Consider the following 41,989-nt stretch of genomic DNA (forward strand, 5'->3'; position numbering starts at 1 on the left):
GAAGCGTCTAAATTTTCGCTTACTTTTTTATAGAATTTTTCCATTCCTCCAGGAAATTCGGCTAGTTTCTCTAATTCGTTTAGTTTAACAATTAACCTTTCGTTATTGTTTTGTTGTTTTAAACTAATAGTTTTTCTTTTTTTGATGGTATCTAAATTGTTTATTTCAATTGACTTTAAGGCGGTTTTGTGATTTGTAAATTTATTTTTCGAATAGCAATTTGATGTAATTAATATTGTGCTAATCAAAACACCTAAATACAAAGACTTGTTCTTTATAGAACTACCGATTTTTTTTGATAATGATTTGATGTTTTTCATGTTTTTTTGTTTTTAGATTTATACTTATTTTGTTTAAATGTTAAGTTTATAGTGTAATTAATTTACATATTGATAATATAAAAATAGCAGCGCAAAAGCGCTGCTATAATGAAATGTAAAGCAGTTAAATTAATCTAATTGAATCGAAATAGGCAAGCTATAAGCTGTTCTAACTGCTTTTGAATTTATAATACCAGGAGTCCATTTGGTTTTTAACGATTTCAAAACTCGAATGGCCTCTTTCGCTAATCCATAACCTGGATTATTTCTTACTTGAATATCTGTCATGCTACCATCTTTTTCAATAATGAAATTTACTATTACTCGAATAGATTCTGAGTTTTCTATTTCTGGTTTTTCAAAATTAGTGCCTACATAGGAGTAGAATTTTGAAATACCACCGGGAAATTCAGGCAGTTTATCTAAGGCAGTGGCTTTAACAACAGTATTTCCAAAGTCTGATGGTTTATTAAACTCTCCACCACTTGAGCCTGAGTAAGGATTTATTGCTGTTGTTCCTTGAGCATCTGATGCAGTTGTAGATTGATTAGTAAGCTCCTTGTTGGTTGTGATTTCAGGCAAAGGTTCTGTAGAATGAACAATTTTTGGATTTATTAAGTTGTCTTTTGTAATTGGCACTTCAGTAGTTTGACTTTTTACTTCTGGTAAGATATTTTTTTTTCTTTCAGTAATATATACTCTTGTAACTGTTAGTACATTATCAATAGTTGGCGGGATTGCAATCTCAGGTTTTGTTAGGTTTTGAGATGACAAAGTAAATTTTAAGAGTAATCCTAATGAAGTCACTAGTAAAACACCAATAAATAGAGCAGTTAAAGAAGATTTTACATAATCTTGGCGCAATTGATACGCTCCATACTCTTTGTTTCTGTTTTCGAATACTAGATTAATCCAGCCGGTTTCGTAAATACTTAATTTTGACATAATTCATATAGTTTATGGGTTAAGTATTTTCAAATCATAAAAAAGCTGTTTTGTTCTATAACGAGAAGTTAGATGATTTTATTATGAATAAATTGGGAATTTTAGTGTAGCTTATTTTAAATAAATCAACGATTTTCCTGAATAATCTCTGCCAATAATTTTTTAGCGCGAAGTAATTTTATTTTAACATTACTCAAAGGTTCGTTAATTTTATTGGCTATTTCTTGATAACTCAATTCTTGAAAATAGCGTAACTGTATCACTTCTTGGTAATGTGGTTTGAGTACTTTGATAAATTGTAGTAATCTAGAAAGATTTTGTTCTATGATTAATTCATCTTCTGCCGATGGACTTGTGTCAGCAATGTTGTAGGCTTGCCGGTTCTCGTCATCGCTGATTTCAATAAATAAGCTGGATTTATTTTTTCGTAATAAATCAATATGAACATTTTTGGCAATAGCAATTAACCAAGTGTTGAACTGAAATTCAGGGTTATAACTAGCTATTTTGTCAAAAGCTTTCGAAAAGGTTTCAATGGTAATATCTTCGGCAGTGGTTTCATTCTCAGTGCGTTTGAGCATAAAACCATAAACATCATTCCAATAAAAATTCAATAGAAAAGTAAAGGCAGTTTGGTCTCCATTTTTAGCGTTTTCTATTTGAGAATTTATTTCCAATGGACTGGTTTTGAGAAAATATTAGTGATAAAGATATTGAATTGAGTGAAGATAACTACTATTTCAATTATTGGAAACCAAAACATAACATCTTTTTCTTTTAATTTTCCCGAGGCAAAACCTAAAGTAATCCATGAAAACAGATAGCGAAAAACAATTATACTCGCTACTGCTATCCACTGGTATTGAAATGCTAATAGAATGATGGCTAATAGCACAAAGAACAACTGTGATACATAAAACACTGTTAATCTAATCTTGTCCAATGGTTTGTAAAATTCTGAGGTAGTAAGATGCCTTCTTTTTTGATTAAACCAATCCTTAAAAGTAGTTTTTGGTTTTGAATAGGTAAAACTTTCAGGAGCATAACAAATGGTTGTGTTTTTATTAGTAGCTACCTGATTGATAAATAAATCATCATCTCCTGATCTAATTTTTATATGATCTATAAATCCTCTAACATTAAAAAACTCTTCTTTTTTATAGGCTAAATTTCGACCAACTCCCATATATGGATATCCCATTTTCGACCAAGAAAAATATTGAATTGCGGTCAGCATGGTTTCAAAACGGATAATTTTATTGAGAAAGGAACCCGCTATTTTTTCATGAGCACCATAACCCAAAACAATGGTTTTGTTCATAGTAAATTGTGAACTCATTTGAGTAATCCAATCTTTAGAATTTGGATAGCAATCGGCATCGGTAAATAATAGATAGTCTTTTTTAGAAGCTTTTATTCCTAGGGTCAAGGCATATTTTTTGTTTCCCCAAAATGCTTCATTGTTTTCTACTTTGACTAATCGTATATTGGGATATTGTTTTTCGAATCCTTCAAAAATTTCTAGCGTATGATCGCTCGAAGCATCATCAATTAGTATAATTTCAAAATTTGGGTACTCTTGTTCCGCTAGTAACGGAATAAACGCTATCACATTATCTGCTTCATTTTTGGCACAAACAATTACAGAGATTCCAATTTTTTTTGGAGTTGATTTTTGGGCTTTAGCAAATGAAAATTTCCCGAATACTACTAAATAATAAAAAAGTTGAATGGCAACAATAAAAATAAAAAAGTAAAAAGTAATAGTCAACATTTGATTTTGGCTTTTTTTAATCCCGATCCCGAAACTTCGGGACGGGAGTGCAAATATAATTATCAAATCTTAAATATTCATCCTCATTTGAAAATTAGTTTTTTAAAAAATAATTTCAAAATCTAAATTACATTTACTTCGGCTTCTATTTGAATACCATAGGTTTTGAATATCGTTTCTTGGATGTTTTTAGAAATATTCAAAATTTCTTGGCCTGTTGCATTACCATAATTTACGAGTACCAAGGCTTGATTTTTATGTATTCCGGCATCGCCAAAACGTTTTCCTTTAAAACCCGCTTGCTCAATAAGCCAACCTGCAGGAACTTTAACTTCAGTTGGGGAAATTTCAAAATATTTCATTTCTGGAAATTTTTGATGAATTTTTTCGAAATCAGTTTTTAAAAGAATTGGATTTTTAAAAAAGCTTCCACTATTGCCCAATTCTTTTGGGTCTGGTAACTTGCTTTGGCGAATAGCAATAACAGCATTGCTAACATCTATTATAGTTGGATTTATGATATTTGCTTTTGCTAACTCTCCACTAATATCTCCATAAGAAATATTAATAATGTGATTTCGTTTGGTTAGTTTAAAAACTACCGAAGTGATAATATACTGATCTTTAACTTCGTTTTTAAATATGCTTTCTCTATAGCCAAAATGACATTCGGAATTGGTAAATGTCTTTATGTTTTGATTATCTATCCGAATGGCTTCACAAGAAATAAAAGTGTCTTTTATTTCTGCTCCATAGGCACCAATGTTTTGAACGGGTGTTGTTCCAACATTACCAGGTATAAGTGACATGTTTTCGAGTCCGCCAAAATCATTTTCGATAGTCCATAATACAAATTCATGCCAGTTTTCACCAGCTTGAGACTCGACCCAAACAAAGTCTTCGTTTTCGGAAATGACTTTTTTACCCTTCAAATCAATATGAATTACCAAAGCATCAATATCTTTAGTCAACAGCATATTACTACCTCCGCCAAGTATAAACTTTTTTTCAGTATTGTTTTCTATCAAAATAGTTTTTAATTCTAATACATTTTGTACGGCTACAAATTGTTTTGCACTAGCTTCTATACCAAAAGTGTTGAATTTTTTTAAAGAAAAATGAGTTTGAATTTCCATAAAATAGTAGGGATGTTTGATTAATTTAGTTTTGACAAGTCAATCAATTCGTGGTATTTATCGGCTATGATTTTCATATTAATGGTATAGTTTACATGATTTTCAACAAATTTTCTGTTTTGAGAAACAGCATTTATCCGATGTTCTTTATTTTCGAATGCCCAAAGAATCTCATCAGCCAACATTTTTGAATCGTCAATAGTTATTAATTGACCGTTTTTTCGATGTTCAATCCAACTTTTATTAGCAATTATATCAGTTACTATTGGATAACAATTTGATGCCATCGCTTCAAACAATGAAGCCGAAAGCCCTTCGGTAATAGGCATGCTAATATAAAAAATGGATTGTTGTAATACCTCTGGTAATTTTGTGTTTGGAATTAAACCAGTGAATTCAACTTTGTTTTCGATATCGAGTTCTTGAGCTAATACTTTTAAAGAAGAGTTAAGTATTCCGTCACCTACAATGGTTAATTTGAAATCTATTCCTTTTTGGTTCAAAATTCCAAAAGCTTTTAGTATCGTATTATGTCGGTATTCAGGCATTAAAGAGCGAGTCACGATTGCCGTTATTTTATGGGAAGGGTTATGCTTTTTATTTGCAAATTTTGTAACATCAATTCCTTTTGGCAATACTAATACTTTATTCATATCAACTCCCATGGCTTTCATAGAAACGGTCATTACAGGACCCCAAGCATGAATTAAGTCCGCTTTCTTAAAGGCATACCGTTGAATCATTTTTTTTAAGGGAATTGAGATTCCATTTTCTGGCCATAAATCGGTTCTGCCTTGTTGGGCAATAGCAATTGGTTTTACTCCGGTTAATGCTGCCAAAAAACCATAACTTGTTGTTCTTTCGGCAATAATCATATTGGGTTGTTGTAATCGTATTAATTTTTGAATTTGAAATGGTGCAAAACAATATTCTAAAACCCGTAAAAGTCGACTGAAAAAAGTTTTGTTGGGAGTTTTTAATTCCCATGTAATAATGTCAAAATCGCCAAACTCTTTCAAACCATTCATCCAAGTTATAGCATCGGCACGATATGTTTCACCCAGAAAAAGTATTTTTCTTTTTTTCATTTGTATGAATTATTCGTCAGCAGTTAAGGCACGATTCATGAAATCGTTTAAAGGTTTCAAAAGGATTAATTTCTGACACGCTTTAGAAACAAAATCGTTTTCAAGAATTTCTTCGATATTAAATTTCTGAGAGGTCTCGAAGCTTTTTAATTTTAGGTATTCAATGGCAGGATGTTCTTTTTCATAACCACGAGGCGGGTTTTTGAGAACATTAGTTTCGTTTCTATCAAAATCACCAAATATTTTTTTGAAATTTTTAGCAGCTATTATTTCATCTAAATCTTCATAAAAATAAGCTATTTCTTTGCGTATTTTTTTTAAATCTTGGGATTCAGGACAATAAAATCCACCAGCGATAAAACTAGTTTGCTTTGCAATATGAATATAATATCCTGCACGATTATTTCCTTTGTAACCACTTGATAACCAAACTCCTAAATGGTCTTTATAAGGTGATTTGTCTTTTGAAAATCGAATATCACGATTAATTCTAAAGGTACAATTCTTGACTTCGAGCATTTCTAACGAAGGATCAAGTGGTTTCATAGTATCAAGAATATGAGCTACTAATTGATGGTAGTCTTTTTTAAAAACTTCGTATCTCTTTTTATTTTCTAGAAACCAATCCCGATTGTTATTTGCTTTTAAATCATCAAGAAATTGTAAGCTGTCTTTTGAAAGCATAATGAATTCGAATTTAGATATTATTTAGGCTAAAATAATAAAATTTCATTTGGAATTGGAAATTAATAAACGGCAAAAAAATGCTACAAATTAAAAATTTTATAAATCTGATGCGTCGATTTCACAATATTTTCGGTTCTTTCGGGATGCGTATCTGAAATAAATAATTGTCCAAAAGTATCGCTATTCACCATTTCAACGATTTTGGCTACCCGAAATTCATCAAGTTTGTCAAAAATATCATCAAAAAGCAAAATCGGTTTTAGTCCACATTGGTTTTTTATAAATTCAAATTGGGCTAGTTTCAGCGCAATCAAAAACGATTTTTGTTGTCCTTGTGAGCCAAATTTCTTTATCGGATGGTGGTCAATTTCAAAAGATAAATCATCTTTATGAATTCCAACACTGGTATAATGTAAAGCTCTATCTCTAGTAATGTTTTCTTCTAAAAGAGTTAGTAAATTATTATCGAATAAATGACTTTGATATATTAATTGTACTGTTTCTTCAGATCCAGTAATGGCTTGATGGTGTTTGTTGAAGATTGGAATAAACTGATTTATAAATTCTTTTCTTTTTTCAAAAAGATAGCCAGCATAACCATCGAGTTGTTCATTATAAATAGAAAGTGTATCAGTTTCAAAAACATAATTCACCGCAAAATACTTTAATAAAGCATTGCGTTGACTCATTATTTTTTGGTATTGTATTAGTTGTTTAAGATACTCAGAATCCAACTGTGAAATAACGCCATCCATAAATTTACGTCTGGTTTCGCTTCCCTCAATAATCAAATCGCTATCTGAAGGAGAAATAATAACCAAAGGAATAAAACCAATATGCTCCGAGAATTTTTCGTAAATTTTACTGTTGCGTTTTAATACTTTTTTTTGACCTTTTTTTAAACTGCAAACAATTTGTTCGTTTCGGTCATTGATTTCAAATTCACCATCAATAACAAAAAATTCTTCTCCATGTTTTATGTTTTGTACTGCCTGTGGATTAAAATAACTTTTTCCAGTGGCTAGATGGTAAATGGCATCTAAAGCGTTCGTTTTTCCTATCCCGTTTTTCCCAACGAAACAGTTTATTTTGCTAACAAATTCATAATTTACCTCGGAAAAGTTTTTATAATTAAAAAGTGAAATTTTTTTTAAATGCATTTGAAAGGCTTGGTATTATTGAGATTTTGTCTCTTTTTTTTTATTGGGTGCAAATTATTGAAAAATATCGACAAAAGAGGTTTTAGATTTGAATAAAAATTATATTTTTGCCACTCACTAATATAAAAATGTAATGGCAACTTATAATAAAAGAGGATATAGAGCACCAAAAGAAAAAGAAGTTTCTGAAGGGGTCGAAACAAATAATAATATTGATATAAAAGAACTTGAAAAAAGCAGTACTACAGCAGGTGTGTTTTCGGCTTTAGACGAGACCGCATCAAAAACAGAAGATTTTGTAGCTAGAAACCAAAAAATAATTATTGGATTTGTAGCAGCTATTGCCTTAATTACTGTAGGTTATTTAGCCTATCAAAAACTAATTGTAGCGCCTCAACAAGAAGAAGCTTCAAATGATATGTTCCAAGCGCAACAAAGTTTTCAAAAAGCTGTCGAAGGAGTTTCAAGTGATTCCTTATATGCAGTTTCATTGAAAGGAGCTAAAGGTGGAATAGGTTTTGTTGAAATAGCTGATAAATATTCAGGAACTGCTGCAGGTAATTTAGCCAATTATTATGCGGGTATTGCCTATTTAAACACAGGTAAATACACTGAAGCAATTGATTATTTAGGGAAATTCAAATCTGAAGATGCCATATTAAGTGCTCTAGCGAAAGGAGCTATAGGTGATGCTTATGCTCAAAAGAAGCAACCTAACGAAGCTCTTGAAAATTATTTAGCAGCAGCTGAATCAAATAAAAATGATTTTACTACGCCGCGTTTCTTGTTGAAAGCTGGTAAAACAGCTTTGGCATTAGGTAAAAAAGAAGATGCATTAAAATATTTTACTGATATAAAAGACAATTTTGATGCAACCCCTGAAGCTGCTTCTATTGATGTTTTAATTGGTTTAGCACAATAAATTAATTTAAGTTGCTAGTAAAATTATTATTATCAAATTTATTTTGTAATTTTAAATAAAAAGATGGCAACGATACATAAAAACTTATCCGAATACGATAAAAACACAATCCCAAACGCGAAAAATTTTCGGTTTGGGATTGTTGTTTCTGAATGGAATGACACCATAACCGAAGGGCTTTTTAATGGTGCAATTTCAGGATTTTTAGAAAACGAAGTACCTGCTGAACATATCATCAGATGGAATGTTCCGGGTAGTTTTGAGCTTATTTATGGAGCAAAAAAAATGCTTCAAACTCAAAATGTAGATGCCGTAATTGTTATAGGTTGTGTGATTCAAGGGCAAACCAAACATTTTGATTTTGTTTGCGAAGGCGTTACCCAAGGCATCAAAGATTTGAATGTACAAACTGATATTCCTGTTATTTTTTGTGTTCTTACCGATAATACCATGCAACAATCTATCGATAGGAGTGGAGGTGTTCACGGAAACAAAGGAACTGAAGCGGCAATTGCTGCAATAAAAATGGCTTATTTAAGACAACAAGCCTCAATAAGTCATCAGATAAAAAATCAGCCTTTATTATCATCAAGTCCATTGCAGATAGAAGGTCTACCATTATTAGAGGAATAGTTTTTTTTTAAATCAATATTACTTTTTAAGACAAGAAATTCAAAATTAAAAAAACTCTTGCTTTTTGTAAAATAAAAAAGCAAGAGTTTTTTTAATGTACTATTCTAGATTTTCAAAAATTAAAAATTAGTGGTGGTAGGCGGTGTTGTGTAATAGTCAATATACTGACCATTACCATTTGAATTCCAATTAGATTTAAATATAAGATCTGTACCTTCATAACCTTTTAAATCTCCAGAACCATTGTTATAAATATTAGCTATTAGATTATATGATTCTAGCCCTGAGGTTATAAGCATGTCTAAATTATAGTCATTTGAGCTGTTTTTAACCCAGTCAAAATCAATATTCATAGCTACACCAGAAGTCACATTAGTACTTAAATTTAGTACCCAATGTCCTGCAGATCCATCTATGTTTTCCCACCCATTAATGGTATAAAAGATTACGTTATTTTGTTTTACTGTATAGCTATATAAATACTGGGTAGCACTAGTATTACCAGTATAAGTAATGGTATATCCTTCATAAACCCAGGTAGTGTCTCCAGTAGTTTTGCTAGTAGTTCTTGATGCGGGTCTAGAATTTGTAAATCCCTCTCTAATAGCCATCATAGCAATCATATAATTAATTTCATCCGAAGTCTCTGGTGATTTTGTTTGTAGGCTAGAAGGTATTTTTGCAGTTAAATCAGCCGATGTTAAGGTAGTTGTGTCAGAACTGGCATCATCATCTTTACTACAGCTAGAAAAGGCTAGTGTAAGCAACAACATAAGCGAATAAATTACTTTAAATTTTTTCATAATTAATTAGATTTAATTGCCTACTCTATTTTACCCTTTTTGGCGTACTGGTGTTTTTTGAAATGTACGGTTTTTGTGCTAAAATTCATTAAAAAATTTTTATTTTTTTTATTGAATTAATTATGCTATAAATCCCAATAGAAATTACTTAAATTTGTAAACTTTGGGCTTAGGATTAAAAATCTGTAATCTAAAATCTGTAATCTAAAATCTAAAAATGTCGAGTATTATTCAATTACTTCCTGATCATGTTGCCAATCAAATTGCTGCTGGAGAAGTCGTGCAGCGACCAGCTTCGGTAGTTAAGGAATTACTCGAAAATGCTGTTGATGCCAGAGCAACTGATATTAAATTAATTATTAAAGATGCTGGAAAATCATTAGTTCAGGTCATTGATAATGGTTTAGGAATGAGTGTTACAGATGCTCGTTTGTGTTTTGAAAGGCATGCCACTTCAAAAATTCGTAATGCTGAAGATTTATTTACTTTAAACACAAAAGGATTTCGTGGTGAAGCTTTAGCCTCTATCGCTGCCATTGCACATGTTGAGTTGAAATCCAAACAAGACCAAGAGGAACTAGGAACACATATTGTAATCGAAGGCAGTAAGTTTGTTTCTCAAGATGTAGCAGTTTTGCCAAAAGGAACTTCATTTTCGGTCAAAAATTTATTTTTTAATATACCGGCTCGTCGTAATTTTTTAAAATCGGATACCGTTGAATACCGCCATGTAATTGATGAATTTCATCGTGTTGCCTTGGCACATCCTAATATCTATTTCACATTTTATCATAATGGAAGTGAGATGTTTAACTTGCCACCTTCTAGCTTAAGACAGCGTATTGTAGCTGTTTTTTCAGGAAAAACAAATGAAAAGCTAGTTCCGGTGAATGAAGAAACCGAAATCCTAACCATTCAAGGCTTTGTGGGTAAACCTGAGTTTGCAAAAAGAAATAGAGGCGAACAATTCTTCTTTGTGAATGATCGATTTATTAAAAGTGGGTATTTACATCATGCTGTAATGTCAGCTTATGAAGGGATTTTGAAAGACGGTGCGCAACCTAGTTATTATTTATATCTTCAAGTGCCTCCTAATTCGATAGATATTAATATTCATCCTACTAAGACAGAAATTAAGTTTGATGATGAATCTGCATTGTATGCCATGCTACGTGCTTCAATAAAGCATAGTTTGGGACAGTTTAATGTTGCACCAATATTAGACTTTGAACGTGATTCAAACTTAGATATTCCTTATCATTATAAAAATTTGGAAGTTGAAGCACCAAAAATTAAATTAGATGGTGGTTTTAATCCGTTTTCTGAACAAGACAAACCCAATAAACATTTTGCCAATTCAACACACAAAAAGCAAGAATTAACCGCTAATTGGGAAAGTTTGTACGTAAATCTGAATAGCAATAATCCAGAATTAGACACTATTTCATTTAATAATGAAGAGGTAAGCTCATCCTTATTTGATAGTGACGATGTAGAGCAATTAGTTCACAAAACCCACCAGATTCATAAAAAGTATATTGTTAACCCCATAAAATCAGGGATGATTATTGTAGATCAACAACGAGCACACCAACGTATTTTGTATGAACAATTTCTATCAAATATTACGTTTAATTTGGCTTCAAGTCAGCAATTGTTATTTCCGTTACATTTGTATTTTTCAAAAAGTGAAATGTTATTAATTGAAGAATTAAAACCCCCATTAACAAATACAGGTTTTGTGTTTGAAGAAACAAATAGTGATAGTATTGTCATTTCGGGATTACCTATCAATGTTTCTGAAACTGAAGCTTCAGTCGTTTTAGAAAAATTATTTAGCGATTTGCAAGATGGTATTCCTGAATCTAGTTATAGCCAGAATGATACGATTGCCAAATCTATGGCGCGAAGTTTAGCTATAAAAACAGGTACTTATTTAACTCAAAAAGAACAAGAGAATTTGGTCAATGGTCTTTTTGCCTGTAAAGATCCTAATGTTTCTCCATTTCATAAACCAACTTTCATCACGATGCGTGTGGAAGATTTAGACAAAAAATTTGCCTTATGATGAATGTTACACCGGTTGTAAAACAACTATTAATTATAAATATCATCTTTTTTATTGGTTCTCAATTAGTGCCAGTTTCTTATGATTTATTTGCCCTTGTTTACCCTGAAAATAATAGCTTTAGGGGTTGGCAGCTAATAACTCATATGTTTATGCATGCTCCATTTCCTAATATTTCTCATGTTTTATTTAATATGTTAGCACTATATTCTTTCGGTAGTACTTTAGAACAATTTTGGGGAGGAAAAAAACTCTTATTTTTTTATATTTCTTGTGGATTGGGAGCGGCTTTGTTACATGTCGGAGTCAATTATTATGAAATCCACTCATTATTATCTGATGTTGCTAGTTTAAATTTATCTGCTTCTGAAATTCATCAATTATTAAATGCCGATTACAGTATTCTTTTTGACGAAAAAGGAAAAATGATTTCGGGTGAAATTAATACTATTTTAGAGAGAGTGAAATGTAGTCAAGAACAATTTAACAGTATTGCACAAGCTTCAATGATGGTAAAGTCAACAGTAATAGGAGCTTCGGGAGCTATATATGGTTTGCTGGTTGCATTTGCATTTTTAATACCTAATGCTGAGTTAGCATTATTATTTATTCCAGTTCCTATAAAGGCTAAGTATTTTGTGCCAGGACTTTTAGCCATCGATTTGTTTTTAGGATTTAAAGGCGGGTCAATTTTTGGTGCAGGAAGTACAGGAATTGCACATTTTGCTCATATTGGTGGAGCTATAACAGGGTTTATTATGATGTGGTTTTGGAAGAAAAATGATTTTAATAATAAGCGTTGGAATTAAGTCCAGATTTCAGATATAAGATTGTAGATTCTTGCATTAAACTTTTTAAACCTCTAACCACAAAATGAGCAGTATACTAGACGACTTGAAAGCACAATACAAATTCGGAGGAATTGCCCAGAAATTAATCTTTTGGAATATTGCTGTCTTTTTGGTTTCGTTGTTGTTTTTTTATCAATTTAATACAGGTTCATTTAATTTTCCGGATTGGATTGCGCTATCTTCTGAAACTAATGTTTTTATATTCAAACCATGGACATTATTGATCTATTCCTTCTTCCATGATGGTTTTGGACATCTGTTTTTTAACATGATGGTATTGAATTTTTCTAGTCAATTGTTTCTTACTTTTTTTAACCAAAAGCAATGGTTAGGTGTCTATATTTTGAGTGCTATATTTGCAGGTATTGTCTTTGTTTTAAGCTATTATTTTTTGAATCTTAATGCTTCTATTGTTGGCGCATCGGCTGCTATTATGGCTATTTTGGTGGCTACTACCACTTACAGTCCATTGATGAATGTTCGATTGCTGTTAATTGGAAACGTGAAGTTGTGGCATATAACAATGGTAATCCTTGTAATCGACTTGATGCAGATTCGAATGGATAATACAGGGGGTCACATCGCTCATTTAGCTGGTGCTTTTTTTGGTTTTGTCTATGTCAAATTATTAGAAAACGGAACTGATTTGAGTGCAATAGTATCGAACTCAATCAATTTTTTTGTTAATTTGTTTTCTGCTTCTCGTTCAACTCCCTTCAAAAAGGTGCATAAGAATTATAAAAAACCGATCGGAAGGGTAGTTTCAAAAATTATTACCAAGGATAGGAAGCAACAACAAGTGGATGAAATTTTAGACAAAATAAGCCGTTCAGGATATGATTCTTTATCAAAAGATGAAAAAGATTTTTTGTTTCAATCAGGAAAATAATTTTTTAAAAGTTTAAACTTTTTAAACAAATGGACTCTTAAACTAAATGCAATGAAAAACCTTTCTTGGTTTAATAAACTGATGTTTTTGTTGAATATAGTTCTCACTGTATCGACATTCATTGCTTATGTTTTACCTTTTTTGGCTCCAAAAGTTTTCCCTATTTTATCAGTCCTCACTTTGTTTATGCCGTTGTTTTTTATTTTAAATGGCTTGTTTTTTTTGTATTGGGGACTTCAATTCAAAAAAAGAATGATTTTATCAGGATTAGTGCTTTTGATGGGTATTACATTTATAACTAAATTTTATAAATTTTCTTCTAAAGAATATATAGAAGACGAAAAAGATTTTATTGTAATGAGTTATAATGTGCGTTTATTCAATGTTTTCAAATGGTTAGATAGAGATGATGTACCTTTGAATATACTTTCTTTTATTAATGAGAAAAACCCAGATATACTTTGTATTCAAGAGTTCTCGAATTCTGCTAATATTGACTTAAAAGTCTATCCTCATCGATACATATTAATGGGAGGAAATAAAATAAAAACGGGTCAAGCTATTTTTTCAAAATTCCCAATTATCGATCAAGGTAATATTGTTTTTCCAAGGTCTAACAACAATGTCATTTTTGCGGATATTAAAAAGGGAAAAGACATCATCAGGATCTATAATATGCACTTGCAATCGATAAAAATTTCACCCGATGTTAATGAAATACATGATAATTTAGATGTTATTAACCAAGGAAAATCGCAGAAATTATTCAATAGAATTAGTATCGCTTTTAAACAACAACAGCAACAAGCCGAAATTTTGAAAGAGCACAAAAAAGACTGTCCATATCCGATAATTATTTGTGGAGATATGAACAACAGTGCTTTTTCTTATGTGTATAGAAATATAAAAGGTAAGTTAAAAGATGCTTTTGAAGAAGCAGGAAAAGGTTTTGGAGCAACCTATAAATTCAAATACTATCCCGCCAGAATCGATTATATTTTTGCAGATGAGAATATGAAAGTGAAAAAATTTGAAAGTTTTCCCGAGTTTGAAAATTCAGATCATTACCCAATTATGGCAAAATTGTCAATGGATTAGTGGAGTTTTAATTCCTATTTTTTGATTCTTTAAATAATCTAAAGCATACCTTCCTTCATTGAAAATTAAATCTAAAACACTTAGATTATTCAAAAAACCGTGTTTGTCATAAAATACTTGCGTGTATATTTCAAACTGTGAATTGTCTTTTTTGCCATTGGCTAGAGATCTAAAATCAACAAGGGTTTTAGAATCTAATTCTTGAAAGTATTCTGAAGTTATTTCGTATTCCAATTTCATTCGCAAACATTTTGAGGCTATAGCTATGGTTTCAAAATTCAAATCCATTAAAAAATTCTGTTTCTTTTCAAAAATTGGGCGAATATCATCTTCAAAATATTCAAAAAAAGGAGAACTTCTATAGGCTGCTTCTAATGATTTAAAATGTTGTTTTTGCCAGTCAAAATCGTTTTCTATCCTAACATCTTTTGTTTTTTGGTGCGCCTCTTTCGAATGTTTAATAGGAATGTTTAATATTTGAATTCCATTAGGACTATAGATATAAGTTCTGTTTCTATTGGTTTGTTTCTGAAAATTATCCTCCATTTCGAAAGTAATATTCTCAGCTTGAGACATTGTTGCAAAATGACTAATCGATGGAAAGTAAGTGGGATGGAATAGCGTTTTCATTTTTTAATTGTTTAAGATTTAAGGTTTAAGGTTGTTGCACAAACCTTAAACTATTTTAAACTTTTAAACCTTTATGTTTTTCTCTTTTCTTTTTTTCCAAAAATGCTCACCAATAAAATACCCGACTAATGCCAATAAAAACCATCTAAAATAGGATTGAGGTTGACCATCACCGCCAACGGTAGTGAATAATCGATTCCATCTAATTTTATCTATCCCTTTGCCATTGGTGTCCCAACTCATCCATATAAATACAGGTTTTCCAACGATGTGATCTGCAGGGACATAACCCCAATAGCGGCTATCTTCAGAATTATGGCGGTTGTCTCCCATCATCCAATAATAATCTTGTTTGAAAGTATAACTTTTTGTTTTAATCTCATTAATGTAGATGTCACTCCCTTTAATTTCTACTTTATTTCCTTCATATTCAGTGATTATGCGGCTATAAAAAGGTAGTGTTGTCAAATTAATAGCTATTGATTTTCCTGCTTGTGGTATATAAATAGGCCCATAATTATCACGATTCCATTTATTGATATGAGGAAAAACACCACTACCGTACTCAGTTCCATGCTCAACACACCTTGTGACAGATATTATTCCAGGAACATTTTTCATCCTTTCAGCATTTTCAAAAGTTAAGGCAGCTATTCCAACAGTGTCTTTTTGCTCACTTACATAATTAATTCCGTCAGTGATATCCATATCTTTAAATAGATATTCAAAATTGATAGGTGTTTTTCCGTCTAATGTAATTCTGTATGAATATTGCGGTTTTGCTCTTTCGGGTAAGGCTAATATTTTTCCGTTAATATAAACGATACCATCTTTTATTTGTAAACTATCGCCATGAATACCCACACAACGTTTTACATAATTTGATTTTTTATCAATAGGTTTGTCAATATGTCTTCCTGATGGATCCCTAAAAAAGTAAACGGTATCCAAAGGCCAGTTGAAAACTACTATATCACAATTCTTAATTTTCTCCATAGCTGGTAATCTAAAATAGGGTAGTTGAGGCCATTTGAGATATGATTTTCTTTTCAGCAACGGAATTGTATCATGAACCATAGGCAAAGCCACAGTAGTCATTGGAACTCTTGCGCCATAATTTACTTTACTCACAAACAAAAAGTCACCTACTAATAGTGATTTTTCAAGAGACGAAGTGGGGATGGTGTAGGGTTGAATAAAATAGGTATGTACAATTGTAGCGACAATAATTGCAAACAGAAGTGAACTAATTGTATCTCCTGTTTTTGTCTCAGATATTAAACTTCTGTCGGTTCTGTGTATTAATTTTTGAGTGTAACTAATATAATAAATGTAGAAACCAAATGTGGCTATGCCTAAAAAAGTATCTACCGAAGATCGTTTTCCAAAACTTCTTAATGTCTCGATCCAAATAACGGGTAACATGATTAAATTTATGATTGGAATAAATAACAATAATGTCCACCAAGTAGGTCGACCAATTATTTTCATTAATACAATTGAATTATAAACCGGAATTGCAGCCTGCCACTTTTTTTTGCCTGCGGCTTCATATAATTTCCAGGTGCCTAAAAAGTGTATTACTTGAATAATCAAGAAAAAAACAAACCATTGATATAGTGTCATAATAATTTAGATTTCAGATTAAAGATTTCAGAATTGGTTGAATAGAATTTAATTTAAAACGTCTTTCATTGTAAAAACCCCATGTTTTCCAACAATCCATTCGGCGGCAATTACTGCACCTAGAGCAAAACCATCCCGATTGTGAGCGGTATGCTTGATCTCGATGCTGTCTATAGGAGAATTATAAGTTACGGTATGTGTTCCAGGAACTACACCAATTCTTTTGGCTACAATAGGAATTTTTTTCATCAATTCATTATCGTTAGGGTTATTTGATTCAGGAGTTTCCATAATCCAATTGGTGTAATTGCTATTTTCAATGACTCCTTTTGCTAATGAAATAGCGGTTCCACTTGGAGCATCAAGTTTTTGGGTGTGATGAATTTCTTCCATATCAACTGAATAAGATTCGAATTTAGCCATCATTTTCGCCAAATACTCATTAAGTTCAAAAAAAAGATTAACTCCTAAGCTAAAATTTGAACTAGAAATAAACGCCCCATTTTTTGCCTTACAAAGCGCCACCATTTCATCATAATGTTCTAACCAACCTGTAGTTCCTGAAATAACTGGAACACCAGCAAGGAAACAACTCGAAATGTTTTCTACTGCAACCAACGGTATGCTGAAATCAATAGCCACATCGGCATCAGAAAGTCCTTCATACGTATTAAATTCGTCTTTTTTCAAAACGATTTTATGACCTCTTACTAAAGCGATTTGCTCTATAGTTTGGCCCATTTTTCCGTATCCTAAAAGTGCTATTTTCATTTTTTATGCTTATTTATTAATCTCATTTTCTTATAACTATCCCTTTAGGAGTGTTATTTGAACTTAAAAATTATAATTTAAAGTAAGTGCTACATTTGCCCTAGATGTTACATCATTGGGGTAAATATTAGGTTTTACAGATAAGTTTTCATTTACGTTAAATTGTATTAATGCTGCATCAACATTGGCATCTATAATGTTTAATGCATAAAATCCTAAAATAAATAAAGCAGATAAGTCTCTGTTTCTTTGATAAAATTTTTGACCCGCAATCAATCTGCTATCGTCTAAATAAGAAAATTTATCATCGGTATAACCCTCTAATCTACGTTTATAAGCATCTCTATATTGGTTGTAATTTTTTTTACTATCAATGTAAAAATAAACACTTGTTGCTATTGCTCCATATACAAGTGGAATTTTCCAGTATTTTTTATTATAAGCTTGACCTAGACCTGGTAAAACAGCAGAATAAAATGCGGCTTTAGCAGGAGTTAAAGGGTCAATATTTTTAGATTTTAAGCTGTCTTTCGTTATTATTGTTGTATCTATTTTTCCTTGAGAAAAAACAAAAAAGTTTCCTAAAAAAAAGTAGAACAGTCCTATGATAACGATTTTATACACTATCCTTTAATTAACTTTATAATTCTGTTAAAGTCTTCTTCGGAATGGAACGGAATCGTAATTTTTCCTTTGCCATTACCCGTTATTTTAACATCTACTTTGGTATCAAAATAAGAATTTAATACATTTTTTTGAGTATCTAAAGCTTTAAAGGACTCGGCTTTTACTTTTGCTGATGGTTTAGCTCCGCTCAGTTCTGCTCCGACTCTGGTTGGTTTCAAACTTTCTTGATAGTTTTTGACCAAGGCTTCTGTTTCACGTACCGAAAGATTTTGACTAACAATTTTTTGATATATATCGGTTTGTACGTCTTGGTTATCAATATTAATAATTGCACGACCATGACCCATACTGATAAAACCATCTCTGATTCCGGTTTGGATAATAGGATCTAATTTTAATAGCCTTAAATAATTGGCAATAGTGGAACGTTTTTTTCCTACACGTTCACTCATTTGCTCTTGAGTTAATTGAATTTCATCAATCAATCTTTGATAAGAAAGTGCAATTTCTATAGGGTCTAAATCGTGACGTTGAATATTTTCAACTAATGCCATGATTAAGGATTCATTATCGTTTGCAATTCGAATATAGGCAGGAACGGTTTTCAAACCCACTAATGTTGATGCACGAAGACGTCGCTCTCCCGAAATTAATTGGTATTTATTAAATGCTAATTTTCGAACCGTAATGGGTTGGATAACACCCAATTCCTTTATAGAAGAGGCTAGTTCTTTTAATGAATCTTCATTAAAATTACTTCTAGGTTGAAACGGATTAATTTCTATTGCTTCAATTTCAAGTTCAATAATATTACCAACCACTTTATCTGCATTTTTATCTGTAGCAGATTTGATATCGTTTTCAGGATCTTTTAGTAAAGCTGATAATCCTCTCCCAAGAACTTGCTTTTTTAGTGCTTTTGCCATAATCTATTTGCTGTTTTTTGATATAACTTCCTGGGCTAATTGCAGGTAATTATTGGCTCCTTTACTCGTAGCATCATAGTTTATAATGCTTTCGCCAAAACTAGGAGCTTCACTCAACTTTACGTTTCGTTGGATAATGGTTTCAAAAACCATATCGTTAAAATGCTTTTGAACTTCTTCGACGACTTGATTTGACAAACGTAATCGGGAGTCAAACATAGTCAAGAGTAAACCTTCAATATCTAAATCTTTATTATGTATTTTTTGAATACTTTTTATAGTATTTAACAATTTGCCCAAACCTTCGAGCGCAAAGTATTCACATTGAATTGGAATTATCACAGAATCGGCTGCTGTCAAAGCATTCAAGGTAAGCAATCCAAGTGATGGAGCACAATCTATAATGATATAATCATAGTCGTCCTTGATACTTTCTAATGCTTTTTTAAGCATATATTCTCTATTTTCCTTGTCTACCAATTCTATTTCGATAGCAACAAGGTCAATATGAGATGGAATTACGTCAACATTTGGGGCCGAACTCTTGATTATAGCTTCCTTAGGAGAATTGCTATGTTCTAGAATTTGATAGGTGCCTATTTCAATATTTTCAACATCAATTCCTAATCCCGAAGTGGCATTAGCTTGAGGATCGGCGTCTATAAGCAATACTTTCTTTTCCAAAACACCTAAGGAAGCCGCAAGATTTATTGAGGTTGTAGTCTTTCCAACGCCTCCTTTTTGATTAGCAATCGCAATGATTTTGCCCATTTATTTTTTTGAATTTTGAACGGTAAAAATACAATTTATTATCGTTTATGAAAATCTATTTTGTTAACATTTGTTAAGGTTTACAGATTAGATAATTGTGCCTTTATTTTTTGTTATTTTGTATCCAAAATTTAAAAATTAAATAAGCATTCTACTAACTATTTTTCTTTGCTTTTATCATCATTTCTAATTGATCCCAAAGTTCTTCGGGGATGGCTTCTAGCATATTAAATTCGCCTGCACCTTGTAACCATTCACCACCATCAATAACAATGACTTCTCCATTGATATAAGCTGAAAAATCAGAAACTAGATAAGCTGCTAAATTGGCTAATTCTTGATGATTACCTACTCGTTTTAGGGGCACTTTTTTAGACATATCAAATTTATCTGCTAAATTTCCGGGTAATAATCTATCCCAAGCTCCTTTGGTTGGGAAGGGTCCCGGAGCTATAGCATTAGATCGAATGCCGTATTTAGCCCATTCTACAGCTAGGCTCCTTGTCATGGCTAAAACTCCAGCTTTTGCTGCTGCACTTGGCACAACATATGCAGAACCTGTAAAAGCATATGTAGTTACTATATTTAAAATTGTAGCGGATGTTTGTTTGGTCTCAATCCAATGTTTTCCAAAAGCAAGCGTACAGTTTTTAGATCCTTTTAATACTATATCAAGCACTGTATCAAAAGCATTGGCAGATAATCTTTCGGTAGGAGAAATAAAATTTCCAGCTGCATTATTCAATAAAACATCTACTTTACCGAAAGACTTAATTACTTCTTGTAACATAGCTTCCACCTGTTCATAATGCCTAACATCACATTGTAAAGGTAAACATTCACCACCAGTTTCAGTTTCTAATTCTTTGGCAGTATTTTTAAGTTTTTCAATATCTCGAGAGGTGATAGCTACTTTAGCACCCAATTCCATAAAATATTTGGTCATTGCTTTACCTAATCCGCTACCGCCGCCTGTTACTACAATAGTTTTGCCAATTAAGGCGTCATCTCGAAGCATTTTTGCTGAAAAATCCATAGTTTTTATTTTTTAGAATTGTAAATATAAGAAAAAACTAGTATGCATGCATACTAGTTTTTTCTTATATTTTTGCTTTTTATACTTTAAAATTTCCTTTTTAGTCTTTTTGAATGATCTTAAGTATTTTGATGGCTGCATCGGTAATTTTGGTTCCAGGACCAAAAATTGCTTTTACTCCTTGATTATATAGTAATTGATAATCTTGAACAGGTATAGTACCACCTACAATAACAACAATATCTTGACGGTTTTGTTTTTGGAGATTTAAAAATATTTGAGGTACTAATGTTTTGTGTGCAGCTGCAAGTGAAGAAATTCCGATGATATGAACATTATTCTTAATGGCTAGTTTTACGGTTTCGTGAGCTGTTTGAAAAAGCGGGCTTAAAATAACATCAAAACCAATATCGGTATAAGCTGTTGCTACTACTTTTGCTCCTCGATCGTGACCGTCTTGTCCAACTTTAGCAATTAAAATTCGAGGAGAACTTCCATTTATTTTTATAAATTCTTGCGTCAGAAATTTTGCATTTATAAACTTTTCATCATTTTTTATTTCATACTCATAGACACCTTTTACTGTTTTTATTTGAGCTTCATATCTTCCGTAAACAGTTTCCAAGGCATAGCTAATTTCTCCGAGTGTTGCTCGGTTTCTTGCCGCTTCAATAGCTAATTCTAGTAAATTTCTATCTCCATTTTGAGCACATTGGGTTAATTTATGAAGCGCTATAATTACATTTTCTGTATTTCTTGATTTTTTGATTTGATCTAATAGTTCCAATTGTTGTTCGCTTACTTTTTGAAGATTGACATCAAGTGTTTTGATGGCGTCTTCATTTTTTAATTGGTATTTGTTGACCCCAACGATTATATCTTGTTCACTATCAATTCGGGCTTGCTTTCTGGCCGCAGCTTCTTCAATTCGAATTTTTGGAATTCCTGTTTCTATGGCCATTGTCATACCGCCCAATTTTTCGATTTCTTCGATATGCTTCCAAGCACTTTGTACTATTTCGTGGGTTAAAGTTTCGATATAATAACTGCCTCCCCATGGATCTACTGTCTTAGTAACTTTCGTTTCTTCTTGAAAATATAATTGTGTGTTTCTAGCTATTCTCGCCGAAAAATCACTGGGCAGAGCAATAGCTTCGTCCAAAGCATTGGTATGCAATGATTGTGTGCCCCCAAAAATTGCTGCAGCGGCTTCAATACAAGTTCGAGCAACATTATTAAATGGGTCTTGCAGGGTTAAACTCCATCCGCTAGTTTGGCAATGGGTTCGTAATGTTAATGATTTTGGATTTTGGGGATTGAATTGTTTCACTAATTTTGCCCAAATCATTCTTGCCGCCCTTAATTTTGAAATTTCCATAAAATGATTCATTCCAATTCCAAAAAAAAAGGATAGGCGTGGGGCAAAATCATCGATTTTCATTCCGGTACTAAGACCTGTTCTTATATATTCTAATCCGTTTGCCAATGTATAAGCTAATTCAATGTCAGCAGTAGCTCCAGCTTCTTGCATATGATATCCTGATATAGAAATCGAATTAAATTTAGGCATATTTTTTTGGGTAAATTCAAAAATATCCGAAATAATTTTCATTGAAGATTTAGGAGGATATATGTAGGTATTTCTAACCATAAACTCTTTTAAAATATCATTTTGAATAGTGCCAGATAATTGGTGAGGCTGAATACCTTGCTCTTCTGCAGCTACAATAAAGAATGCTAGAATAGGTAAAACAGCTCCGTTCATTGTCATTGAAACAGAAATTTCGTTAAGAGGGATTTGGTCAAATAGAATTTTCATGTCTTCGACAGTATCTATAGCAACTCCTGTTTTTCCAACTTCACCTAATACACGTTCATGATCTGAATCATAGCCTCTATGAGTTGGCAAATCAAAAGCAATCGAAAGTCCTTTTTGACCTGAAGCAAGATTTCTTTTATAAAATGAGTTGCTTTCTTGGGCGGTTGAATATCCTGAATACTGTCTAATTGTCCAGGGTTTACGATTGTACATGGTGGTATATGGCCCTCTTAAATAGGGAGGAAATCCTGCACCAAAATCAATATGTTCAAGATTTTCAATATATTGTTCACTATATTTCGATTGTAATGTAATGCCTTCAGAGGTGATGAAGTTGTTTTTTTTCAACGTCTCACTTCTCACTTCTAACTTTTCAATTTTTATATGTTGAAGATTTTTACGCATTATTGGTCTATAATTTTGAAAGTCGAGTTTTGTTTAAAACGTTTTTTATTTAAACCTTCTATAAGTCCAGAGCTTATTGAGGTGGCAGTTCCACCTAAAAAAAGTAAAATAGAGGAGTCATTTCCAGATGACGCAGAAATTGCAGAAGCTCCTATTACAGAAAACCCAACTATTAATAACCCAGTTTTGAGGGTTCCAAGTACCAAAGGCTGTTTTTTGATGCTTAAGATACTGTCAGTTTTAACTAATTTATTATCAATAATTAGTGTTTGATTGTCTGAAAAGTGAATCTTGCCCACATGCTTTTTTCGATCAAGTGTTCTAATTTTTACTCTTTGATTTTCAACAAATAATTTAATTTTGCCATTTTTAATATTGGTTATTTCTAGTGCTTTTCGTTGTGAAAACAAATTAAATGCAGTTAAAAATAAGAGCAAATAAAGTAGTGATTTCATATAGGTGAATTTTAATTTTTAGTAATTATTTTTGTGATACCCTAAATATTTACGGCTTTTTTATATGCTAATTTTTATATTTTTTTCTTCTTCAAGAAGTCTAATTTGTTCTATTTTTTCTGCCAATCTTGTTTCAAGAATAGGTTTAATTAGCGTTTTTCTGGGTTTTATTTTTAAAAAAGGAAATAATTCTAATTTGTCTTTCATTCTGTTTTTTGGATTAATATATTTATTTGTGCCTACTAAAATTTCTTTATTAGAATCGAATAATTCTTGTTCTTTATCAGCACTTTCTTGAATTTTTCTTTTGATTGTTCCATCATTTAGTTGTTTCAAAAAACCACCTTGAGCCTCTATGTCCTTAAATAAAGTTAATGCTTTATCTGCTAGTTGCTGTGTTAATGTTTCAATATAATAGCTGCCATCTACAGGATTAATTACTTTGTCAAAATGACTTTCGTTTTTAAGAATAAGTAATTGGTTTCTTGCTATTCGATCAGCAAATTCATTACCTCTATTATATAAGGCATCAAAAGGAAGGTTAATAATAGCATCAGCACCTCCCAAAATTCCGCTCATGCATTCAGTAGTTGTTCGCAACATGTTGATGTTATAGTCATAAAGTGTTTTGTTTCTTTTAGTTGGAGATACTATGATATGACAATCTAATTTATAGTCATACTCTTTTAAAATTAATTGAAAAAGTAACCTTAAAGCGCGAATCTTTGCTATTTCAAAAAAATAATTACTTCCTACAGAAACTCTAAAAACAATGGGTTTTTGAATAGCATTTATTCGATTTAAATATTCGTTGGCATGACTTAGGCTATAAGCTATTTGCTGGACCATAGTAGCACCTGCATTCTGATACAATCCAGAATTTACACTAATCAATGAGATGTTTTTTGTTGCTTTAGAAAGTAAATTTAAAGTTTCAAAATTATTTTTTTCTGGTGTAGTAAACCAATTTCCGTCTTTTGCTAAAAATCCAATTGGGTCAATGTTACAAAAGATTGTTGCTTTATTTTCTTCTGCTATGATATCAATTTCTTTAATCAATTCAATTGCTATAAAATCAAAATTGAAATACAATAGTATTTTTTCTAAAGGAATATTGTCTAATAGTTTTTTGATGTTAATTTCCTTATTTGGAATTGTAAAGCTAATACTTTCGGCACCTCGACGAATGCTGTCTAAGGCTTTAAAATTAGATTTAGCAACATCGTGAACAAAGATGTCTTGGCAAATTTGAAAAGAATTTGAAGGATTGCTAGAAAAAACATTGCCTTGAAATTCATCGTTGTGGTAAAATGGTTTTACTTGTATTCCTTCGGGTGAATTCCAAATTAAAGTATCATTATAGTCGGCACCATCGAGTTCAAACTGAATTCGTTGTTTCCACTGTTTTGAGGAAATGGGATCAAAATCATTGAATAGTTTATGCATTTAAAGATTTTAAACGATCTGTTTAATTATTTTTTTTTAATGTGTCGCCTTCAAATTCTATAAGATATATATCTTCATTTTCCTTTTTCATATAATATTTTTCACGAGCATATTTTTCAATATGATTAGGGTCTTCGAGAAGTTTTATATTCTCTTTATCCTTATTAATTTCTTCTTGATAATAGGTTTTGTTATCTTCGAGTTCTTGAATCTGTTTGTCTAAAATACGATGATCAAAATAGGAGTAATTATCTAAAAACACCATCCAAGCAGAAAAAAATAACAATACCCAAATGTATTTATTACTCAGGAATTTAAACCAAGGTTTATCTTTATATGAATTCATTTATTGTGATTTAAAAAAGCAAAGACTTAAAAATATTTTTTATTAAGGATATAAAATTACAATTATATATTTTAATATTTTTCAAAAATAGTCAAAAAACAAAATATTAAAAGTTTAAATAGTATGACATTTTGAACTACTTCAATTTCAAATAACTATAGTTTCTCATCAGATTAAATATTTTACTTGTTTACCAATTAGCTAATTTTCGGAATCAATTTTTATTAAGCAAATAAAATCTATTTTAATTTATTGAATATTAATAATTTTTGGTTTTAACATTAGAATAAAATAAATTTACTTTCATACATTTTTCTGTTATTAAATAATTATTTTTGCAACCTTATAAAAAGATATAATACTTTAAAATATTATGGTAAAAGATTTATTCGAAAGAATTCAAAATAATAAAGGACCTCTTGGAAAATGGGCTTCACAAGCAGAAGGTTATTTTGTTTTTCCAAAATTAGAAGGAGATTTAGGACCAAGAATGAAATTTCAAGGAAAAGATATTTTGAACTGGAGTTTGAATGATTATTTAGGTTTAGCTAATCATCCAGAGGTTCGTAAAGCTGATGCTGATGCTGCAATAGAATTTGGTGCTGCTTACCCAATGGGAGCCAGAATGATGTCTGGACATACTAAATATCACGAGCAATTAGAAGAAGAATTGGCTGCTTTTGTCATGAAAGAATCGGCTTATTTATTGAATTTTGGATACCAAGGAATCATGTCAACTATTGATGCATTGGTTACTCGAAATGATGTGATAGTTTATGATGTAGATGCACATGCTTGTATTATAGATGGGGTTCGTTTGCATAGCGGAAAGCGATTTACTTACCGCCATAATGATATAGCGAGTATGGAGAAAAACTTGCAACGTGCCACAAAATTAGCAGAAACTACTGGCGGTGGAATCTTATTTATCACAGAAGGAGTATTTGGTATGCGAGGACAACAAGGCAAATTGAAAGAAATTGTTGCAATGAAAGAAAATTACAATTTCCGATTATTAGTTGATGATGCACATGGATTTGGCACTCTTGGTAAAACAGGAGCGGGAGCAGGAGAAGAACAAGGTTGTCAGGATGGTATAGATGTGTATTTTTCGACATTTGCAAAGTCAATGGCTAATATAGGAGCTTTTGTGGCTGCTGATATAGATATTATTGATTATTTAAAATACAATCTACGTTCTCAAATGTTTGCCAAAGCTTTGCCAATGATTCAAACAATTGGGTCGTTAAAGCGTTTGGAATTGTTACGTAATTCATCCGAAATCAAAGATAAACTTTGGGTTAATGTCAATGCATTACAAGACGGATTGAGATCAAGAAATTTTAATATTGGAGACACAAATACATGCATTACGCCAGTATATCTTGAAGGAAGTGTTCCTGAGGCAATGGTTATGGTTAATGATTTGAGAGAGAATTATGGTATTTTCTTGTCGATTGTAATTTATCCAGTAATTCCAAAAGGAATAATTTTACTGCGTATGATACCTACAACATCACACACTCTAGCTGATGTAGAAGAAACACTTACTGCATTTGAAGCCATTCGTGAGAAATTAGAAAACGGTACTTACAAAGAAATAGCAAGTAGAACAAAAGTTGATTTAGATGCCTAATTCAACTTATAAATTTTTAAACACAAAACCCATCTCGTAGATGGGTTTTGTGTTTAAAAATTTAACCTAAAAGTCTTTCGTTTTTTATGCATAACAGGTTGAAAATTTTTCCATAGTAATTGTACTTTACTGTTTTCCTCCAATTCTGGATTTGTTTCAATATATTTAATACCACGTTTGGTAAAAACTTTGTGCATTTCTCTGAAAACAATCGCAGCAACTCCTTTGTTTTGGTATTCAGGATCAACACCGATGAGATATAATTCAGCATATTCGTTTTTGCGCATCGCATTTAATAAATGCAAAAATCCAAAAGGAAATAGATTGCCATTGGCTTTTTGAAATGCTTTCGAAAATGATGGCATTGTGATGCCAAAAGCAACCAATTTACCATTTTTGTCAATCGCACAATTAATAAAATCAGGATGAATGAAGGAAATATATTTTTCTTTGTAATGGTCAATTTGAAATTGCTGAATGGGTACAAACGATTCTAATTCGGCATAGGATTTATTGAGTAATCCAAACATTTCATCTACATAGGGTAAAATGGCTTTAGATGTTTTAAATGTCAATGCCTTTAATTGGTAGCGTTTTTCGATTAATTCTGATAACGGTCCAAATTTATCCATATGAATATTTTTGAACTCAATTTTATATTCATGCCATTCTGACTCTTTAGTGAAACCTAATTTTTGGAGATGTTCAGGGTAATATTCATAATTATAAATCCCTATCATTGTGGCCAATTGATCGAATCCATGGGTTAGCATTCCTGCCTTATCCATATTCGAAAAACCTACTGGACCTTCGATATATTCGAGGTTATTAGCTTTGCCAATTTCGGCTACATTGTTAATTAAGGCTTTTGTAACTTCAATATCATCAATAACATCAAACCAACCGAAACGCATTTTTAATTTTTTTTGCTCCTTGGTTTCTACCCAATTTATAATAGCTGCAATACGCCCAACAATGATGTTATTTTTATAGGCTAAAAAAAACTGGGCTTGTACCGATTCAAAAACAGGATTTTGTTTATCAAAACTTTTAAGTTCGTCTTTGATAAGAGGTGGCACCCAAAAATCATTGTTTTTATATAGAGAAAAAGGAAATTTTATAAATTTTTTTAATTCACTTTTGGTGATGGCTTCTTTTATAATTATCATTCTGAATTTACGATTTAGTTTTTCAATTTTCTTATTTTATACTATTAACTCTTATTTTTTTAGAAGGATTTCCTGGTAAAATAACTTCTTTGTAATTGGCATCATAGCGCCAAGAAAAGCCAAATCCACCATAAAGTATTGCGGGTGTGTTTTTTAAACTAGTACTGATTGAGGCATCAATTTGCATGTTTTTAGAAAGTAAATAGGCTGCTCCACCACGAATAATAGCGTCGCTATAAAAATCACTTTTAAAACCTTGATTCTCTATGAATCCCGACCATTTGGGGTTGAAACCTCTAGTTAAAGTTGCTATAAAGCCATAACTCGGAAAATCGGTGCCTATATAATCTGCGATGATATTGGTCACAAAAACCCATCTTCCTCCATCAAATTGATTTTGTGTAATCAATATGATTTTTGGACTAATACTAGCTTCGGGAGAGAAAGCATACGGGCTATCAGAGAATATCATGTTTGCCCCAAAAAATGCTGATACAGAAGGTATTAATTTGTCCCATTTGAATCTTTTATTGGCTTTCCAACTATCTATGTATACTTTTTCTTTGTAGTTTTTGTATCGGTCATAAATCAAATATTTTGCACCAAAAATAGTTTGTTTTAAGCCCGATCTGTCAGGGTAAATTAACGAAGGATTTAATTTTTCATATTGATATTGAAGGTCAGCAAATAATTCTAGTTTTTCTCTAAAAAAGCCAAAACGTAAAGTCATATCCAATCCGAAACCATTGGCGTCATAATTTAAAACAGCGTGTTTTTCTTGAATGCCATATATCCCAGTTTCAACTTGAATTACTGATTTACCAACTGAATATGCCGACATCGTTTCGCCAGGTCTATTAGAGTTTATTTGGTCTGTATATTGACTATAATGTATAGTTGGGATACTAAGTAAAGTTGTAGCTAATAGGGTTTTGATTTTGAACATGATGTTTTTGTTTACTTAAAAAGTGATAATGCTTTTTCAAATGTACTATATTTTATTATTTATTTAAGAAGGATAGTTTAATTTTGAACGATGGAATTGTTAATTTTGAAAAAAATTATTTGATTATGCAAACAGCTTCTTTTAATGGTTTTATAAAGACTTTATTTTACTTTATTGCTTTTTATTATATTTTTAAATTTTTGGCAAAATTATTTTTACCATTATTGATAAAAAAAGTTGTAGAAAAGGCAGGTGAGAATTTTCAACAACAATATCAAAACACTCAAGATAAGGCTTGGAATAAAACTACAAATAATGACGAAATTAGTAATGATAAAACCAAGTCTAAAAATCCTCGTGAAACAAAAAAAGTTGGGGAATATGTTGATTATGAAGAATTAGAATAAAAGCCCTATAACCTCAAAGCTAGTTGAATCCTCTTCTAGAAACATTAATATCTAGATACCACAAACCCAAAGCCATAAACTCAAAACCGATTTAATGAAACAACTTCAAAAGTTTTATCCACATGCTTTAGCCATTTTAGGTTTTTTACTTGTTTCTATAATTTACTTTTATCCAGTTTTGCAAGGGAAAAAGATTTTCCAATCCGATATTGCGCAATATACAGGGATGGCAAAGGAACAAATTGATTTTAGAGCTACCGAACATCAAGAACCCTATTGGACAAATTCTGCCTTTGGCGGAATGCCAACCTATCAATTAGGGGCCAAATATCCTCACGATTATATTGGTGTACTTGATGATGCAATTCGTTTTTTACCTCGTCCAGCTGATTATTTGTTTTTGTATTTTATAGGTCTATACGGTTTACTTTTAGTTTTAAAAGTAGATCCACTCAAAGCATTTTTTGGTGCAATAGCTTTTGGTTTTTCAACTTATTTAATCATTATTTTGGGAGTGGGGCACAATGCCAAAGCTCATGCTATTGGGTATATGCCATTAGTAATTGCAGGGATTATGTTAGTCTTTCAAAAAAAATATATTTTGGGTGGATTACTAACTATGTTTGCTGTTGCATTAGAGATTAATGCCAACCATTTTCAAATGACCTATTACTTATTGATTTTCTTATTGATTTTATCTAGTTATTTTATTTTTCAGGAACTCAAAGAGAAAGAATATAAATCGCTTTTATCTTCTTTTGGAGTTTTAGCAATAGCTGGAATTTTTGCAATTGGTGCTAATGCTACTAATTTATTAGCTACAGCCGAATACACGGATTTTAGTACAAGAGGTAAAAGTGAATTGACAATTAATGCCGATGGTACGAATAACGATGGAAAAACTTCCCTTACAAAGGATTATATTACTGAATACAGTTATGGTATAATGGAAAGTTTCAATCTTATTGCGCCACGACTTTTTGGTGGATCAAACAGTGAAGCTTTAGGTCAGGAAAGCGAAATGTATAATTTTATGATTGGTCAAGGAGTTCCCGAAGCTCAAGCAAATGATTTTGTTTCTGCAATGCCAACATACTGGGGTGATCAGCCTATTGTTGCCGCTCCTGCATATATTGGAGTTGTAGTTTTCTTTTTGGGTATTTTAGCTTTGTTTACGGAAAAAAGAAAAATAAAATATGTGTTCCTTTCTGGTGTTATTGTTTCATTATTACTTTCTTGGGGTAAAAATTTTGCATTATTGACGGACTTTTTTATAGATACCATCCCACTATACAATAAGTTTAGAGCCGTTTCTTCTATTCAAGTGATTTTGGAATTGTGCTTTCCTGTATTAGCTATTTTGGGTTTACAATCATTTTTCAAATTAGAAAATCAAGAACAAAAAAAAGGTTTATTACAAGCTGGAACATTTAGTTTTGGCATTATTGTTATTTTATTTTTATCAAAAGGAATGTTTAGTTTCTCGGGAGGAAGTGATGCTTATTTTTTAGAAAGCTATGGACCAGGATTTGTAGATGCGCTTAAATTGGATAGAAAAAGTTTGTTTAGTGCCGATTTGCTTCGTTCTGGTTTCTTTATTTTGTTGGTATCTGGAGTTTTATGGTTCTTTATCAAAAATAAATTGGCTCAAAATACTGCCATAATTATAATTGGATTACTTATGATTTTTGATTTATTTTTTGTGGATAAAAAATATGTATCGGGCAAAGATTTTGTAAACGCTAGAGAAGTAGAAGTTCCTTTTCAGGAAACGCCTGCAGATTCACAAATATTGCAGGACACCACACATTATCGTGTTTTTGAGGTCGATGGCAATATGTCAAGTGCCAGAACATCCTATTTTCATCAATCTATTGGTGGGTACAGTGCGGTAAAACCTCGAAGAATGCAACAATTGTTTGATTGCCAAATTGCTAAAAATAACATGGAAGTTTTGAACATGTTGAATGTGAAATATGTCATTCAAACCGATACTTCGGGTGTTTCTGTTCCAGCTCAAAACCCAAATGCTAACGGTAATGCTTGGTTTATCAAATCTTTGAAAACGGTAAGTTCAGCCGATGCTGAAATGAAAGCCTTGAATGATTTGGATACAAAAAATGTTGCGGTTAAGAGTAAAGATAAAAACCATAAAAATTTTGAATTGTCTTTACCATTCCAATCAGATAGTTTAGCATTAATGCAATTAATATCTTATAAGTCAAACCATTTAAAATATGTTTCAAATAATAAATATCTTGGTTTTGCTGTTTTTTCTGAAATGTATTATAAAAACGGCTGGAAAGCCACTATAGACGGAAAAGAAACTGAAATTTTTAGAGTAAATTATGTACTGCGAGGATTGCAAATTCCAGCAGGAAATCACAAAATAGAGTTTAAATTTGAGCCGAAAGTGGTAAAAACAGGAAGTTTAATTGCATTAATAAGCTCAGTTGGAATGTTATTTTTATTGATTGGCGGAATTTATTTTGAGAACAGAAAAAAGAGTTAAAAATAGATAAAGTTAATTTTGTAAATTTGAGTTATTATTTTTTAAAATATGAAATGAGCATAATCGATAAACGCTTAATAACGCCAAAGATGATGTGCGAATTACATATTGCAAAAAAAACAATAGATATTAACATATGAAAGCAACTACATTAAATCACGCGCATCCTTCTATAATGGAAGCCAGATATATAGAAGAGATTAGAAAGATGTCACCACAACAACGTTTTGAAAAATTGATGGCTATTATTGAAATTTCTTATCTTTTGAAAACCGCAAAAATAATATCAAAATAATTCAATGAATAGTCAACTAGTAGAGATTTGGAAATACTTGGCTTCAAATAAAGTTAAATATTTGACTATTGGCGGGTTTGCTGTAAATATCTATGGCTATGGACGAAATACGGGTGACATAGATATTTTTATAGAAGATTCAGTAAAAAATCGGGAAAATTTAAGATTAGCCCTAAAACAGTCGGGAATAGGTGATTTTAAAAATATGAGTACAATGCAATTTATTCCTGGCTGGACGGATATTACATTGAATTTTAATTTGAGATTGGATATTATGACTTCGGTTAAAGGTTTAGAAAACAGCTCCTTTGAACAACTTTTAGAAAAAGCTTATATCGTAGAAATTAATGGCGTCCAAGTTTATTTTTTAGATTACGAGAGTTTAATTATTGCAAAAAGAGCAGCGAACAGATTAAAAGATCAATTGGATATTGAAGAGTTGGAGAAACTGAATAATAGAAATATAAATTAATATTATGAAGGCATTATTCAGGTTAAAATCGTTTCAAAAGGTGTTTTTTTTTATGTTCTTGATAGGATTCATAATAGGGGTTTTGTATGGAATACATATTTTTATAAATAAACTAAGATATTATTCTATAATTCCATTTTTACCAGTTTTATATATCGTTACAAAAGGATTGTATAAAAACATTCCATTCTTAATCAATGACTTTAGGTCAATTTATGTGAAACAATAAATATTGAAACCAAAAAAAATTCTCATTATAACTTATTATTGGCCTCCAGCTGGCGGACCAGGTGTTCAACGTTGGTTGAAATTCGTGAAATATTTACCAGATTTTGGCGTTCAGCCAATTGTCTATATTCCGGAGAATCCAACTTATCCAATTGTTGACGAGAACTTGGTGAAAGAAGTTTCAGATAAAGCGATTATTCTCAAACACAAAATCTTTGAACCGTATCAACTGGCTTCGTTTCTTTCGAAGAATAAAACCAAAGAAATCAGTTCTGGAATTATTCCAAATCAAAAAAAACAGTCTTTTCTGGATAAAGTATTTCTCTGGATTCGAGGCAATCTTTTTATCCCAGATGCCCGTTTTTTTTGGGTAAAAACTTCGGTGGCTTTTTTAGAAGAATACATTTCTGAAAATGAAATTGACACAATTGTCACTTCAGGACCGCCACACAGTTTGCACCTGATTGGGCTACAATTGAAACAAAAACTTGATCTTAAATGGTTTGCTGATTTTCGAGATCCTTGGACAACTATTGGCTATCATAAATCCTTGCGATTGTCGAGCTATGCTGCAAAAAAACACAAAGCATTGGAACGCCAAGTTTTGAATACTGCCGACACAATTATTGTTACCAGCAAAACTACTAAAACTGAATTTCAATTGATTACCACCAAGCCGATAGCCGTAATTACCAATGGTTATGATACGGAAAAAGTCGAGAAACAAGCTTTGGATAGCAAATTTTCTTTGGCACACATTGGTTCCTTTCTTTCCGAGAGAAATCCGAAAGTGTTATGGGAAAGTTTAGTAGAATTGCTTCATGAAATTCCGGATTTTAAATTGCATTTGGAAATTAAACTAATTGGCGCGGTAAGTCAGGAAGTTTTGGAAACCATTTCTGGTTTTGGATTAAATCCGTATTTGAATAATTTAGGATATGTTTCTCATTCCGAAGCGATTGCTTATCAAAGAAAATCACAGGTGCTGTTGCTTATAGAAATCAATTCAGAAGACACCAAAAGTATTATTCCTGGGAAATTATTCGAATATATGGTTTCAGAAAGACCCATAATTGCCATTGGTCCAAAAGGTTCTGATTTTGCCGAAATCATAACCAATACCAACACAGGAGTATTCTTTGATTATTCTGATAAAGTAAAACTAAAAAGCGTACTTTTGGATTTTTACAATCAATTTTTGGAGGGAAACCTACAATCAAATGGAGTAGGATTACAACACTTTTCGAGGAGAAATTTGACCGATAAATTAGCACAACTTCTAACCTCTAACTTCTAACTTTATCAATGGGAATAGTATTAAATCAATCTTTAAAGAATACAATAATAACTTATATTGGATTTGGGATTGGTGGTATAAACACTATTTATTTTTATCCTGTTTTTCTAGGAGCAACGTATTATGCATTAACAAATTATGTTCTTTCTAGTGCTAATGTTATTATGCCTTTGTTTGCTATTGGAATGCAAAACACGCTTGTAAAATTCTATTCTCAATATAATACTAATGAAGAAAGATCTCGGTTTTTGTCGTTCACCGTTTTGTTCCCATTGCTAATTATTATTCCTATTTTAGTATTAGGCTTTTTCTTTTATGATGAAATTCTATACTTTTTATCCAAAAAAAACAGCATTGTTAAAATTTATATTTGGTTAATACCTTTTATTGGATTGTGTATGGCTTATTTCGAAATTTTTTATGCATGGTTGCGGGTTCACATGCATTCAGTTTTTGGAAATTTTATAAAAGAAGTAGTATTACGTTTGTTATCTTCTTTGTTAATGATTGGCGTTTATTATAAAATGATTTCAGTTGAGGGTTTTGTTTATGCTACAGCTTTTGTTTACTTTTTAGCTTTGTTAATAACCATGTTTTATGCATTTCATATACAAAAACCTGTTTTTCAATTTTCTATTCCTGATAATGCAAAAGAAATTTTAGTTTATACATTTTATATTATTTTGTCAGGTAGTGTGGCCAATTTACTTTTGGATGGTGATAAAATGATTTTGAACCAATACATGAAAATTGAGAATATCGCCTATTACTCTGTTGCTACTTATATCGCTTTAGTTATATCTGTTCCAAGTCGTGCTATGCACCAAATTGTGTATCCAATTACGGCAAAATTGATGCATGAAAATAAGCATGATGATATGAATATCTTATATAAAAAAACATCGATAAACCTTCAAGTTGTAGGAGGTTTTGTGATGCTTGGTATTTTTGTCAATATCAATCAATTGTATGAATTAGTTCCTGATGAATATAAAGGAGGAATTCCTGTTGTTTTTATGATTGGATTGTCTAAATACTTCGATTTAATTTTAGGGAACAATAATGCTATAATCTTTAACACAAAATATTATCGAGCTGTATTATTTCTTGGGGTGCTTTTAGTGGTATTGACTGTAGTTTTAAATATGATTTTCATTCCAATTTACGGAATTATTGGTTCTGCTTTTGCAACCTTATTATCAATAACTTTATATAGTTTGGCCAAATTACTTTTCGTAGTAAAGCGTTTAGATTTGTATCCATTCACAAAACAAACTATACATTCTTTAGTACTTACTTTAGTTTTATTTCTAGTGTTTTACTTCTGGGAATTTCCTTTTTATCCTATAATTTCAATAATTTTAAAATCTATTTTGGTAATAATCACTTATGTTTATTTAAACTATAAGTTTGTTATTTCTACAGAAATTAACGAAGTGATGGATACGATTTTAAGAAAAATGAAATTTATTAACTAATATATTTTAATATAAATTTTGATATTTTGAAGGATTTACTTCATTCATCATAGCATATACTTTTTCGAAAACATCTTCGGTCGAAGGTTTCGAAAAATAATCACCATCAGTACCATAAGCTGGTCTATGTGCTTTTGAAGTTAGTGTTTGTGGTTTACTATCTAAATATTGATAACCATCATATGTGTCTACAATTTGTTGTAAAATAAATGCTGAAGCTCCACCCGGAACATCTTCATCAATAACTAATAATCTATTTGTTTTAGCAATACTTTTTACAATATCTTTATTTATGTCAAATGGAAGAATTGATTGAATATCAATGATTTCACAATCTATACCAATTTCTAATAACTCTTTTGCCGCGCGTTCTACTAAACGCAGCGTAGAACCATAGGATACTAGAGTAATGTCAGTTCCTTTTTTGATAGTTTCAACTACTCCAATTGGTGTTTTAAATTCGCCAAAATTCAATGGCATTTTTTCTTTTATTCTGTAACCGTTTAAACATTCAATAACTAAGGCTGGTTCATCACTTTCCATCAAAGTGTTGTAAAATCCTGCCGCTTTAGTCATATTTCTTGGGACTAAAACATGGATTCCTCTAATTGCATTAATGATCATTCCCATTGGAGAGCCAGAATGCCAAATCCCCTCTAGACGATGTCCACGGGTTCTTATGATTAATGGCGCTTTTTGTTTTCCAACGGTTCTGTATTGTAATGTTGCTAAATCATCGCTTAGAATTTGAATCGCGTACAACATATAATCCAAATATTGAATTTCGGCAATAGGGCGTAATCCTCTTAGCGCCATTCCAATTCCTTGACCTATAATTGTAGTTTCTCTAATGCCTACATCGGCGACACGAAGCTCACCAAATTTTTCTTGTAATCCTTCCAAACCTTGATTAACATCACCAATGTTTCCTGCATCTTCACCAAAAATTAATGATTCAGGATATTTTGTAAAAATGGCATCAAAATTATCTCTAATAATCATTCTGCCATCCGTATCTTCTATTGCATCTTCTTCATAAACGGGTAAAACTTCTTGAGTAGAAAATACATTTGAACTCGATTCAGAGTGTAAATTGCTATTGAATTTTGGAGCTGTTTTCGCAATGTATTTTAAAATCCAATTTGATAATTCTGGCTTTGCAGATTCATTAATTACCAATCGCAATACTTTACGGGCAGTTACTAGTATTTCTTTTTTGAAAGGGTTTTTAATACTATCTAAATCAGAAGCATATTTTAGTATTTGATCTTTATTTTTACTCTCAGATGCTATTTTTACTAACAAAGAAACCAATTCTTTTTGTTCTTCAATAATTGGTTCAATAAATGCTTTCCAAGCTGCTTTCTTACCTTCTAAAACCTCTTTTTTAGTTTCTATATCAATGGCTTCAATTTCTTCTGGCGAAGCAATATTGATGGCGATCATCCATAATTTCATTTGGCGTAAGCAGTCATACTCTTTTTCCCAAGCCAATCGAGTAGCACTTTTATATCTTTCGTGTGAACCTGAACTGGAGTGTCCTAGTGGCTGTGTCAATTCTTCAACGTGAATTAAAACGGGAGTATGTCTTTCACGAGCTAATTCAGCTGCTTTTTCATAGGTAGCAATTAAATCGGCATAGTCCCAACCTTTAACTTTTAGTATTTCGATACCATTGGTATCATCTTCTCTTTGGTACCCTTTTAATATTTCTGATATACTTTCCTTAGTAGTTTGGTGTTTTGCATGTACAGAGATTCCGTATTCATCATCCCAAACACTTAAAACCATAGGAACTTGTAATACACCAGCAGCGTTAATGGTTTCAAAAAAAACACCTTCAGTTGTGCTGGCATTTCCAATGGTTCCCCAAGCAATCTCATTTCCATTATTTGAGAATTTTTCACTATTGGTAATGCCTGGTAATTCTCTATAAATTTTTGAAGCTTGTGCGAGTCCAAGTAATCTGGGCATTTGAGCAGCTGTTGGAGAAATATCTGCACTTGAATTTTTTTGTTTGGCTAAATTTTTCCAGCTACCATCTTCATGTAAGCTGTGTGTGACAAAATGACCTCCCATTTGTCTGCCTGCCGACATAGGTTCTTGAGCTATATCTGTGTGTCCATAAAGACCTGCAAATAATTGTTGGATTGATAATTCCCCAATAGCCATCATAAAAGTTTGATCTCTATAATAACCTGATCGAAAATCACCGTTTTTAAAAAATTTTGCCATTGCCAATTGTGGCACTTCTTTTCCGTCACCAAAAATTCCAAATTTAGCCTTACCAGTTAAAACTTCTTTTCGTCCCAAAAGACTACATTCTCGACTTCTAATAGCTATTTTGTAGTCATTCAAAATTTCAGTTTTGAAATCCTCAAATGTCAAGGCAGTAGTTGTTTTTTCTTCTATCATTTTGGAAGTGGTGATATTCAAGCTGCAAATTTACTTAAAATCTTAATATTTTCATAATATACTGTAAAAATAGAATTTAATTTTTGCTAAACTATTTTTGAATATTTATAAATTTATTGAATTTAATATATTGATTTGTATATTTTTTGTAAAATAGTTTAATGCAAAGTTGTTTTAAGTAAAATTAAAACCATTTTCGAGTAAATAGTGTTGTTAATGTTTTTGGACTAAATGTAACCATAAAACGTATTTTCTCGGAATAGTTTGACTGTCCAATTTCCCAACCATTATTTGAATATATTGGAAAGTATAACTCGAAGTAATCTGGAACTAAATTCAATCGAATTCCACTGTCATAAATAAATTTTTCTTTTATAAATAAATTTTTCAATAAACCAAAATCGCTATAAGCTTCAACCCAATTCCATATAGAAAAGCTATTATTGAAAGTTGTAATCCATTGATTTGCAAAAGGATTTTTAAGTTTTGATTTAAACCCGCCTTCGGCTTCTATATATTGCTGACTATAAATTCCTGTACTTTCTGACCTTCCAAAAAAGTTATAATCAAAAAGATAGTCGGTAGGTCGATCGGTAGCAAAACTAAAAAAATCTGAATCAGTCTTATTATAAAGGAAACTCCCAGTGAATAACCGAATTTTTAATTGCCTATTATCTTCAAAAAGTTTACGATATTCTATTTGACCCGATACTTTCCCGAATTTATTAGCCAATTGAAAATCGGTTACAAAACTTAAATGATTGGTGATTTCAGTTTTTGTATTGATATATTTCAAATTAAAAACCGAATAGTTTTCCTCGGAAGTATTGGTAATCAAAGAACTCTTTTCTCGGTTTACAGTGACATAACGTGCTAATATTATTTGTTTGTGATTGTCTCTAAAATTGGTTTCTCTAAAATGAAATTGTATTGCAGGATTTATTTTTAAATAACTAGCATCTTTCGCATAATGAAAATAAGATCCACTTAGGGAATATCTTATGTTAAATAAATTACTATTTCTTCTAAACTGATTGACAAAAAATAAAGCAGAGCCAGTTAACGATTTAGAAGTTGTTGAATAAGCAGGGTTGATATCAAAGTTAAAGGGTTTGTCTAATATTGTTCTATTGTGTAGTCTCATACCAGGTGAGATTCCATCATATAAATTGTATCCTATTGAGGGAACATATAAAATTTGATTGTAATTTGGATCTTCAAAATCCTTCATAAAAACAAATTTGATAGGTTTGTTGTTTGGGAAAAAGCCATCTGTTTTTAAGAAATTATTTCTTAAATTAAATTCGGGTACTTCATTCTCATAATTCAAAACGAGTCTATCAATCCCTTTTCTTTTATATGAAAAAGTACTGTCTGTATTTTTTGGATATAGCCATTCTTTAAAAACGATTTTATCTTTGTTTAATCCATATATAGCAATTGGAACTTTTATATTAGTTTTGTTATTCAACGAAAAATGGATACTATCTTTTGTTTTTGAAAAATTAGAAATCTTAAAATCAATGATGTCACGGGAGTCAATCATAGTTTTAAAAAACCAACTTATATCTTTTTTAGTATTAAACTTTAAAATTGTTTCAAAGTCTTTTTGACTAGTTTGTTGGTCTTTATTTTGATTATAAAAATCTAAAATACTTTTATTAACAGCATTTTCTTCAAGGTATTTAGAAAGGTATTTTAAACACAAACCAGCTTTGTATTTCCCAGCAATTTGTTCGTTAAACTTGATTAGTTGATTCTTAGAACTACCTAAAGCTTGATCCAGGTTTTTTCTAGCCATCAGCATATAGAAATAACTATACTGCTGGTTAAAATTCAATTGAGTTTGGCAGTAATTTTTTAAAGCACCAATTTCCGAAATTCTCCCCATCATTTTGCTTTCGGGGTAGTATTCATCAATATATTTCAACATCATATAGACTTGAATTCCGTCATAAATCCAATTGTCTTTTCTGGGATCTAATTTCAAGCTATATTTGAGATAATTGTTTAAATAAGTCTTTAAAAATTTGATTTCAAAAACAAAATCATCACTAAAAGGCCTTAAAAAAGAAGGTAATTGGTTTAAACCATAAAATGGATTTCGATCATAATCTACCTCAGAAACAGTTATTTTCTCATGAGGATATTTTCCAATATAGCGTTCTGTAAAATCTATTATGTTGTTGATAATAATGGCTTTTTCAATGTCATTTATTTTTTTCTCTTTTAAGTTAGTAACAACTTCAATTGAGTTGTTTTTAAAATTGCTAAAGCTTAATTTTGATTCTAAATAAATATTAAAATCAGTTCTGTTTTTGCCGTTTAATTCGTAAATAAACGAGTTTTCTATTGGTAATTTATTGGATATATTTAAATCCGAAATGAGTTCTATGTTTTTTGGAGTTTTTATTCTAATATCAAAATCTGATATACCATTTGCAATATCATCTAGATTATTGTTGTTGTATTGTACAAAAGCATGATTTTCATATCTCGATGGAGTTAAAAACCAGTTTTTGAGAATTATTTTTTCATTATCAACATATCCATACCGCGTAAATTTATTACTTGGAATCTTTACAATATAGGAGAGTACTAATTTTATTTTTGTATTAGGTGCTAATCTTTGTTTTAATTCAATAATTACCAAATCGGGGTTATTTGCTGTTCTTTTCCAAACCAAAGGAATTTTATCAGTGTTTTCTATTGAAATAATTTTGGTAAATCCTCTTTCTTCTTCATTTGAAAAATGAAAACCTCTATAAAATTCATCTGAAAATCGTTTCGCTAAAGGTGAGTTTTTTGAAGAATAGGCATTGTTCCAATCATTTAAAACTATATAGCTTATTGTATCTTTTGATTGATTGTAAAACTCTATTTCTTGATTTACTATTAGCGTTTTATTGTCTAATTTGACTTCAACATGAATTTGAGAATGATGTTGTGCATATTGTTTAGAAGCTAAAAACAACAGCCATAGTAATACAATAATTTTAAAGTTTGGTTTCAATTAGTTAGTTTAAATATTTTAAAATAAATACAATTTATAATCTAAAAATTCGGTGATAAATCGTATTTTTTATAAAATTTATCTAAGGCTTCAACTACCTCATCTGCAGTATCAACAATTTTAAATAAATCTAAATCTTCAGGACTTACGGTTTTCTCTTGTTCTACTAAGACAATTTTTATCCACTCTATTAATCCTGACCAAAAAGAGCTTCCAACTAATATTATTGGGAATTTTCCAATTTTTTTTGTTTGAATTAAAGTTAAAGCTTCAAACATTTCATCTAAGGTTCCAAAACCACCAGGCATCACAACAAAACCTTGAGAATATTTAATAAACATGACTTTTCTAACAAAAAAATAATCAAAGTTTAGGTTTTTATCAGGGTCAATATACGAATTAAAATGTTGCTCAAAAGGCAGCTCTATATTTAATCCAACTGAGGTTCCTTTGCCTAAATGTGCTCCTTTATTTCCAGCCTCCATGATTCCGGGGCCACCTCCAGTAATTATACCATAGCCAGCTTTACTTATTTTGTAGGCAATTTTTTCAGCTAAAATATAATATGGATTATTATGCTCTGTCCTTGCCGAACCAAAAATTGTGACACAAGGCCCAATTCTTGCCATGGTTTCAAAACCATTAACAAACTCTGACATGATTTTAAATATTGCCCAACTATCATTGGCACGAACTTCATTCCATGTCTTTCTTTTAAACTTATTTTGGATGACTTTTTCGTCATCATGTTCAAAATCTTCTAATCTCATTTTGTTTATATTTTATACTAATATAAATCTTTTTTTAAAAATTGAGCGGTGTAACTTTTTTTATTTTTAATAATTTCTTCCGGTGTTCCTTTGGCAACAACCATTCCACCACCTTTTCC

38 protein-coding genes are annotated in these 41,989 nt (G+C 31.2%); 13 read left to right on the plus strand and 25 right to left on the minus strand.

Translation table 11 applies throughout. The features are described 5' to 3' along the window. The 8 genes from ACKVOD_RS10655 to recF all read right to left on the minus strand — a co-directional run. Positions 1–320: hypothetical protein (locus ACKVOD_RS10655; protein ID WP_409209450.1), on the minus strand; the 320-nt coding region annotated here is incomplete at its 3' end. A gap of 129 nt (positions 321–449) precedes the next feature. Then, the gene (locus ACKVOD_RS10660) at positions 450–1,265 is read right to left on the minus strand and encodes an energy transducer TonB (RefSeq protein WP_409209451.1); all 816 of its coding nucleotides are present in this window, start codon (positions 1,263–1,265) and stop codon (positions 450–452) included. A gap of 125 nt (positions 1,266–1,390) precedes the next feature. Then, positions 1,391–1,942, minus strand: coding sequence for an RNA polymerase sigma factor (locus tag ACKVOD_RS10665; protein WP_409209452.1), 552 nt, complete (start codon positions 1,940–1,942; stop codon positions 1,391–1,393). Continuing rightward, entirely contained in the window at positions 1,933–3,039 is a 1,107-nt protein-coding gene (locus tag ACKVOD_RS10670) for a glycosyltransferase (protein WP_409209453.1), read from the minus strand. The genes ACKVOD_RS10665 and ACKVOD_RS10670 overlap by 10 nt, the downstream gene beginning before the upstream one ends. A 122-nt stretch (positions 3,040–3,161) precedes the next feature. Next, complete coding sequence (gene murB, locus ACKVOD_RS10675; protein ID WP_409209454.1) at positions 3,162–4,175, minus strand: UDP-N-acetylmuramate dehydrogenase; 1,014 nt, start codon at positions 4,173–4,175, stop codon at positions 3,162–3,164. A 20-nt stretch (positions 4,176–4,195) separates the two neighbouring features. Then, entirely contained in the window at positions 4,196–5,263 is a 1,068-nt protein-coding gene (locus ACKVOD_RS10680) for a glycosyltransferase family 4 protein (RefSeq protein ID WP_409209455.1), read from the minus strand. 9 nt (positions 5,264–5,272) lie between these two features. After that, positions 5,273–5,947 carry a DUF2461 domain-containing protein gene (locus tag ACKVOD_RS10685; protein ID WP_409209456.1) on the minus strand — a complete coding sequence of 225 codons (675 nt, stop codon included), beginning with the start codon at positions 5,945–5,947 and terminating at the stop codon, positions 5,273–5,275. An 83-nt stretch (positions 5,948–6,030) separates the two neighbouring features. After that, positions 6,031–7,110, minus strand: coding sequence for a DNA replication/repair protein RecF (recF, locus tag ACKVOD_RS10690; RefSeq protein ID WP_409209457.1), 1,080 nt, complete (start codon positions 7,108–7,110; stop codon positions 6,031–6,033). A 133-nt stretch (positions 7,111–7,243) separates the two neighbouring features. Here recF and ACKVOD_RS10695 point away from each other — a divergent pair, with 133 nt between their 5' ends. Beyond that, complete coding sequence (locus ACKVOD_RS10695; RefSeq protein WP_409209458.1) at positions 7,244–8,032, plus strand: tetratricopeptide repeat protein; 789 nt, start codon at positions 7,244–7,246, stop codon at positions 8,030–8,032. 63 nt (positions 8,033–8,095) lie between these two features. Further along, positions 8,096–8,665 (plus strand): 6,7-dimethyl-8-ribityllumazine synthase, encoded by a 570-nt coding sequence (gene ribH / locus ACKVOD_RS10700; RefSeq protein WP_409209459.1) that lies wholly within the window; start codon positions 8,096–8,098, stop codon positions 8,663–8,665. A gap of 119 nt (positions 8,666–8,784) precedes the next feature. Here ribH and ACKVOD_RS10705 read toward each other — a convergent pair whose 3' ends face one another. Continuing rightward, the gene (locus ACKVOD_RS10705) at positions 8,785–9,468 is read right to left on the minus strand and encodes a hypothetical protein (RefSeq protein ID WP_409209460.1); all 684 of its coding nucleotides are present in this window, start codon (positions 9,466–9,468) and stop codon (positions 8,785–8,787) included. Between the two features lie 217 nt (positions 9,469–9,685). Here ACKVOD_RS10705 and mutL point away from each other — a divergent pair, with 217 nt between their 5' ends. The 4 genes from mutL to ACKVOD_RS10725 all read left to right on the plus strand — a co-directional run bounded on the left by mutL (position 9,686) and on the right by ACKVOD_RS10725 (position 14,374). Next, positions 9,686–11,536, plus strand: a complete 1,851-nt coding sequence (gene mutL / locus ACKVOD_RS10710; protein ID WP_409209461.1) for a DNA mismatch repair endonuclease MutL — start codon at positions 9,686–9,688, stop codon at positions 11,534–11,536. Continuing rightward, a complete protein-coding gene (locus tag ACKVOD_RS10715) occupies positions 11,533–12,345 on the plus strand; it encodes a rhomboid family intramembrane serine protease (RefSeq protein WP_409209462.1) in 813 nt (270 codons plus the stop codon). The genes mutL and ACKVOD_RS10715 overlap by 4 nt, the downstream gene beginning before the upstream one ends. 64 nt (positions 12,346–12,409) lie before the next feature. Further along, a complete protein-coding gene (locus ACKVOD_RS10720) occupies positions 12,410–13,276 on the plus strand; it encodes a rhomboid family intramembrane serine protease (RefSeq protein ID WP_409209463.1) in 867 nt (288 codons plus the stop codon). 51 nt (positions 13,277–13,327) lie between these two features. Next, on the plus strand, positions 13,328–14,374 hold the full coding sequence (locus ACKVOD_RS10725) for an endonuclease/exonuclease/phosphatase family protein (protein WP_409209464.1): 1,047 nt from the start codon (positions 13,328–13,330) through the stop codon (positions 14,372–14,374). Here ACKVOD_RS10725 and ACKVOD_RS10730 read toward each other — a convergent pair. From ACKVOD_RS10730 to ACKVOD_RS10780, 11 genes are all read right to left on the minus strand, one after another. Further along, on the minus strand, positions 14,363–15,004 hold the full coding sequence (locus tag ACKVOD_RS10730) for a WbqC family protein (RefSeq protein ID WP_409209465.1): 642 nt from the start codon (positions 15,002–15,004) through the stop codon (positions 14,363–14,365). The genes ACKVOD_RS10725 and ACKVOD_RS10730 overlap by 12 nt on opposite strands. Before the next feature lie 63 nt (positions 15,005–15,067). Continuing rightward, positions 15,068–16,630 (minus strand): signal peptidase I, encoded by a 1,563-nt coding sequence (gene lepB / locus ACKVOD_RS10735; RefSeq protein WP_409209466.1) that lies wholly within the window; start codon positions 16,628–16,630, stop codon positions 15,068–15,070. A 48-nt stretch (positions 16,631–16,678) separates the two neighbouring features. Then, entirely contained in the window at positions 16,679–17,401 is a 723-nt protein-coding gene (gene dapB, locus ACKVOD_RS10740) for a 4-hydroxy-tetrahydrodipicolinate reductase (protein ID WP_409209467.1), read from the minus strand. 63 nt (positions 17,402–17,464) lie between these two features. Next, positions 17,465–18,025, minus strand: coding sequence for a DUF5683 domain-containing protein (locus ACKVOD_RS10745; protein WP_409209468.1), 561 nt, complete (start codon positions 18,023–18,025; stop codon positions 17,465–17,467). Then, entirely contained in the window at positions 18,025–18,954 is a 930-nt protein-coding gene (locus ACKVOD_RS10750; protein ID WP_409209469.1) for a ParB/RepB/Spo0J family partition protein, read from the minus strand. Before ACKVOD_RS10750 ends, ACKVOD_RS10745 begins: the two co-directional genes overlap by 1 nt. Positions 18,955–18,957: 3 nt before the next feature. Further along, a complete protein-coding gene (locus ACKVOD_RS10755) occupies positions 18,958–19,725 on the minus strand; it encodes a ParA family protein (protein WP_409209470.1) in 768 nt (255 codons plus the stop codon). Between the two features lie 154 nt (positions 19,726–19,879). Beyond that, a complete protein-coding gene (locus ACKVOD_RS10760) occupies positions 19,880–20,761 on the minus strand; it encodes an SDR family oxidoreductase (RefSeq protein ID WP_409209471.1) in 882 nt (293 codons plus the stop codon). Positions 20,762–20,861: 100 nt separating this feature from the next. Next, positions 20,862–22,985 carry a methylmalonyl-CoA mutase gene (gene scpA, locus ACKVOD_RS10765; RefSeq protein WP_409209472.1) on the minus strand — a complete coding sequence of 708 codons (2,124 nt, stop codon included), beginning with the start codon at positions 22,983–22,985 and terminating at the stop codon, positions 20,862–20,864. Beyond that, positions 22,985–23,440, minus strand: coding sequence for a hypothetical protein (locus ACKVOD_RS10770; protein ID WP_409209473.1), 456 nt, complete (start codon positions 23,438–23,440; stop codon positions 22,985–22,987). The genes scpA and ACKVOD_RS10770 overlap by 1 nt, the downstream gene beginning before the upstream one ends. A gap of 60 nt (positions 23,441–23,500) precedes the next feature. Beyond that, positions 23,501–24,886 carry a methylmalonyl-CoA mutase subunit beta gene (locus tag ACKVOD_RS10775; RefSeq protein WP_409209474.1) on the minus strand — a complete coding sequence of 462 codons (1,386 nt, stop codon included), beginning with the start codon at positions 24,884–24,886 and terminating at the stop codon, positions 23,501–23,503. 22 nt (positions 24,887–24,908) lie between these two features. Then, positions 24,909–25,232: an FtsB family cell division protein gene (locus ACKVOD_RS10780; protein ID WP_409209475.1), complete on the minus strand. Its 324-nt coding sequence runs from the start codon at positions 25,230–25,232 to the stop codon at positions 24,909–24,911. Positions 25,233–25,605: 373 nt separating this feature from the next. On the opposite strand from ACKVOD_RS10780, the gene ACKVOD_RS10785 reads away from it, so the two are divergent. Further along, complete coding sequence (locus ACKVOD_RS10785; protein WP_409209476.1) at positions 25,606–26,868, plus strand: aminotransferase class I/II-fold pyridoxal phosphate-dependent enzyme; 1,263 nt, start codon at positions 25,606–25,608, stop codon at positions 26,866–26,868. Positions 26,869–26,921: 53 nt separating this feature from the next. Here the strand turns inward: ACKVOD_RS10785 and ACKVOD_RS10790 are convergent, their stop codons facing one another. Then, on the minus strand, positions 26,922–28,037 hold the full coding sequence (locus tag ACKVOD_RS10790) for a GNAT family N-acetyltransferase (RefSeq protein ID WP_409209477.1): 1,116 nt from the start codon (positions 28,035–28,037) through the stop codon (positions 26,922–26,924). A gap of 31 nt (positions 28,038–28,068) precedes the next feature. Next, positions 28,069–28,983: a transporter gene (locus tag ACKVOD_RS10795; RefSeq protein WP_409209478.1), complete on the minus strand. Its 915-nt coding sequence runs from the start codon at positions 28,981–28,983 to the stop codon at positions 28,069–28,071. A 200-nt stretch (positions 28,984–29,183) separates the two neighbouring features. Here ACKVOD_RS10795 and ACKVOD_RS10800 point away from each other — a divergent pair, with 200 nt between their 5' ends. From ACKVOD_RS10800 to ACKVOD_RS10825, 6 genes are all read left to right on the plus strand, one after another. Next, positions 29,184–29,390, plus strand: a complete 207-nt coding sequence (locus ACKVOD_RS10800) for a DUF4834 family protein (protein ID WP_409209479.1) — start codon at positions 29,184–29,186, stop codon at positions 29,388–29,390. Between the two features lie 94 nt (positions 29,391–29,484). Beyond that, complete coding sequence (locus ACKVOD_RS10805) at positions 29,485–31,902, plus strand: YfhO family protein (protein ID WP_409209480.1); 2,418 nt, start codon at positions 29,485–29,487, stop codon at positions 31,900–31,902. A 136-nt stretch (positions 31,903–32,038) separates the two neighbouring features. Continuing rightward, positions 32,039–32,197, plus strand: coding sequence for a hypothetical protein (locus tag ACKVOD_RS10810; protein ID WP_409209481.1), 159 nt, complete (start codon positions 32,039–32,041; stop codon positions 32,195–32,197). Positions 32,198–32,201: 4 nt separating this feature from the next. Beyond that, entirely contained in the window at positions 32,202–32,669 is a 468-nt protein-coding gene (locus ACKVOD_RS10815; RefSeq protein WP_409209482.1) for a nucleotidyltransferase, read from the plus strand. Between the two features lie 232 nt (positions 32,670–32,901). Then, complete coding sequence (locus ACKVOD_RS10820; protein ID WP_409209483.1) at positions 32,902–34,194, plus strand: glycosyltransferase family 4 protein; 1,293 nt, start codon at positions 32,902–32,904, stop codon at positions 34,192–34,194. A gap of 8 nt (positions 34,195–34,202) precedes the next feature. Beyond that, positions 34,203–35,672 (plus strand): lipopolysaccharide biosynthesis protein, encoded by a 1,470-nt coding sequence (locus ACKVOD_RS10825; protein WP_409209484.1) that lies wholly within the window; start codon positions 34,203–34,205, stop codon positions 35,670–35,672. A gap of 6 nt (positions 35,673–35,678) precedes the next feature. Here ACKVOD_RS10825 and ACKVOD_RS10830 read toward each other — a convergent pair whose 3' ends face one another. From ACKVOD_RS10830 to ACKVOD_RS10840, 3 genes are all read right to left on the minus strand, one after another. Continuing rightward, complete coding sequence (locus ACKVOD_RS10830; RefSeq protein WP_409209485.1) at positions 35,679–38,087, minus strand: thiamine pyrophosphate-dependent enzyme; 2,409 nt, start codon at positions 38,085–38,087, stop codon at positions 35,679–35,681. A gap of 184 nt (positions 38,088–38,271) precedes the next feature. Further along, complete coding sequence (locus tag ACKVOD_RS10835) at positions 38,272–41,100, minus strand: aminopeptidase (RefSeq protein WP_409209486.1); 2,829 nt, start codon at positions 41,098–41,100, stop codon at positions 38,272–38,274. A gap of 41 nt (positions 41,101–41,141) precedes the next feature. After that, the gene (locus ACKVOD_RS10840; RefSeq protein WP_409209487.1) at positions 41,142–41,870 is read right to left on the minus strand and encodes a TIGR00730 family Rossman fold protein; all 729 of its coding nucleotides are present in this window, start codon (positions 41,868–41,870) and stop codon (positions 41,142–41,144) included. Positions 41,871–41,989 lie beyond the last annotated feature (119 nt).

The sequence above is a fragment of the Flavobacterium sp. genome, from assembly GCF_046155325.1.
Taxonomy (GTDB): Bacteria; Bacteroidota; Bacteroidia; order Flavobacteriales; family Flavobacteriaceae; genus Flavobacterium.

Bases quoted from the DNA above. Each gene is read 5' to 3' on its own strand.
- murB (WP_409209454.1), bottom strand. From the start codon at position 4,175: ATGGAAATTCAAACTCATTTTTCTTTAAAAAAATTCAACACTTTTGGT.
- lepB (WP_409209466.1), bottom strand. From the start codon at position 16,630: ATGACACTATATCAATGGTTTGTTTTTTTCTTGATTATTCAAGTAATA.
- ACKVOD_RS10815 (WP_409209482.1), top strand. From the start codon at position 32,202: ATGAATAGTCAACTAGTAGAGATTTGGAAATACTTGGCTTCAAATAAA.
- ACKVOD_RS10720 (WP_409209463.1), top strand. From the start codon at position 12,410: ATGAGCAGTATACTAGACGACTTGAAAGCACAATACAAATTCGGAGGA.
- ACKVOD_RS10695 (WP_409209458.1), top strand. From the start codon at position 7,244: ATGGCAACTTATAATAAAAGAGGATATAGAGCACCAAAAGAAAAAGAA.
- ACKVOD_RS10730 (WP_409209465.1), bottom strand. From the start codon at position 15,004: ATGAAAACGCTATTCCATCCCACTTACTTTCCATCGATTAGTCATTTT.
- ACKVOD_RS10810 (WP_409209481.1), top strand. From the start codon at position 32,039: ATGAAAGCAACTACATTAAATCACGCGCATCCTTCTATAATGGAAGCC.
- ACKVOD_RS10670 (WP_409209453.1), bottom strand. From the start codon at position 3,039: ATGTTGACTATTACTTTTTACTTTTTTATTTTTATTGTTGCCATTCAA.
- recF (WP_409209457.1), bottom strand. From the start codon at position 7,110: ATGCATTTAAAAAAAATTTCACTTTTTAATTATAAAAACTTTTCCGAG.
- ACKVOD_RS10725 (WP_409209464.1), top strand. From the start codon at position 13,328: ATGAAAAACCTTTCTTGGTTTAATAAACTGATGTTTTTGTTGAATATA.
- ACKVOD_RS10805 (WP_409209480.1), top strand. From the start codon at position 29,485: ATGAAACAACTTCAAAAGTTTTATCCACATGCTTTAGCCATTTTAGGT.
- ACKVOD_RS10705 (WP_409209460.1), bottom strand. From the start codon at position 9,468: ATGAAAAAATTTAAAGTAATTTATTCGCTTATGTTGTTGCTTACACTA.
- ACKVOD_RS10785 (WP_409209476.1), top strand. From the start codon at position 25,606: ATGGTAAAAGATTTATTCGAAAGAATTCAAAATAATAAAGGACCTCTT.
- mutL (WP_409209461.1), top strand. From the start codon at position 9,686: ATGTCGAGTATTATTCAATTACTTCCTGATCATGTTGCCAATCAAATT.
- ribH (WP_409209459.1), top strand. From the start codon at position 8,096: ATGGCAACGATACATAAAAACTTATCCGAATACGATAAAAACACAATC.
- ACKVOD_RS10680 (WP_409209455.1), bottom strand. From the start codon at position 5,263: ATGAAAAAAAGAAAAATACTTTTTCTGGGTGAAACATATCGTGCCGAT.
- ACKVOD_RS10840 (WP_409209487.1), bottom strand. From the start codon at position 41,870: ATGAGATTAGAAGATTTTGAACATGATGACGAAAAAGTCATCCAAAAT.
- ACKVOD_RS10685 (WP_409209456.1), bottom strand. From the start codon at position 5,947: ATGCTTTCAAAAGACAGCTTACAATTTCTTGATGATTTAAAAGCAAAT.
- dapB (WP_409209467.1), bottom strand. From the start codon at position 17,401: ATGAAAATAGCACTTTTAGGATACGGAAAAATGGGCCAAACTATAGAG.
- ACKVOD_RS10825 (WP_409209484.1), top strand. From the start codon at position 34,203: ATGGGAATAGTATTAAATCAATCTTTAAAGAATACAATAATAACTTAT.
- ACKVOD_RS10715 (WP_409209462.1), top strand. From the start codon at position 11,533: ATGATGAATGTTACACCGGTTGTAAAACAACTATTAATTATAAATATC.
- ACKVOD_RS10750 (WP_409209469.1), bottom strand. From the start codon at position 18,954: ATGGCAAAAGCACTAAAAAAGCAAGTTCTTGGGAGAGGATTATCAGCT.
- scpA (WP_409209472.1), bottom strand. From the start codon at position 22,985: ATGCGTAAAAATCTTCAACATATAAAAATTGAAAAGTTAGAAGTGAGA.
- ACKVOD_RS10795 (WP_409209478.1), bottom strand. From the start codon at position 28,983: ATGTTCAAAATCAAAACCCTATTAGCTACAACTTTACTTAGTATCCCA.
- ACKVOD_RS10760 (WP_409209471.1), bottom strand. From the start codon at position 20,761: ATGGATTTTTCAGCAAAAATGCTTCGAGATGACGCCTTAATTGGCAAA.
- ACKVOD_RS10660 (WP_409209451.1), bottom strand. From the start codon at position 1,265: ATGTCAAAATTAAGTATTTACGAAACCGGCTGGATTAATCTAGTATTC.
- ACKVOD_RS10775 (WP_409209474.1), bottom strand. From the start codon at position 24,886: ATGCATAAACTATTCAATGATTTTGATCCCATTTCCTCAAAACAGTGG.
- ACKVOD_RS10830 (WP_409209485.1), bottom strand. From the start codon at position 38,087: ATGATAGAAGAAAAAACAACTACTGCCTTGACATTTGAGGATTTCAAA.
- ACKVOD_RS10770 (WP_409209473.1), bottom strand. From the start codon at position 23,440: ATGAAATCACTACTTTATTTGCTCTTATTTTTAACTGCATTTAATTTG.
- ACKVOD_RS10780 (WP_409209475.1), bottom strand. From the start codon at position 25,232: ATGAATTCATATAAAGATAAACCTTGGTTTAAATTCCTGAGTAATAAA.
- ACKVOD_RS10790 (WP_409209477.1), bottom strand. From the start codon at position 28,037: ATGATAATTATAAAAGAAGCCATCACCAAAAGTGAATTAAAAAAATTT.
- ACKVOD_RS10755 (WP_409209470.1), bottom strand. From the start codon at position 19,725: ATGGGCAAAATCATTGCGATTGCTAATCAAAAAGGAGGCGTTGGAAAG.